The sequence below is a fragment of the Actinoplanes sp. NPDC026670 genome (assembly GCF_040638175.1).
Taxonomy (GTDB): domain Bacteria; phylum Actinomycetota; class Actinomycetes; order Mycobacteriales; family Micromonosporaceae; genus Actinoplanes.
The window spans coordinates 1-56,315 of record NZ_JBEZXU010000073.1; the positions used below are offsets into that span (position 1 = coordinate 1).

The 56,315-nt window shown below is 70.6% G+C and carries 52 protein-coding genes (1 of these 52 running past the window's edge); 20 read left to right on the top strand and 32 right to left on the bottom strand.

Annotation, left to right across the window (positions count from 1 at the left end; genetic code table 11):
• The 9 genes from AB0E94_RS43550 to AB0E94_RS43590 all read right to left on the bottom strand — a co-directional run.
• Positions 1 to 1,952 (bottom strand): ABC transporter permease (locus AB0E94_RS43550; protein WP_360339323.1); only part of this gene is annotated, 1,952 nt, incomplete at its 3' end.
• Positions 1,953 to 2,013: 61 nt separating this feature from the next.
• A complete protein-coding gene (locus AB0E94_RS43555; RefSeq protein WP_360339326.1) occupies positions 2,014 to 2,742 on the bottom strand; it encodes an ABC transporter ATP-binding protein in 729 nt (242 codons plus the stop codon).
• Positions 2,735 to 4,069, bottom strand: a complete 1,335-nt coding sequence (locus tag AB0E94_RS43560) for an ABC transporter substrate-binding protein (protein WP_360339329.1) — start codon at positions 4,067 to 4,069, stop codon at positions 2,735 to 2,737. Before AB0E94_RS43560 ends, AB0E94_RS43555 begins: the two co-directional genes overlap by 8 nt.
• Entirely contained in the window at positions 4,066 to 5,157 is a 1,092-nt protein-coding gene (locus tag AB0E94_RS43565) for a hypothetical protein (protein WP_360339332.1), read from the bottom strand. The genes AB0E94_RS43560 and AB0E94_RS43565 overlap by 4 nt, the downstream gene beginning before the upstream one ends.
• Entirely contained in the window at positions 5,154 to 6,128 is a 975-nt protein-coding gene (locus AB0E94_RS43570) for a DUF916 domain-containing protein (protein WP_360339335.1), read from the bottom strand. The genes AB0E94_RS43565 and AB0E94_RS43570 overlap by 4 nt, the downstream gene beginning before the upstream one ends.
• Before the next feature lie 78 nt (positions 6,129 to 6,206).
• Positions 6,207 to 7,853 carry a hypothetical protein gene (locus AB0E94_RS43575; protein ID WP_360339338.1) on the bottom strand — a complete coding sequence of 549 codons (1,647 nt, stop codon included), beginning with the start codon at positions 7,851 to 7,853 and terminating at the stop codon, positions 6,207 to 6,209.
• 227 nt (positions 7,854 to 8,080) lie between these two features.
• Positions 8,081 to 9,457, bottom strand: coding sequence for an MmgE/PrpD family protein (locus tag AB0E94_RS43580; protein WP_360339341.1), 1,377 nt, complete (start codon positions 9,455 to 9,457; stop codon positions 8,081 to 8,083).
• The gene (locus AB0E94_RS43585) at positions 9,454 to 10,221 is read right to left on the bottom strand and encodes a cyclase family protein (RefSeq protein WP_360339344.1); all 768 of its coding nucleotides are present in this window, start codon (positions 10,219 to 10,221) and stop codon (positions 9,454 to 9,456) included. Before AB0E94_RS43585 ends, AB0E94_RS43580 begins: the two co-directional genes overlap by 4 nt.
• A gap of 3 nt (positions 10,222 to 10,224) precedes the next feature.
• Complete coding sequence (locus tag AB0E94_RS43590; RefSeq protein WP_360339347.1) at positions 10,225 to 11,415, bottom strand: CoA transferase; 1,191 nt, start codon at positions 11,413 to 11,415, stop codon at positions 10,225 to 10,227.
• An 80-nt stretch (positions 11,416 to 11,495) separates the two neighbouring features.
• On the opposite strand from AB0E94_RS43590, the gene AB0E94_RS43595 reads away from it, so the two are divergent.
• From AB0E94_RS43595 to AB0E94_RS43605, 3 genes are all read left to right on the top strand, one after another.
• Complete coding sequence (locus tag AB0E94_RS43595) at positions 11,496 to 12,929, top strand: dihydroorotase family protein (protein WP_360339350.1); 1,434 nt, start codon at positions 11,496 to 11,498, stop codon at positions 12,927 to 12,929.
• 157 nt (positions 12,930 to 13,086) lie between these two features.
• Positions 13,087 to 13,983, top strand: coding sequence for a hypothetical protein (locus AB0E94_RS43600; protein WP_360339353.1), 897 nt, complete (start codon positions 13,087 to 13,089; stop codon positions 13,981 to 13,983).
• Positions 13,980 to 14,384, top strand: coding sequence for a type II toxin-antitoxin system VapC family toxin (locus AB0E94_RS43605; RefSeq protein ID WP_360339356.1), 405 nt, complete (start codon positions 13,980 to 13,982; stop codon positions 14,382 to 14,384). The genes AB0E94_RS43600 and AB0E94_RS43605 overlap by 4 nt, the downstream gene beginning before the upstream one ends.
• A gap of 47 nt (positions 14,385 to 14,431) precedes the next feature.
• Here the strand turns inward: AB0E94_RS43605 and AB0E94_RS43610 are convergent, their stop codons facing one another.
• Positions 14,432 to 14,908 (bottom strand): hypothetical protein, encoded by a 477-nt coding sequence (locus AB0E94_RS43610; RefSeq protein WP_360339359.1) that lies wholly within the window; start codon positions 14,906 to 14,908, stop codon positions 14,432 to 14,434.
• Between the two features lie 348 nt (positions 14,909 to 15,256).
• Between AB0E94_RS43610 and AB0E94_RS43615 the strand changes: the two genes are divergently transcribed.
• On the top strand, positions 15,257 to 15,523 hold the full coding sequence (locus AB0E94_RS43615) for a hypothetical protein (RefSeq protein ID WP_360339362.1): 267 nt from the start codon (positions 15,257 to 15,259) through the stop codon (positions 15,521 to 15,523).
• A 42-nt stretch (positions 15,524 to 15,565) separates the two neighbouring features.
• Here the strand turns inward: AB0E94_RS43615 and AB0E94_RS43620 are convergent, their stop codons facing one another.
• Entirely contained in the window at positions 15,566 to 17,524 is a 1,959-nt protein-coding gene (locus AB0E94_RS43620) for an acyl-CoA dehydrogenase (protein WP_360339365.1), read from the bottom strand.
• 76 nt (positions 17,525 to 17,600) lie between these two features.
• Between AB0E94_RS43620 and AB0E94_RS43625 the strand changes: the two genes are divergently transcribed.
• Complete coding sequence (locus AB0E94_RS43625; RefSeq protein ID WP_360339368.1) at positions 17,601 to 19,172, top strand: methyl-accepting chemotaxis protein; 1,572 nt, start codon at positions 17,601 to 17,603, stop codon at positions 19,170 to 19,172.
• Between the two features lie 107 nt (positions 19,173 to 19,279).
• Here the strand turns inward: AB0E94_RS43625 and AB0E94_RS43630 are convergent, their stop codons facing one another.
• From AB0E94_RS43630 to AB0E94_RS43640, 3 genes are read right to left on the bottom strand one after another with little or no spacing between them, the layout of a single operon-like run.
• On the bottom strand, positions 19,280 to 20,152 hold the full coding sequence (locus tag AB0E94_RS43630; RefSeq protein ID WP_360339371.1) for a DUF4437 domain-containing protein: 873 nt from the start codon (positions 20,150 to 20,152) through the stop codon (positions 19,280 to 19,282).
• Positions 20,149 to 21,639 (bottom strand): AMP-binding protein, encoded by a 1,491-nt coding sequence (locus AB0E94_RS43635; protein ID WP_360339374.1) that lies wholly within the window; start codon positions 21,637 to 21,639, stop codon positions 20,149 to 20,151. The genes AB0E94_RS43630 and AB0E94_RS43635 overlap by 4 nt, the downstream gene beginning before the upstream one ends.
• 25 nt (positions 21,640 to 21,664) lie before the next feature.
• Positions 21,665 to 22,591, bottom strand: a complete 927-nt coding sequence (locus tag AB0E94_RS43640) for a hydroxymethylglutaryl-CoA lyase (RefSeq protein WP_360339377.1) — start codon at positions 22,589 to 22,591, stop codon at positions 21,665 to 21,667.
• A gap of 37 nt (positions 22,592 to 22,628) precedes the next feature.
• Between AB0E94_RS43640 and AB0E94_RS43645 the strand changes: the two genes are divergently transcribed.
• Positions 22,629 to 23,822: a CoA transferase gene (locus tag AB0E94_RS43645; protein WP_360339380.1), complete on the top strand. Its 1,194-nt coding sequence runs from the start codon at positions 22,629 to 22,631 to the stop codon at positions 23,820 to 23,822.
• Positions 23,823 to 23,906: 84 nt separating this feature from the next.
• Positions 23,907 to 24,533, top strand: a complete 627-nt coding sequence (locus tag AB0E94_RS43650) for an isochorismatase family protein (RefSeq protein WP_360339383.1) — start codon at positions 23,907 to 23,909, stop codon at positions 24,531 to 24,533.
• Between the two features lie 28 nt (positions 24,534 to 24,561).
• On the opposite strand, the gene AB0E94_RS43655 is transcribed toward AB0E94_RS43650, so the two are convergent.
• From AB0E94_RS43655 to AB0E94_RS43670, 4 genes are read right to left on the bottom strand one after another with little or no spacing between them, the layout of a single operon-like run.
• Positions 24,562 to 25,170 carry a response regulator transcription factor gene (locus AB0E94_RS43655; protein WP_360339386.1) on the bottom strand — a complete coding sequence of 203 codons (609 nt, stop codon included), beginning with the start codon at positions 25,168 to 25,170 and terminating at the stop codon, positions 24,562 to 24,564.
• A gap of 22 nt (positions 25,171 to 25,192) precedes the next feature.
• Complete coding sequence (locus AB0E94_RS43660; protein ID WP_360339389.1) at positions 25,193 to 26,311, bottom strand: histidine kinase; 1,119 nt, start codon at positions 26,309 to 26,311, stop codon at positions 25,193 to 25,195.
• Positions 26,312 to 26,337: 26 nt separating this feature from the next.
• Entirely contained in the window at positions 26,338 to 27,105 is a 768-nt protein-coding gene (locus tag AB0E94_RS43665) for an ABC transporter permease (protein ID WP_360339392.1), read from the bottom strand.
• Entirely contained in the window at positions 27,102 to 28,034 is a 933-nt protein-coding gene (locus tag AB0E94_RS43670; protein WP_360339395.1) for an ABC transporter ATP-binding protein, read from the bottom strand. Before AB0E94_RS43670 ends, AB0E94_RS43665 begins: the two co-directional genes overlap by 4 nt.
• A 112-nt stretch (positions 28,035 to 28,146) precedes the next feature.
• On the opposite strand from AB0E94_RS43670, the gene AB0E94_RS43675 reads away from it, so the two are divergent.
• Both AB0E94_RS43675 and AB0E94_RS43680 read left to right on the top strand, forming a co-directional pair.
• Positions 28,147 to 28,695: a PadR family transcriptional regulator gene (locus AB0E94_RS43675; RefSeq protein WP_360339398.1), complete on the top strand. Its 549-nt coding sequence runs from the start codon at positions 28,147 to 28,149 to the stop codon at positions 28,693 to 28,695.
• Positions 28,692 to 29,567 carry a CPBP family intramembrane glutamic endopeptidase gene (locus AB0E94_RS43680; protein ID WP_360339401.1) on the top strand — a complete coding sequence of 292 codons (876 nt, stop codon included), beginning with the start codon at positions 28,692 to 28,694 and terminating at the stop codon, positions 29,565 to 29,567. Before AB0E94_RS43675 ends, AB0E94_RS43680 begins: the two co-directional genes overlap by 4 nt.
• Here AB0E94_RS43680 and AB0E94_RS43685 read toward each other — a convergent pair.
• Positions 29,560 to 30,525 carry an alpha/beta hydrolase gene (locus AB0E94_RS43685; RefSeq protein WP_360339404.1) on the bottom strand — a complete coding sequence of 322 codons (966 nt, stop codon included), beginning with the start codon at positions 30,523 to 30,525 and terminating at the stop codon, positions 29,560 to 29,562. The two genes, AB0E94_RS43680 and AB0E94_RS43685, sit on opposite strands and share 8 nt — an antisense overlap.
• A 140-nt stretch (positions 30,526 to 30,665) precedes the next feature.
• On the bottom strand, positions 30,666 to 30,929 hold the full coding sequence (locus AB0E94_RS43690; RefSeq protein WP_360339407.1) for a hypothetical protein: 264 nt from the start codon (positions 30,927 to 30,929) through the stop codon (positions 30,666 to 30,668).
• Positions 30,930 to 31,121: 192 nt separating this feature from the next.
• On the opposite strand from AB0E94_RS43690, the gene AB0E94_RS43695 reads away from it, so the two are divergent.
• Together AB0E94_RS43695 and AB0E94_RS43700 are read left to right on the top strand one after the other, a co-directional pair.
• Positions 31,122 to 32,861 carry a cellulose synthase catalytic subunit gene (locus tag AB0E94_RS43695; RefSeq protein ID WP_360339410.1) on the top strand — a complete coding sequence of 580 codons (1,740 nt, stop codon included), beginning with the start codon at positions 31,122 to 31,124 and terminating at the stop codon, positions 32,859 to 32,861.
• The gene (locus tag AB0E94_RS43700; RefSeq protein ID WP_360339413.1) at positions 32,858 to 34,807 is read left to right on the top strand and encodes a galactose oxidase early set domain-containing protein; all 1,950 of its coding nucleotides are present in this window, start codon (positions 32,858 to 32,860) and stop codon (positions 34,805 to 34,807) included. Before AB0E94_RS43695 ends, AB0E94_RS43700 begins: the two co-directional genes overlap by 4 nt.
• Positions 34,808 to 34,845: 38 nt before the next feature.
• On the opposite strand, the gene AB0E94_RS43705 is transcribed toward AB0E94_RS43700, so the two are convergent.
• From AB0E94_RS43705 to AB0E94_RS43715, 3 genes are read right to left on the bottom strand one after another with little or no spacing between them, the layout of a single operon-like run.
• The gene (locus AB0E94_RS43705) at positions 34,846 to 35,847 is read right to left on the bottom strand and encodes a glycoside hydrolase family 6 protein (RefSeq protein WP_360339416.1); all 1,002 of its coding nucleotides are present in this window, start codon (positions 35,845 to 35,847) and stop codon (positions 34,846 to 34,848) included.
• 39 nt (positions 35,848 to 35,886) lie between these two features.
• A complete protein-coding gene (locus AB0E94_RS43710) occupies positions 35,887 to 36,594 on the bottom strand; it encodes a hypothetical protein (RefSeq protein ID WP_360339419.1) in 708 nt (235 codons plus the stop codon).
• The gene (locus AB0E94_RS43715; RefSeq protein WP_360339422.1) at positions 36,587 to 37,120 is read right to left on the bottom strand and encodes a sigma-70 family RNA polymerase sigma factor; all 534 of its coding nucleotides are present in this window, start codon (positions 37,118 to 37,120) and stop codon (positions 36,587 to 36,589) included. The genes AB0E94_RS43710 and AB0E94_RS43715 overlap by 8 nt, the downstream gene beginning before the upstream one ends.
• A 111-nt stretch (positions 37,121 to 37,231) precedes the next feature.
• Between AB0E94_RS43715 and AB0E94_RS43720 the strand changes: the two genes are divergently transcribed.
• Complete coding sequence (locus AB0E94_RS43720; RefSeq protein ID WP_360339425.1) at positions 37,232 to 38,422, top strand: hypothetical protein; 1,191 nt, start codon at positions 37,232 to 37,234, stop codon at positions 38,420 to 38,422.
• Here the strand turns inward: AB0E94_RS43720 and AB0E94_RS43725 are convergent.
• Both AB0E94_RS43725 and AB0E94_RS43730 read right to left on the bottom strand, forming a co-directional pair.
• Complete coding sequence (locus AB0E94_RS43725) at positions 38,405 to 39,019, bottom strand: class I SAM-dependent methyltransferase (RefSeq protein ID WP_360339428.1); 615 nt, start codon at positions 39,017 to 39,019, stop codon at positions 38,405 to 38,407. The genes AB0E94_RS43720 and AB0E94_RS43725 overlap by 18 nt on opposite strands.
• Positions 39,016 to 40,068, bottom strand: coding sequence for a hypothetical protein (locus AB0E94_RS43730; RefSeq protein ID WP_360339431.1), 1,053 nt, complete (start codon positions 40,066 to 40,068; stop codon positions 39,016 to 39,018). The genes AB0E94_RS43725 and AB0E94_RS43730 overlap by 4 nt, the downstream gene beginning before the upstream one ends.
• A gap of 191 nt (positions 40,069 to 40,259) precedes the next feature.
• Here AB0E94_RS43730 and AB0E94_RS43735 point away from each other — a divergent pair, with 191 nt between their 5' ends.
• A complete protein-coding gene (locus AB0E94_RS43735) occupies positions 40,260 to 41,192 on the top strand; it encodes an AbfB domain-containing protein (protein WP_360339434.1) in 933 nt (310 codons plus the stop codon).
• A gap of 42 nt (positions 41,193 to 41,234) precedes the next feature.
• Here the strand turns inward: AB0E94_RS43735 and AB0E94_RS43740 are convergent, their stop codons facing one another.
• From AB0E94_RS43740 to AB0E94_RS43755, 4 genes are all read right to left on the bottom strand, one after another.
• Positions 41,235 to 43,220, bottom strand: coding sequence for a beta-galactosidase (locus AB0E94_RS43740; RefSeq protein WP_360339437.1), 1,986 nt, complete (start codon positions 43,218 to 43,220; stop codon positions 41,235 to 41,237).
• 70 nt (positions 43,221 to 43,290) lie between these two features.
• Positions 43,291 to 44,625: a sugar ABC transporter substrate-binding protein gene (locus AB0E94_RS43745; protein ID WP_360339440.1), complete on the bottom strand. Its 1,335-nt coding sequence runs from the start codon at positions 44,623 to 44,625 to the stop codon at positions 43,291 to 43,293.
• A gap of 18 nt (positions 44,626 to 44,643) precedes the next feature.
• Complete coding sequence (locus AB0E94_RS43750) at positions 44,644 to 45,531, bottom strand: carbohydrate ABC transporter permease (RefSeq protein WP_360339443.1); 888 nt, start codon at positions 45,529 to 45,531, stop codon at positions 44,644 to 44,646.
• Positions 45,531 to 46,394 (bottom strand): sugar ABC transporter permease, encoded by an 864-nt coding sequence (locus tag AB0E94_RS43755; protein WP_360339446.1) that lies wholly within the window; start codon positions 46,392 to 46,394, stop codon positions 45,531 to 45,533. Before AB0E94_RS43755 ends, AB0E94_RS43750 begins: the two co-directional genes overlap by 1 nt.
• Before the next feature lie 112 nt (positions 46,395 to 46,506).
• On the opposite strand from AB0E94_RS43755, the gene AB0E94_RS43760 reads away from it, so the two are divergent.
• Both AB0E94_RS43760 and AB0E94_RS43765 read left to right on the top strand, forming a co-directional pair.
• Entirely contained in the window at positions 46,507 to 47,598 is a 1,092-nt protein-coding gene (locus AB0E94_RS43760) for a LacI family DNA-binding transcriptional regulator (protein WP_360339449.1), read from the top strand.
• A gap of 5 nt (positions 47,599 to 47,603) precedes the next feature.
• Positions 47,604 to 47,969 carry a spore germination protein GerW family protein gene (locus AB0E94_RS43765; RefSeq protein WP_360339452.1) on the top strand — a complete coding sequence of 122 codons (366 nt, stop codon included), beginning with the start codon at positions 47,604 to 47,606 and terminating at the stop codon, positions 47,967 to 47,969.
• A gap of 791 nt (positions 47,970 to 48,760) precedes the next feature.
• Here AB0E94_RS43765 and AB0E94_RS43770 read toward each other — a convergent pair.
• Both AB0E94_RS43770 and AB0E94_RS43775 read right to left on the bottom strand, forming a co-directional pair.
• Positions 48,761 to 49,447, bottom strand: a complete 687-nt coding sequence (locus AB0E94_RS43770) for a PilZ domain-containing protein (protein WP_360339455.1) — start codon at positions 49,445 to 49,447, stop codon at positions 48,761 to 48,763.
• Positions 49,448 to 49,581: 134 nt separating this feature from the next.
• The gene (locus tag AB0E94_RS43775) at positions 49,582 to 51,090 is read right to left on the bottom strand and encodes a vanadium-dependent haloperoxidase (protein WP_360339458.1); all 1,509 of its coding nucleotides are present in this window, start codon (positions 51,088 to 51,090) and stop codon (positions 49,582 to 49,584) included.
• Between the two features lie 172 nt (positions 51,091 to 51,262).
• Here AB0E94_RS43775 and AB0E94_RS43780 point away from each other — a divergent pair, with 172 nt between their 5' ends.
• From AB0E94_RS43780 to AB0E94_RS43790, 3 genes are read left to right on the top strand one after another with little or no spacing between them, the layout of a single operon-like run.
• Positions 51,263 to 51,781, top strand: a complete 519-nt coding sequence (locus tag AB0E94_RS43780) for a SigE family RNA polymerase sigma factor (RefSeq protein WP_360339461.1) — start codon at positions 51,263 to 51,265, stop codon at positions 51,779 to 51,781.
• Positions 51,778 to 52,617, top strand: coding sequence for a hypothetical protein (locus AB0E94_RS43785; protein WP_360339464.1), 840 nt, complete (start codon positions 51,778 to 51,780; stop codon positions 52,615 to 52,617). Before AB0E94_RS43780 ends, AB0E94_RS43785 begins: the two co-directional genes overlap by 4 nt.
• On the top strand, positions 52,614 to 53,687 hold the full coding sequence (locus tag AB0E94_RS43790; RefSeq protein ID WP_360339467.1) for an amidoligase family protein: 1,074 nt from the start codon (positions 52,614 to 52,616) through the stop codon (positions 53,685 to 53,687). The genes AB0E94_RS43785 and AB0E94_RS43790 overlap by 4 nt, the downstream gene beginning before the upstream one ends.
• Before the next feature lie 301 nt (positions 53,688 to 53,988).
• On the opposite strand, the gene AB0E94_RS43795 is transcribed toward AB0E94_RS43790, so the two are convergent.
• Positions 53,989 to 54,780 (bottom strand): DUF1932 domain-containing protein, encoded by a 792-nt coding sequence (locus tag AB0E94_RS43795; RefSeq protein ID WP_360339470.1) that lies wholly within the window; start codon positions 54,778 to 54,780, stop codon positions 53,989 to 53,991.
• A 271-nt stretch (positions 54,781 to 55,051) separates the two neighbouring features.
• Here AB0E94_RS43795 and AB0E94_RS43800 point away from each other — a divergent pair, with 271 nt between their 5' ends.
• Positions 55,052 to 55,777 carry a PIG-L deacetylase family protein gene (locus AB0E94_RS43800; RefSeq protein ID WP_360339473.1) on the top strand — a complete coding sequence of 242 codons (726 nt, stop codon included), beginning with the start codon at positions 55,052 to 55,054 and terminating at the stop codon, positions 55,775 to 55,777.
• Positions 55,774 to 56,315, top strand: partial view of a 4-carboxy-4-hydroxy-2-oxoadipate aldolase/oxaloacetate decarboxylase gene (locus AB0E94_RS43805; RefSeq protein ID WP_360339476.1) — the 5' portion only. 148 nt of this gene lie beyond the right edge of the window; 542 of the gene's 690 nt are visible here — the first part of the coding sequence; it begins with the start codon at positions 55,774 to 55,776; its stop codon lies beyond the right edge, outside the window. Before AB0E94_RS43800 ends, AB0E94_RS43805 begins: the two co-directional genes overlap by 4 nt.

Genomic DNA, 56,315 nt, shown 5'->3' on the forward strand with positions numbered 1-56,315 from the left:
GGGGGGGGGGGCCGCCCGCCGCGCGGGCCCGGCCCCCCGCCCGCCAGCCGTCGCTCACCACTGGTATCCGGGGCGTTTTCCAGCGCTGAGCGACGGCTGGCGGTCGTGGCGGTGAGGCGGCGCCACAGGCGCGGGACGGCGTCGGTCAGGAAGCCGCCCAGGCCGTCCGGCAGCAGCAGGACCACCAGCAGCCAGCCGAGGGTCAGGACCGCCTGGCCGGGGATGTTCAGCGGGTAGAGCAGCGGCAACCCGACGATCAGGGCCGATCCGAGCAGCGCGCCGCCGGTACGGGCCAGACCGCCCACCACGGCGATCGCGACCACGTCGATGCTGGCGGCGGCCGGGAAGTTGTTGATGCTGAGCTGCGACTGGCTGAAACCGATCACGACACCACCGAGTCCGGCCAGGGCGCCGGCTACGGCGTACACCTGGAGTTTGCGCAGGGGCGCGGTGACCGTGAGGGCCCGGCCCGCCTCTTCGTTGTCGCGCAGCGCGAGAAGAAGGCGGCCGAAGCCGCCGCCGCCGAGGCGCGCGGTGACCCACCAGCCGAGGCCGAGCAGCAGCAGCGCGAACAGGTAGTAGTCGGTGGCGACGCTGACCGGGTAGTCGTGCCACACCGGATAGGGGACGTCCAGCCCGTCGCCGAGCAGCCACGGCTGGCGCAGCAGCCAGCCGCTGGTGGCCAGCGCGAACGCGAGCGTGGTGACCCCGAGCGCAACGCCCCGCAGCCGCAGCGCGGGGATGCCGACGAGGACGGCGGCAAGCGCTCCGGCGGCGCATCCGGCGACGACGCCGAGGAACATGTCGCCGGTGAGCACGGCGATCTGGACGGAGACGGCGGCGCCGATGCCGGCGAAACCGAACTGGCCGAGGGAGAGCTCGCCGGCGATGCCGGTCACCAGGATCACCGACAGCGCGACCAGGGTGTAGCCGCAGACGGTGGTGAGGATGGTCGCGGTCGCGTTGCTGACCAGGTAGGCGAGACCGACTCCACCGGCGGCGAGCAGCGCCAGGCCGATCTTCGCGGCCGTGGTGGGCGCCCGGCGTTCCTGGCGGGGCCAGGGGGCGGACTGTTCGTCGCGGCGGCCGCCCTGCCGCTGGCGCAACAGTGAGATCAGGATGGCCAGGCCGAGGACGACGTCGACGAAGCCGGCGCCCTCCCGGGAGAGCAGGATCTGTTCGAGGACGCCGACGCCGATGGACGCGCCGAACGCGATCGGCAGCGACGTCATCCGGGCGATGACCGCGCCGGCCAGGCCGCGGAGCAGCAGCTGCGGGCCGAGCGACTCGATCGACTGGACGCCCTGGGTGGGGGTGAGCAGGATGGCCGAGAACGCGGCGATGCCGCCGGCGACCGCCCAGGCGAGGGTCGCCATCCGGGGCGCGGGCACCCCGTTGACGGTGGCGGCGTCCGGGTGGTCGGCGGCGGCGCGGATGCCGATGCCGTACTTGGTGCGCCGCAGGAAGAACCCGAGCGCGGCCAGCAGCACCGGGGTGAGCAGCAGCATCGCGGTCAGCGACGAGCCGACGGCGGTGGTGCCGATGCTGAAGGCGGGCAGGCCCGGTGGTTTCGGGTAGGTGGCGCCGGAGAAGCTGTCCCGGGACACCAGCAGGGCCAGGACCAGGATGAACTGGGACAGGCCGAGGGTGGCGATCATGCCGATCACGCGGGGCCGACGGTAGAGACGGCGGACGACGACGATCTCGGTGCCGGCGGCGAGACCACCGGCGACGGCGACGGCGATCGGGAAGGCCAGCCAGTACGGCATGCCGGTGGCGAACCGCGCGAGGACCGCAGCGCCGAAGACGCCGATGGCCCCGTGCGCGAAGTTGACGAACCGGCTGGACCGGTAGACCAGCACCAGGCCGATCGCGAGCAGCCCGTAGGTGAGGCCGGTGAACAGCCCGACGGTGAGCCTGTCGAACCCGAAGTCGAATCCCCAGAGACTCATTCCGCCACCCCGCAGAACCAAAATCCGGACAAATCCGCGGCAATGAACGGCCGGAGGGAGTTCATTGCGCGTGACCCCCGAGAACCAGACGACGAGCCAGATCAGGCGATGCCCGCAGCTCGGCCGGGGTGTGCTCGGCGATGATCGTGCCGTGCTCCATGAACAACAGCCGGTCGGCGACCGACATGGCCACGTTCACCGACTGCTCGATCAGCAGCGTCGCCACGCCGACCGCGGCGAGCCGCCGGATCAGTTCGAGGAGGCCGCCGACCACGACCGGGGCCAGCCCGAGCGAGAACTCGTCGATGAGCAGCACGTCCGGCCGCTGGATGAGGGTCTTGGCGAGCACCAGCATCTGCCGTTCCCCGCCGGAGAGGGTGGACGCCGGCTGGTCGGCGCGGGCCCGCAGCCGGGGGAAGACGGCCAGCGCCCCGTCGACGGCGGTGTCCGGTTTCTCCTCGTGGCCCGGCACCGGATAGCAGTGCATGCGCAGGTTGTCACGGACCGACAGCGACCCGAACGCCTGCTGCCCGATGACCGTGCACATGCCGAGCTTCGGCCGTCGGGCGCCCGGCACACCGGTGATGTCGCGGCCGTTGAGGACGACGGTTCCGGCGCTCGGCCGATTCAGGCCGGAGATCATCCGGACCAGGGTGGACTTGCCGACCCCGTTGGGCCCGCACAGCGCCACGGTCTCGCCGCGGCGGACGGTCAGCCCGATGCCGAACAGCACCTGGATCGAGCCGTACCCACCGGACAGGCCGTCGACATGGAGAACGACGTCATTCACCAAGGGAGGCCACCTCACCCTGGTAGGTGAAGCAGGAGCAGCCGGTGTCGTACTTGAGCACCCGATATCCGGTGCCCGCGGCGTACCCGTCGGCGCCGATCGTCCCGCCGAACCCGCCGGCGGTGGTGAACTCGACGGAACGGGCGGCCTTACCCCAGGCCGCGGCGTTGAGATTCGGGCCGAGACCGGAAGCGGCCTTCTGGAGCAGGAGCGCGGCGTCGCAGTAGGTGAAGGCGACCCGGGCGTTCTCCCGCTTCGGGAACGAGATGCCGGCCTTGCCGAAGATGTCCAGACAGTTGCGTTCGGCGTCGGTGGCCGGGAACTCCAGCTGACTGTCGGGCACGTCGCCGGCCGGCGCGAACCCGATGCCGACCATGCCCTTGAGCGATTCCGGCGGCACGGTCCCCGGGTTGTTCACCATGAAGACCGGACTGTCGAAGGTGGAGATGCCGTACGTGGCGGTGAAGCTCTGCGCCTTGGCGCTGGTCATGAAGAACGGCGCGATCCGGGCCCCGCCGAGGAAGAACACCCGGTCGATCCGCTTGCCGCGCAGGTTGACCGCGGCCTGGGAGAGCCCGCTGTTGAGGGTGCCGAGGCTGGTCGTGTCGATCCACGAGACGGTGACCGTCACGCCGATCTCCTTCAGCCGGGGGACCACCAGCTTGTCGAAGATCGACTTGTTGGCCGGGGTGTCCGCGGCGATCAGGCCCGCCTCGGTGCGGCCTTCGAAGAACCGCTCCCGGATCAGCACGGCCAGGAACGACGTGGCGAACCTGTCGTACTCCGGGTAGGTCGCCGTCCACAGATAGGGGTCGAGCCGGGTGAACGTGTCCCGGTCGTCGGCGATCAGGGTGGCGTCGAGCATCAGCGTGCGCCGCTGGGCGTAGCAGGGCCGGGCGTTGGACTGGAGCTGGCCGGTCAGCACCACCGCGAACGCCTGGTCGTCCTGGGTGATCTGGCTGCACAACGCCGTCTCGGCAGCCGGGGAGTCCTTGCTGGCCTCGTACTCCCGGTAGACCGCCGCCAGCTTCCGGCCGGCGATGCCACCGTTCGCGTTGACGTACGCCTCGAGGGCTTTGACCTGCTCCTCGGGTTTTCCGACATCGGCGTTCTTGAAGCCGGTCATCGACGCGGTCGCGGTCAGATCGGTCCCGATGAAGACGACCTTGACGCTGTCGTCGGTGACGCCGGGGCCGGCCCCGGAGGACGGGACGGCCGTCGAGGCGCCCGGCATCAGGGTGCCGCAGCTGGTGTACGCGAGGACCGCGACCACCAGCACGGCCCCGATCCGGACCAGCAGTGGCCAGTCGATGCGCCAGGTGGTCATTGCTCCTCCTCGAAGAGGGAGATGTTCTGCGGGTAGCGGCGGGCCATCACATGTCCGAGCGCGTCGAGGTCGAGCACCGAGTCGCCGGTGTGCTGGGCGAGCTGGTTCTGGGCGAGCATGTGCCGCAGATGGTCGAGGCTGAGCTGGGCGCCGGCCATCCGGCGCAGCCGCCCGGCGCCCGGCGCGTCGTCGAAGACCAGGAACGCGCCGAGGCTGCCGAGCCGGACCACGGACGGCAACATGGTCCGGGTGGGATCGGCCCACGCCAGTTCGGAGCGGCGCCGGCGAAGCCGCCGCAGCACACCCCAGGCGATCAGCACCAGACCGAAGACGTTCACCAGGAGAAGCCCCCAGGGGTACGCCTGAAGCGTGACCCGTGCCTGGGCGAGGCCACTGACGTCGATCTGGATCACGTACCGGCCGAACGCGGCGAGCGGGATCTCGACCGGCACCTGAAGGGAGCGGCTCTGTCCCGGCCCGAGGTCGGTGATCGTCTCCCGGTAGAAGACGTTGTCGTCGCCACCCCCGCCGAGCCGCGCCTGCACCGTGGCGTTGACCAGCGTCGACGTGGTCGGGTTGCGGACCGTGTAGATCAGCGTGAGTTTGTCGGGCGCGCCGAACCAGGCGGCCGCCGTGCCGCCGGTGAGCCGCACGTCCTGCACGATCAGCTGGCGGACCGGGTCGGCGCTCTTCGGGATCTGCCCGACGGCGTGCCCGGTCAGCGTGATCGGCAGGTTGACGACGGCGTCGGCGTCGCCCTGGACCGCGGCGACGTGGATGACGCACGGGCAGGCCTTGGGCGGCGCGCCGACGGTCAGGTCGACGACGAACGCGCCGTCCTTGCGGACCGGGGTGGCCAGCGCGCCGCGGGTGTCGCAGGCGGCCGAGCCGGTGACGCCGCCCTCGCCGCAGGTGACGAACTGGAGCAGCTGGTTCGGTTCCCAGCCCTCGCCGGTGACCCGGATCTTCTCGCCGGGGGCGGCCTCGGTGGCCGACAGCCGGGCGACCAGCCCGCCGGCCTGGACCGGGACTCCGGAACCGAGCAGCGTCAGCAGCGTCACCGCGGCCGGCACGACAGCGCGTCTCATCCGGCGGCCACCAGCCCGCGCGGCCGGGCCCGGCGGCTGCGGATCCGGCGGCGGGCGCTCCACCAGATCCCGCCGATCAGCAGCACGATGAGGGCGACCCCGGTCCAGGACCAGACGAACGAGCGGGCGCTCTTCCGGGCGTAGACACCGCCGTCGGCTTTCACCACGACCGACGTGGTGACCACGTCGAACGGCCAGACCCCCGCGGCCCGCATGCTGAACCGGCCCTCGGCGCCGGGCACCATGTCGCTGGACGGGGACGAGCCGGTGGTCTTGATCTCGTGGCCGAAGAGGCCGGTCACCCGGACCGTAGCGGCCGGCATGAGGTGCACGTTGCCGACGTTGGCGACGGTGTAGGTGAGGTCGCCGCGCGCCGGGACCGGCAGCAGCGGCGAGTCGATGTCGACGTCCAGTCCGGACACCGACAGCCCCGGCACGACGGTGCCGGCGACCCGCAGGTAGACGCGGGCGCCGACGGCCCGCTGGATGCGCACGGTCGCCCCGGCGGCGTCGGCCGTGCCGCTCGGCACGGCTTCCATCGCGACGACGCCGCCGACGTGGTCGCCGGGGGTGGCCTGGGCCGGCACGGTGATGGTGAACGGGATGTCGGCGCTGGTCCCGGCGGGCACGGTGACGTTGCCGACCACCGAGCTGACCCAGGCGCCCAGGTCGACCTGCGCGCGGTCCTTGGTGCGCAGCGCGAACCCGCCGTCCTTGACCGTGTTGTACGCGTCGGCCCCGTAGAGCACGAACGACCGGGGCTCCTTGCCCAGGTTGGTGACCCGGACCGATTCCTGGATGGTCTGGCCGGGGCTCGCGTCGAGGAAGAAGTAGAGGCGCGGGGTGGGGCCCGGGTTCTTCGCCGGGGTCGGCGTCACCGCCCATTCGCCGTTGCCGGTGGCCGCGGCGGGCGTGGCGGGCGCTCCGATCAGGATCAGGATGGCCGCCGTCAGAGCAGCGAGAAGCCGCATGGCTGTCCTTCCGAGCGGTCAGGCGGATGGGTGAGGTTCGGCCGCTGGCGGGCGGCCGAACCCCTTACCGGTGGTGGGTCAGCTCAGCGTGAGCGTGAGCGTCGCCGTGTAGGTGCCGGCGAGTTGCAGCCCGGGCACCGCGAGAGCCAGCTCGGCCGAGGCGTCGAAGGAGCCGCCGGTGCCGGCGGTGTTCTCCGGGCCCTTGCAGAGCGTTCCGGCGTTGACCTTCTCCCCGGCGGCGCCGGCGGTCGCGGTCACGAGGTTGGTGGCCCCGGTGTGCGCGACGCACGAGGGCGTCCAGGTGAGGGCGTCGGCCGGGATGGTCCCGGCCGGCACCCCGGTGAAGTCGGTGACCTCGGCGGTCAGGTCCCACCCGAAGGTGCTGCCGCGGTAGTCGGTCACGTTGATCACCGGCAGGTCGGCGGTGGCGATCTGCGCCGTCCCGTTCAGGGTCACCCCGTCGAACGTGATGGCGCTGGAGCCGGACCCGCGGGACTGGGCCAGCGAGCCCGCGGTCACGGTCTGCGACAGCTCGTAGGTGAGGTCGCATTCCCCGTCGACGGTGCCAGTCGCGGCGATGCAGGAGTCCGCCGACGGGACCCATGCGGCGAGCGCGAAGAGCTGCCCCGACGACGCGCCGATCCAGGCGGTCGTGGGGTCGTTGACGGTGATCGAGGCGGTGATGCCGCCGGTCGCCGTCGCGGTGGTGGTGACCGCCGCGTCGGAGGTGGCCGGAGGCGGCGGCGCTCCGGTGAGCGCCTTGTAGCCGCGAACCGTGACCGTGCTGCCGGGGTTGAAGCTGGTGCCCTTGACGGTGACGACCGTGCCGGCGCCGCCGCCCGCGGGCGTGATGGTGATCGCCGGCGTGCCGAGGATCGTGATGGATACGAGAACGGTGTTGGTTCCGTCGCTGACCGCCACCGCCCGGTCGCCGGTCACAGCGCCCGCCGGAACCGCGATCGACCCGGTGCCGGCGCCGTCGGCCCCGGTCGTGCCGGTTCCGCTGCCGTCGCCCGTACCGCCACCGGAGGTGTCCGTCAGCGACGCGGTGAGCGACGCGTTCGGGGTGAGCCCGGTGACCGAGAAGTTGATGGTGTTGCCGGCCCGGGCGGCGGCGACGCCGGTCTGGCCGGTGATGGAGGTGATCGTCGCGCCGCCGTCGAAGACGGTGACCGGCTGGACGATCGTGGTGTCGGCCGGGGCCGCCTTGTGGTCCCGGTCGCCGGCTCCCGAGCAGTAGGTGGACGCCGTGGTGTTGGCGAACTTGATCTGCTTGACGGTGAGGTCGAGGGAGCCGACCGAGCCGGCGACGAACGAGCCGGTCGCGGTGAAGCCACCGAGCTTGGCGTAGGCGGCGACCGCGGTGGACGGGTAGTTGGCCTGGTTGAGCGTCACCGTGCCGGTCTGGGATCCGGAGATCCCGACGGTCACGAGCACCGGCACCGAGCCGGCGGTGAGCCCGACCGGGCCGTTGGTGGACCCCGCCGCCGCGGTGAACGACACGGTCACCGTCTGGCCCGGCTTCGGCGTGGCCGGAGACTGGGTCAGGGTGAACGTGTCGGACCAGACCGTCGCGGAGGAGCCGGTGCCGGCGTCACTGAAGTAGATCCGGCACCCGAGGGAATTGGCGGTCGGGCCGTACGCGGCGGCGGGCGCCTGGACGACTGTGACGCCGGCCAGGGCGGCTGCCGCCGCGATCAGGACCTTACGAACTGTGGGTTTCATGGTTGGTGCCGCGTCCCCTCTCTCGGATGGGTGCATCCCCGCCGCCGGGCGACGGTGATGTTCTAGCGCGCGGTACGCATCCAGTCTCCTTTCCGTTTCCCTAGTGGAAACGGCGTTTTCTTTCTGCGTGGGATCTATAAACTCAGTCCGCAACACTCATGTCAACCCACCGACCAGCCTTTTCCCGCCCTGCGATACAGCGTTTCCAGTTTTCGCAGGATGCCGAGTCAGACCTGAAACACCGCGGAAACCGGCCCACCGGACGCCAGCTCCCGCACCGCCGCGGACAGCGCGGCCACCGCATCGACGGGCATCGCACGACCCGCGTTGCCGGTGAACTTGCGGTCCACCTCGGCCGGGCTCAGCGGATGGCCCGGACCACCGCGCGAACTGTCCACCCGGTGCTCCAGCACCGCGCCCGACCTGGTCCGCACCCGCAGCACCCCAGCGAACGCGCGCGGGAACACCGCGGTGGCCGCCGGGTCGGCGTACATCCGCACCTTCGCCGCCAGTTCCAGGCGGCGCGGATCCAGCTCGGCGAAGTCGTCCAGGCCCACACCCAGCCCGCCACCGCCGGTCAGGGCCACCGCGAGGGTGTACGGGCCGGAGAACTTCGCGTGATAGCCGCTGCGCGGCCTGGCCTTCTCCGCGGCCGGCTCGGCGATCGTCCGCAACACCGGTTCAGCGACGCCGAGCTCGGCGCTCTCCACATCGTCCGGATCGAGGCCGGCCGCGCGCAGGGCCAGGGCACAGTCGATCCCGGCGTGGGTGAAATGATTCGAGGGGTACGGCTTGAACACCGTCCGCAGCAACTCCCACCGCTCCCCCAGCCCGTCGGTGACGGCCTCCGGGGTGAACCGGCCGGTGTGCGCCGTGAAGAACCCGAACCGGCCCTCCAGCACCGTCGGCGGCCCGGTCAGCCCCTCCGCGGCCAGGGTCGCCGCGACCACGCCGCCGTGCGCCGCCCAGCCGCAGTGGGCGCGTTTCACCGACCCGCCTGTCCGGTTCGCCTCCAGCACGCCGGCGCCCATCGACGCGGCGATCCCGATGGCGTCGGCGATCCGCGCGGCGTCCAGGTCGTACAGGCGGGCCACCGCCACCGCGGCGCCGATCGCGCCGCAGATCGAGGTGGCGTGCTGACCGCGTTCGAAGTACAGGTTCGCGCCGGTGTCCGGATCACAGCCGGCCATCCCGAGCCGGTTCGTCACCTCGATGCCTGCCGCGATCGCCGCGATCAGGTCGCCAGGCGCGCCCGCCTCGGCCGCGGCCAGGGCGGCCGGCACCACCGACGCGCTCGGGTGCAGCACCGACGGCAGGTGCGTGTCGTCGTAGTCCAGCGAGTGCGCGAGCACCCCGTTGACGAACGCGGCGTTCGGCGCCGGCAACCGGTCGCGGTAGCCGAGCACGGTCGCTTCCGGCACGCCGGCCCAGCGTCGCATCGCGGCGAGTGCCGCGGGTGCGGCGTCCGCGTCCTTTTCGGCGTACGCGGCCAGGCTGTTCCCGAGCACGTCGAGGATCCGGGTGGGCACGTCCGCACGGACCTGCTCCGGAGGGTCGACCTTCGCCGCGAACTCGCCCAGGACCTGCGCGAGCGGTCGGCTCACTGGACCACCGCCAGCGGGCGCACCGGTGAGCCGGTCGCCCCCACGAGCTTCAGCGGCGCGAGGATGAACTGGAACTCGGTCACGCCCGCGTCGGCCAGCTCGGACAGCAGCATCGTCTCGACGATGTTGACACCGGCCTCGACCAGCAGGATCCGGTGCACCGGCAGACTCGCGTGACCGGCGCCGGGCGCGATCCGCTCGTACGCGATCGTCTCCGCCCCGGTCACCGCGACTTTCCGGTTCACCAGCCAGCGCGCGGCCGCCTCACCGGGACCGGGGACCCCCTCGGCCGTACCGAGAAAGGCTTGTCCGTCGCCGAACCGCCGTGACCAGCCGGTCCCGATGAGCACCGCATCGCCGGGGTTGATCGGAAGGTCGCCGGCGGCGGCCGTGAGATCGTCGGCCGTCACCTCGTAGCCGGGCGGCAGGATCTCGACGCCGTGCACCTTCGCCACGTCGAGGAAGACGCCGCGGCCGACGAACGGCGCGAACTCGTCGATGCCGAGCCGGGCGAAGCCGGCGTCGGACTGCACGTCGGCGGCGACCACGCCGCCGTGCAGCAGGCCGTCCTGCGAGACGTGGGCCAGCGCGTCGACGTGCGTGCCGACATGCGTGCCCATCACCAGGATGTCGTTCGCGGCCGATCCACCGCCCGCCCGCACCATGTCGCCGTGCCGCCGGACCAGCGAATGGGTGTACGCCGGATGGTTCGGCGACTGTGGCATGCCCCGGCGCATCGGCTGCGCCAGATCGAATACCTTCATGGTTCAGATGACTCCTTCGGCCCTCAGTGCCGCCCGCTCCTGTTCGTCGTAACCGAGGCCGGCGAGCACATCGTCGGTGTCCGCCCCGCGCGGCCGGCCGGTCCAGCGGATCGAGCCGGGCGTCTGCGACAGGCGGTACAGCGGGCCGGGCATGCGCACCGGCCCGAGCGTCGGATCGTGCGCGGTCGTCACCGAGTCGCGCGCGATGAACTGCGGATCGGCGAAGACGTCCGCGATGTCGTAGACCGGGCCGATCGCGGCCTGCGCCTTCTCGAACTCGTCGGTCACCGTCTTCGCGTCCCGGGCGGCGATCCAGCTGCCGACCGCCTCGTCCAGGACGTCGGCGTGCGCGGCCCGGCCGACCCCGGTGGCGAACCACGGCTCGTCGATCAGCTCCGGGCGGCCGACCAGGCGCATCACCCGCTCGGCGATGGCCTGGGCGCTCGTCGAGATCGCCACCCAGCGGCCGTCCGCGGTCTGATACGTGTTGCGCGGGGCGTTGTTGACCGAACGGTTACCGGTCCGGCGTTGCACCTGGCCCAGCTGGTCGTAGACCATCGCCTGCATGCCGAGGACGGTGAGCATCGGCTCGACGATGGCGAGGTCGATGACCTGCCCCGGCTTGTCGTGGACGTCCCGGGCGTACAGCGCGGTCATGATCGCCTGCGCGGTGGTGATCGCCGCGATGCCGTCGGCCAGGCCGAACGGGGGCAGCGTCGGCGGGCCGTCCGGGTCGCCGGTGATGGCGGCGAAGCCGCTCATCGCCTCGGCGAGCGTCCCGAAGCCGGGCCTTTTCGAGTATGGTCCGAATTGTCCGTACGTGGTGACGCGCGCAATGATCAACTTCGGGTTGATCTCGTGCATCGTCTCTGGGCTCAGCCCCCAGCGCTCCAGGGTTCCGGGGCGGAAGTTCTCGATCAGCACGTCGGTTCGTTTCAGTGCTTTTTTCAGGACTTCCGCGCCTTTTTCATGGCTTAGGTTGAGATTTACGGTGTGTTTGTTGCGGCCCAGCATCGTCCACCACAGCGGGACGCCGTCCTTCGAGGGGCCGTGGCCGCGCGCCGGATCGCCCTTTGCCGGGTGCTCGATCTTGGTCACGTCGGCGCCGTAGTCACCGAGGATCGTCGCGGCCAGGGGTCCGGCGAACAGGGTCGACGCGTCGATGACGCGTACTCCCTCGAGGGGGCTGCGCATGCCACACCCTAACCGCTCTGTTCCATTAAGGGAAACCTCGTTACTGTGTGCGAAACAGTTGTGCGCACGGAGGTCGCCTGATGAGCCGTTACGATCTGCTGGTACGCGGAGGCACCCTGGTCGTGCCCTACCTGGGAACAATCCGGGCCGATCTGGCCACCAAGGACGGCAAGGTCGCCGCGATCGCCGTCGACATCCCTGTGGACGAGGCTTCCTCAGTCGTCGACGCCACCGGCAAGCTGGTCTTCCCCGGCGCCGTCGACGCCCACTTCCACCTGGGCATCTACCGCCCGTTGCCGGTCGACGCAGCCGAGGAGACCCGCTCGTCACTGGTCGGCGGCGCGACGACGGTGCTGTCCTACTTCCGCACCGGCCAGCACTACCTCAACAAGACCGGGGCATACGCCGACATCTTCCCCGAGGTGCTCGACGCCGTCGCCGGCCACGCCTGGACCGACTACGGCTTCCACCTGGCGCCGATGGACACCGCCCAGGTCGGCGAGGTGTCGTCACTGGTCGAACAGAGCGGCGTCAGCAGCTTCAAGTACTACATGTTCTACAAGGGCTTCAACCTCTCGGCGAACTCCCGGGACGCGAAAGCCTTCACCATGAGCGACGAGTACGACCTGGGCCACCTCTACCAGCTCATGGAGGCGGTGGCCGCCGCCAACGCCGCCACCGACCGTCGCGTCTCCCTGTCACTGCACTGCGAGCAGGCCGAACTGATGCGCCTGTTCATCGACCGGGTCCGGAAGAACGGCGACCCGCAGACCCTCAAGGCGTACTCCGACGCCCGCCCGCCACTGACCGAACGCGTCGCCATCGGCGAGGCCACCACCCTGGCCCGCGCCACCGACTGCGCCATCAACCTGCTGCACCTGTCGTCAGGCGAGGCCCTGGCCGCCGCCCGCGAGGCACGCGCCGCGATGCCCGAGGTCGACATGCGCTTCGAGGTGACCCTGCACCACCTGTGCCTCACCCACGACGAGTTGGACGCGCAGGGTGGCCTGGGCGGCAAGGTGAACCCGCCGATCCGCACCCAGGCCGACACCGAAGCCCTGTGGGCGGGCGTCGTCGACGGCACCGTCGGCTGGGTCGCCTCCGACCACGCCTGCTGCCTGGAGGAGGAGAAAGGCGACGAGTTGTGGCCGGCGCTGCCCGGTTTCGGCGGCACCGCGCTGCTCTACCCGATCCTGATCAGCGAGGGCATGCACAAGCGGGGCCTGTCCCCGGCCCGGGTCGCCGAACTGGTCTCGGCCAACCCGGCCCGCGCCTACGGCCTGGACGGCCGCAAGGGCAACCTGCTGGTCGGGTACGACGCCGACCTGACCATCATCGACCCCGACCTGGAACAGGAGGTCACCACCGACCTGCTGCTGTCCGGCCAGGACCACTGCCCCTTCGAGGGCCGCAAGGTCCGGGGCTGGCCGGTCGCCACCATCCTGCGGGGCCACGTGGCCTACCAGAACGGCAAGGTCCTGGGCACCCCACAGGGCACCTTCATCGCCCGCTGACCGTGCTGGGTGGCGTCGAACTCGGATCCGGCGCCACCCGAGGAGCCCGGCCGACTGGCTCGTCAAGCGAGGGACAAGACCGTTTCCGGACACCACACCCGCATCCGGCTAGGGCACAATGGTCGTCACCAGTGGCAACGGGACGGAGGCGAACTCGATGAGCCGAACCGAAGACCTTCCGGATGACGGCGACCTGGTCATCCACGCCTCAGGTCCGGCAACCGAAGGCGGGCGCCTACCGTTGTCCGAACTAGCTCGCCTGGCCGGAGGGTTGCAGGCATCCTTGGAACGGATCGCCCTGAGTATCAGTGGAAATACCAGCAGACCCGGCCGCAGGCCACGGGAGATCGTCGACGCTGTCCGGCTCGACTTCGTTGGTTTCCAGCCCGGTTCAGCCGTTCTTCAGGTCGCCCGGACCGGCCAGCTCAGTCTGGACGACTTACTGGGCAGTTCATTGGATGCCCTGGAGGCCGGCATCAACAGCCTCCATAGCGATCCGACCACACTTCCATCGCATTTCACGCCGCAGGTGATCAACGGAATCCGCGATTTGACCGGTGGCATCAGTCCCAGCAATGTGACGCGGATCGAATTCCGGCGGGGCGGCGCCGTGCGCTTCACCATCGACGAGGCGCTGCAACGGGCAGTCCGTTCCGTGCAGCCCGAATCGCTCCGGCAACCGGTCACCGTGGTCGGCCGATTGCACATGGGCGACTTCTCACCGGCCGGTCTCCGCTGCCGTGTTGATACCTATGCGGGCAGCGTCCTCTGCGGCTTCACCCTCGACCTTCGTGACGCCGTTCTCGACGCGATGGACCAGATGGTCATGGCCGAGGGGGACGGCGAGTTCGATCCCAACGGCACTTCCGTCCATGTCCTGCATCTGCGACGCATCGATGTGCTCGACAGCGCACGGCCCAGATCGCTGGAGCAACTGGCTCGTGATCAGGGGATCCGGCCGCTCGAATCTCTCGACGAACTGAGCGGGCCACCCATCGACGACTTCGAGGGTTTCCTCGCCGCCGTCCGATCCGCACGGCGGGGTGACGAGTGAAGTCGGTGATCGTCGATACGGATGTGTTCTCCAATCTCTGGCAAAACGCACCGGCCACCAGCGGCTACGCCGCGCACCTGGTGGGTGCGGTGCCGGTGATCAGCTTCACGACCGTTGCTGAGGTGTACTTCGGAGCGGAGAAGAAGGGGTGGGGACAGCGCCGCGTCGACCAACTGGAAGAGGCGATGCGCCGTTATGTGGTCGCGCCCTACGATCACGATCTCGCCCGGTTGTGGGGTCGCCTGAAGAGTCAGGCCCAGCGCGCGGCACACCCCCTCGGCCAGAACACCGAGACCAACGATCTGTGGATCTGCGCGACCGCCATCTACTACAACGCTCCGCTGCTCACCTTGAACAGGCGACACTTCGAGAACTTTCCTGGCCTGGTCCTGCTCTCTTGATCGACTCCGGTGACGCATCGAACGACGCGTCACCGAAACACCGCGTCTCAGCTGACCAGGCCAGCGCGGACCGCGTCGTCATCGTGTGGGGTGCAGATCCTCGAGGATCTGAGCCAGGATCCGGTGACGATGGCCGGCTCCGGAACGGTGAACGGATTCGTCCCGGGCGTGCCGGCTCGCATGCGTTCGCCCTCCACCGCCCGGGTCAGCGTGATCAACGCGTCCGCGATGTCCTGGCAGAGGCTCTGAATCGCCTGGGCCAGTTCTTTCATGCCCGCCGCGAGGGTGCGGAACTGGCCCGAGGTGCTCCGGATCGAGTCGACCTGCGCGGTGAGCGCCCGCGTGAGTCTCGAGAAGTAGACCTCCGCCCGGACTGCGGCGTTGCCGTCCCAGCCCGCCGGAATCATTGTCGCCGCCCCCTGACCGATGGTCTCGGCATATCGCTCGTTGAATTCGGCGAGCTTGCCAAGTGCATCGCCGGCTCTGGCGACCGCCTCCCAGTCACCGGATATCTGCTCCGCCACCCAGTCTCACGGATTGAAGCCCCATTTCACGTCCATGAGCTCGCCGGCCCAGAATGACATGCTGAGGAGGCCTCGGTGGCGGTGGCGGAAGTGATCGAGATTCCGGCAGAGTCCCTGGGGGATGGAGCACGGCTTCCGGACGTGTGTGCCCGGCACGGATCATCAGCGATCCAGCGGGCCGATTTCGCGATCAAGTCCCGGCCCGATCTGGGGTCGCCGGGCAAACTGGCGAATCCCGGCTACACGGTGTTGAACCGCGTCGAGGATTACGCAAGAAAGGTCAAAGTCATCGAGGTTCGCGGATGGCCGCTCTGTGCTCGCTGTATGCGGCGCCGCAGCGGTGGGCGCATGGCGGCCGGGATCCTGTTCTTCGGGGGGATCGCCGCGATGGTTGTCGCCGCCGTCGCCGGGCTGACCTTCGCCGACGGCAACCGGCTGCTGAGCATCCCGTTCATGGCCGGCTTCGTGTCGGCCGCGTTCCTGGCGCCGTGGATCTTCGCCTGGGCCGGGCTCGCGCTGGTCACCCGGACGCGAGCCACGCCGGACGGCTCAGCCGTCCGGGTCGACGAGCCGCACGACGATTTCCGGAGGCAGATCGGCCCGCAGCTCCGCTGACGGCGGGACCGTCAGCGGAGGCGGAGGCGGAGGCGGGCCGGGTCAGCCCTTCTGTGCGTCGTCCTCCTTGGCCATCGCGTCCTGGCGGGCCGGCTCCTCGCGCAGGATGGCGGCGTTCAGCCACTCGTCCGGGATGGCGAACGCGTCGACCAGGGTGGGCAGGCTCGGGCGCAGTTCGCGGAGCAGGTCGTTGATGACCGCGGTGATGGTCTTGGAGCGGGCCGGGGTCAGACGGCCGTGTTCCAGGAACCACGCCTTGTCCGCCTCGATCGTGGTCAGCGCGTAGAGGTCGCACACCTTCGACAACAGGGAACGGGCCGCCGGGTCGGTGGCGCGTTCGATGCCGGCCACGAAGGCTTCCAGGGTGATCCGGTCGATGTGGGCGGTCGCGGTGGCCAGCACGTGGTCCTGGACGTCGTTGAAGATGTCGAACGGGCGGTCCTTCTTGGTGGCGGCGCCTCCGCGCAGGCGGCGGATCACACCCTCGAGGATGTGCTTCTCGCGGTCCTCGAAGACGGCCAGGTGCCAGCCCCGGTCGGTGACGGCGACCTCCTCGTCGCGGCCGGGCACCGCGCTGATCAGCCGCTGGATCAGGGAGCGGGCAGCCGTACGCTCAAGGACCATCTCTCTGACCTGTTCGGCGACGAACGTGGCGCGGCCCCAGCCGTCGAGAGAACCGAAGGCGTCGCGATATCCGGTGAGGAGCCCCTTGGCGACGAGCTGGAGCAGCACCGTGTTGTCGCCTTCGAAGGTGGTGAAGACGTCGGTGTCGGCCTTGAGGCCGGGTAGCCGGTTCTCGGCGAGGTAGCCGGCGCCGCCGCACGCCTCCCGGCACATCTGGATGGTGCGGGTGGCGTTCCAGGTCTGCATCGCCTTGAGGCCGGCGGCCCGGGATTCGAGCTCACGCTGGCGGTGCTCGTCGGGTTCGGCGAGGGCGAAGACCTCGGACATGGTGGTGGCGAGTTCCTCCTGGGCGAAGACGTACGCGTACGCCCGAGCCACCGCCGGCAGGAGTTTGCGCTGGTGGGCCAGGTAGTCGTTGAGGACGATCTCGCGTTCCGCGCCGGGTGCGGTGAACTGGCGGCGGCTCTCGCCGTAGCGGACCGCGATGGTGAGCGCGTTGCGGGTGGCCGCGGAGGCGGCGGCGCCGACGGTGACCCGGCCGCGGACCAGGGTGCCGAGCATGGTGAAGAAGCGGCGGGTGTCGTTCTCGATGGTGCTGGTGTACGTGCCGTCCGGGGCGACCTGGCCGTACCGGTCGAGGAGCATGTCCCGCGGGACGGTCACGTGGTCGAAGGAGAGCCGCCCGTTGTCGACGCCGAGCAGCCCGGCCTTGGGCCCGGCGTCGCCGATGGTGACGCCGGGCATCGGGTTGCCGTCGGCGTCCCGGATCGGGACCAGCCACGCGTGCACGCCGTACGACTTCCCGCCGGTGATGAGCTGGGCGAACACCACAGCCATCCGGCCGTCGCGGGCCGCGTTGCCGATGTAGTCCTTGCGGGCGGCCTCGTGCGGGGTGTGCAGATCGAAGGTGCCCGTCTCCGGAGAGTAGGTGCAGGTGGTCCGCAGCTGCTGCACGTCCGATCCGTGGCCGGTCTCGGTCATCGCGAAGCAGCCCATCAGGTCCGCCGAGATGATGTCGCGCAGGTAGGCGTCGTGGTGCCGGGCGGTGCCGAGCGCGACGACCGCCCCGCCGAACAGGCCCCACTGCACGCCGGCCTTCACCATCAGCGACAGGTCGACCTGGGCGAGCATCTCGGCCGCGACGGTGGAGCCGCCCGGATCGTCGGAGCCGCCGTAGCCGGCCGGGAACGCGGCGGCCACCCCGACCTCGGTGGGCAGCTCGCGGATCAGCCGGCTGACCCGTTCCCGCGCCTCGTCGCCGGCGAGGCCGGGGACGGTGACGAACTCGGCGCCGAGCTCGTCGCGGACGGCCTGCCGGATGTGCGCCCACCGGCCGTCGAGCACCTCGGTGAGGGAGGCGGAGACACGATTGATCATGAGGCTATATTACCCGCGAGTAACCACGATTGAATCTGCGACTCAGTGATTTCACCGATGGGCCGATCATGGCGGTATGGGCAATTGGTCGGTGCGCTGGAAGATCAGCAGCCTGATCCTGGTGAGCGTGGTGCTGGCGGCGGCACTGGGCGCCACCGCGCTGTCCGGCATCAGCCGGCTCGCCGGGAGCTCCTCCGCCCAGGACGGGTTCCGCGTCACGAGCCTCACCCTCGCCCGGCTCGACAGCGTGGCCGGCCGGATCAACGGCATGGTCAACGCCAACCTGGCGTTCCCGGACCAGACCAAGGTCTTCCTCGACGGGAACACCGAGTTCATCAAGCAGGGCACCGCCCTGATGGGCGAACTCCAGGCGATGCCCCTCGACGACGCCGACGCCGCGATCGACGACCTGGACGAGTCGTGGACGTCCTACACCGATCAGTCGACCGCGTTGCAGAAGTCGCTGACCGCCACCTCGACCAAGGCGGACCTCTACAAGGGCGGCGAGACGGTCTACAACGTCTACGACGCGTTCTCCAAGGCACTCGGCACGGTCATCGAGTCGGTCCAGGGCAAGGCCGTGAGCGCCGACGCCGACCAGAAGAAGCTGGTCACCGAGGTCCGCTGGATCGTCGGCCTCAGTCTGGTCGTGGGCCTGCTGCTACTGGGCGGGTTCGGCTGGTGGATCGGGCGCGGCATCCTGCGCCCCCTCGCCGCCGCGGCGGCCGCGCTGCGCCGGGTCGCCGAACGCGACTACACCGTGCACGTGCCGGTGACCGGCCGCGACGAGATCGGCCGGATGTCCGAGGCGGTGAACGCGGCGGTCGGCGACATCCGCGAGGCGATCGGCACCATCGCCGGCAACGCGCGCTCGCTCAGCGACGCCTCGGTCCGGCTGACCGCGATCAGCGGCGACGTCAACTCCTCCTCGGAGCAGGCGTCCGGGCAGGCCGGCACTGTCTCCGAGTCGAGCATGCTGGTCAACGACCGGGTGCGGGAGGCCGCGCAGGGCGCCGAGCAGATGACCGCGGCGATCCGGGAGATCGCCGGCAACACCAGCCAGGTCGCGCAGATCGCGCAGGGCGCGGTGGAGACCGCCCAGGAGACCACCGCGGCGATGTCCAAACTGTCCACCTCGACCGACGAGATCGGCAACGTGATCAAGCTGATCACCAGCATCGCCGAGCAGACGAACCTGCTGGCCCTGAACGCGACGATCGAGGCGGCCCGGGCGGGCGAGTCGGGCAAGGGCTTCGCGGTGGTGGCGAGCGAGGTCAAGGACCTGGCCCAGAGCACCGCCCGCGCGACCGAGGACATCGGCCAGCGCATCGAGGCGATCCAGGGCGACACCACGCATGCGATCGAGGCGATCGGCCGGATCACCGACGTGATCAACGAGATCAACCAGTATCAGGCGAGCATCGCCGGCGCCGTCGAGGAGCAGACCGCCACCACCAACGAGCTGAGCCGCCTCTTCGACGACGCGGCGCACGGCGCGGACTCGATCAACCGCTCGATCGAGCAGGTGGCGGCCACCGCGGCACAGACCGCGAACGGCGCCACCTCCACCCGCCAGGCCGCCGACGAACTGGCCGGCCTCGCCGCGAGCCTCACCGACGTGGTCGGGAGATTCAAGATCAACACATAGATTTCGGTACGGCTACTCAAGTCCCGGACTACACCGCGACGTCCGCGCGGGCCCGGACCGAAACGCGACCGCCGGGCTGATCCGGTGGTTCCGGCCGGCCCGGTACGTCACATGCCGTCGCCGGACCACTCGCCGCGGGACCGGGAGCGCACCGGCAGCGACGACAGGATCGGGTGGACGTGCCCGTCGTGCTCGTCGTAGTTCTCCGCGTGCCCACCGAACTTGACCCACTCCTCGGTGGTGTACCAGTTGGTCAGCTCGCCGTCGGACCGCAGGATCCAGTCGATCTCGGTCTCCGCGACGAAGTGCCCGTGCTTGACCCGGGCCGGCCGGAAGCAGTACGTACCCTCGTCGATGTCCCCGAAGTTGTAGGCCATCTTCCCGGCGAGCGTGTAGAACTCCTCGTAACACGGGTGATGAGCGAGCCGGTGGTCGGTCCAGCCCTTGGGCGCCCGGATCAGCCGGGTGTAGAAGCCGGTCTTCGGGTCCCGGTGCAGCAGCTTGATGTAGAGCGGGGTGAGCGGCCCGGCCGACTGCGCCTCGGTCCACTCCATCTTCTCGGCGTCCATCACGGTCACGCCCTCGGTGGACTCCGGCGCCGCCTTGGCAAAGGCCGCGTTGAGGGAGACGAACGGGTCGAACCCGCAGTCCCCGTACTCGCGCCAGTGCAGCACCCGGGATCCCTCACGGATCTTGAGCCAGTCCATCGCCGTGCCCTTGGGCACCTGCACGTACCCGCCGGCGCCGAGTTCCTGACCGCCGTACACCATGGAGCCCTCGACCACGTAGAACTCGGTGTCGGCGTGCACGATGCCGGCGCTGCGCCCCCAGTCCGCGGTGGCGTGCAGGGACAGCGACGACGAGCCGTCCTCCTCGTCGGTGGAGAGCCGCCGCTCCAGGATCCTCCCCTCGCCGTACGGCAGCTCGCCGGCGTGGAAGATGTAGTCGTCCTCATGGATCAGCTCCACGTGTGCCCTCACGGCGTACTCCTCAGCTCGCGTTTAAGGATCTTTCCGGCGGCGTTGCGGGGCAGCGCCGGGACGGTGCGGTACCGCTTGGGGACCTTGAATCCGGCCAGCCGTTCGCGCAGGTAGGACTCGAGGACCTCGGCGGTCGCCGGAGCGCGGCCGACCCAGTAGGCGACGACCCGTTCGCCCCACTGCTCGTCCGGTTCGCCGACGACCGCGCACTCGACGACCGCGGGGTGGGTGAGCAGCACCTCCTCGACGTCGCGGGGGTAGACGTTCACACCGCCGGTGATGATCACGTCCTTGACCCGGTCGACGATGGAGAGGAACCCCTCGTCGTCCCGGATCACGATGTCGCCCGAGGTCAGGAAGCCGTCCGCGGTGGTGCAGGCGGCGGTCGCGGCCGGGTTCTCGTGATAGCCGTTCATCAGGTACGGCGAGCGGCTGTACAACTCCCCCGGCTGACCGGGTCCGACGGGTTCGCCGTCCGGGCCGACCACCCGGACCTGGGTGCCGAACCACGGGTGGCCCACGGTGCCGGCCTTGCGCCGGGCGTCCGGCGGCCGCAGGTTGCTGATCACGCCCGCCTCGGTGGAGCCGTAGAGCTCGTGCACGCCCACCCCGGGGAACGCCTCGAACACCCACTCCTTGAGCACCTTGGGCAGGGCGGCCGCGTTGAAGTAGAGGGTGTCCAGGCCGGGCAGCGACGGCACCCGGTCGAACGCCTGCCGGATCAGCTGCGCGTGCGTCGGGACCAGGAACACCGACTGCGCGCCGTCCCGCCGGATCATGTCGAGCAGCGCGTCCGGCTGGAACGAGCGCAGCATGCTGACCGTCGCTCCGCAGTAGACGGCCGCGTAGGCGAAGGCGAACCCGGCGCCGTGGTACATCGGGGCGACCGCGATGGTCCGCCTGCCGGGGCCGATGCCCCACTCGAGGGCTGTCGCGTAGAAGGTCAGCGACCGGGAGCGGTGCGAGATCAGCACGCCCTTCGGATCACCCGTGGTCCCGGCCGTGTAGGCGATGCAGAACGGGTCCCGCTCGTCGACCGCGATCCACGGGTCCACCGCCCGTGCGCCGTCGAGCCACGTCTCGTACTCGGGGCCGATCGTCACGGCCCGGCCCGGGAACCCGGCCGGGATCGCACCGGTCAGTGCCGGGTCCACGATCAGCGCCCGCGACCCCGAGTGCGCCAGGATGAACTCGACCTCAGGCGCGGTGAGCCGCGGGTTGACCGGGACCAGCACCAGGCCGGCCTTGGCGATGCCGGCCGCGATCTCCGGGTACTCCATCCGGTTGCCGCAGAGCAGGGCCACCCGGTCGCCGTAGGCGAGGCCCGCCGACAGCAGCGCGCATGCCAGCCGGGACGACCGCTCGTCGAGCGCGCCGTACTTCAGCTCGCGGTCGCCGTCGCGCACCGCCACCACGTCCGGGGTGGCCCGGCCGAACTCGCGAACACCACCAGCGATCGTCAGATCAGCACCACCGGGCCGCAACATACGCTGAATGGAAACACCGTTTCCTTTAGTCGCGCAAGACCTGGCGGGTGAAGTCTCCGGCGCGCCCCAACTGCGCGGGAACCGTGTCCAGACCCAACTGCCCGCCGATCCACGTGCCCACGGCAGCCGCGGCCGTCACGTCCACGCCCGTCTTCAGCGCCGAGTTGTTCAGCAGGTAGGCGAGATCCTCGGTGGCGATGTTCCCGGTGGCGGCCGGCGCGAACGGGCACCCGCCGATCCCGCCGAGACTCGCGTCGAGCGCGACGAATCCGGCGCTCACGGCCGCGACCGCGTTGGCGTACCCGGTATTGCGGGTGTTGTGGAAGTGAGCGCGCAGCGGAACGCCCGCGGCAACCGACCGGACCTCGCCGGCCAGCTCGGCGACCTGCCCCGGAACACCGACGCCGATGGTGTCGGCCAGGCAGATCTCATCCAGTGGGCCGGCGTCGGCGACGATCTCCCGCACGCGGGAAGCCGACATCGCGCCACTGAACGGACATCCGAACGCCGCCGCAACCGTCAGAGTCACGAAAAATCCGGCATCGCGGGCACGGGCGGCGACGCCGCGGAACGCCGCCAGCGACTCGATGGTGGACACCCCCTGGTTGCGCCGGGAAAACTCATCACTCGCGACAACTACATAGTTGATCTCGTCAGGCCGCTTCGACTCGAGCGCGAGAGCCCGGTCGAGTCCACGCCCGTTGAGCACAAGCGCGATATATCGGACGTCAGGCGGTCGCGGCACGGACCGCAGGACCTCCTCGGCGTCGGCCATCTGCGGCACCCGGCCGGGATGGGCGAAAGCGGTCACCTCGATCCGTCGCAACCCGGCCGCGATGGCCCGCGACACGTAGTCGACCTTGACGGACGTGGGCAGCACCCGTTGCTCGTTCTGCAGCCCGTCCCGCGGCCCGACCTCGACGATCTCCACGCCGACACCCCTTTGTTCCATCTAGCGAAACGTCGTTTCCCGAGTATAGGGTGGCGGGGTGACTGCGCCACTGTCTGACATTCGCGTCCTGGAAACCGGAACCCTGCTCGCCGGCCCGTTCTGCGGGCAGCTCCTCGGCGATTTCGGAGCCGAAGTGATCAAGCTGGAGGACCCCGGCAAGGGCGACCCGATGCGGCAGTGGGGCCGGGAGAAACCGCACGGCCAGTCCCTGTGGTGGCCGGTGGTGGCCCGCAACAAGAAGTCGGTCACCTGCAACCTGCGCACCGAGGAGGGCCAGGCCCTGGTCCGCCGCCTGGTCGAGCAGGCCGACATCCTCCTGGAGAACTTCCGGCCCGGCACCCTGGAACGCTGGGGGCTCTCCTACGAGGAGCTTTCCAAGATCAATCCCAGGCTCATTCTGGTACGGGTGACCGGTTACGGACAGACCGGACCCTATTCCCCGCGCGCCGGATTCGGCTCGATCGGCGAGGCCATGGGTGGTCTGCGGTACGTGACGGGCGAGGCCGACCGCGCCCCGTCCCGCTCCGGCATCTCCATCGGCGATTCGCTGGCCGCCACGTATGCCGCGTTCGGCACCCTGGCCGCCCTGCACGCCCGCGAGCGCACCGGCCGTGGCCAGGTCGTCGACTCGGCGATCTACGAGGCGGTGCTGGCCATGATGGAGTCGCTGATCCCGGAGTGGGGCATCGCCGGCTACCGCCGTGAGCGCACCGGCCCGATCCTGCCGAACGTGGCGCCCAGCAACGTCTACCCGTCCGCCGACGGCTCGGACGTGCTGATCGCCGCCAACCAGGACACCGTCTTCCGCCGCCTCGCCGACGTGATGGAACGTCCCGACCTGCCGGCCGACCCGCGCTACGCCACCCACGGCGCCCGCGGCGAACACCAGGCCGAACTCGACGACATCATCGCCGCCTGGACCCGGACCGTCCCGTCCTCGAAACTGCTGTCGCTGCTGCACGACGCGGGCGTGCCGGCCGGCGGCATCTACACGGCCGAGGACATCATCGCCGACCCGCACGTGCAGGCCCGCGAGGCGGTGATCACCGTCGACCATCCGGAACTGGGCCCGGTCCCGATGCAGAACGTGGCCCCGCGACTGTCCGGCACCCCCGGCGAGGTCAAATGGGCGGGCCCGGCCCTCGGCTCGCACAACGAGGAGGTCTACCAGGGCCTGCTCGGCCTCTCCCCCGCCGAACTGGCCGACCTCGAGTCCCGCGGAATCATCTGAGCCCGGCCGGGCCGTCCGCATCACCCCTGCCCTTCTGCGGACGGCCCGGCCGTTCACCATCTCCGATCCGGTCGAGGAGAACTGATGGCTGATCTCGCCGACGACTACACGAGCGCCGGTTTCGCCAGGCGGCTCGGCTGGGGAGTCCGGCCCGCGGTGCTGCTGATCGACCCGGCGCTGGCCTACACCGACCCGGGCTCACCACTGTTCCTCCGGACCGGCCAGGCCGCCGCCGACACCATGGCCGAACTAGCCGGCGCCGCCCGGGCCGCCGGCATCCCGGTCGTGTGGACGACGGTCCGTTTCGCCGACGAGTCCTGCTCCGAGGCCCCGCTGTTCGCCGCGAAGGTCCCCGCCTTGAAGGTCTTCGCGGCCGGCAACCCACTGGGCGGTTTCGCCCCGCCGCTGACCCCGGCCCCGGGCGAGCAGATCGTGGTGAAGCACTACGCGAGCGCTTTCGCCGGCACCTCCCTGGCCGCCTGGCTGGCCTCCCACTCGATCGACACCGTGGTGATCGGCGGCTTCTCCACCTCGGGTTGCGTCCGGGCCTCGGCCCTCGACGCCCTGCAGCACGGTTTCCGCCCGATCGTCGTCCACGACGCCTGCGCCGACCGGGACGGCGGCCCCCACGACCACAACCTCTTCGACCTGAACGCCAAGTACGCCGACGTGATCCCGTTGACCGAGGCCCGGAAAGCCATGACCCCCTGATCCGGATCGAGTGGCCGCTGTGCCGGGATCAGAGGAGCCAGCCGTGGTCGAAGGCCAGGCGGACGGCTTCGGCTCGGGTCCGGGCGCCGGTCTTGCCGATCGCGGAGGACAGGTGGTTGCGGACGGTGCCGTCGGAGAGGTGCAGCTCGCGGGAGATGTCGGCGACCGTGCCCCCGTCGCGGGCGGCGCGGAGGACGTCGGCTTCGCGTTCGGTCAGGGGCGAGTCGCCGTGGGCCAGGCTCTGGGCGGCCAGGGCCGGATCGACGACACGGAGCCCCTGGTGGACGCGGCGGACGGCGTCGGCGAGCTGGCGGGCCGGGGTGTCCTTGACGACGAAACCGCCGGCGCCGGCGGCCATCGCCTGACGCAGGTATCCGGCCCGGCCGAACGTCGTCACCATCAGCACCCGGCAGTGCGGCAGCGCCTCGGTGAGCTGCCGGGCCGCAGCGAGGCCGTCGAGGCCGGGCATCTGCACGTCCAGGAGGGCCACGTCGGCGGCGTGCGCACGGGCCGCGTCGACCACCTCGTCACCGCGGCCGACCTCGGCGACGACGGTCAGGTCGGGTTCGAGATCGAGCAGGGCGGCCATCGCCCCACGGACCAGCGCCTGATCGTCGGCGAGCAGCAGCCTGATCACGAGAAGGCCTCCAGCAACCTGATCACGAGGGTGCCTCCATTCGTACCCGAAAGCCCTGCTCTCCCGGACGACTCCCGGCGGTGAGCCGGGCGCCCACCTGATCGGCCCGCCTGCGCAGGCCGGCCAGGCCCTGGCCGGCACCCGCACCGGACCCGGCACCTTGACCGTCGTCGATGATCTCGACGCTGTCCGGGCGGAGCAGGACCGTGACGTGCCGGGCCCGGCTGTGGCGGACGATGTTGGTGACCGCCTCGCGGATGGTCCAGGCGAACAGTTCCCGGTTGCGGGTCGGCACCTCGTCGGCGGCGCCCGGCAGGTCGGCGCGGACGTCGGCGGCGGCCAGCGCGGCCTTCGCGGCGGCGATCTCGCCGGGCAGGGAGATGCCGCGGACGTTCAGGGCGGTGGCCCGCACGTCGGCGAGAGCGTCGCGGGCCAGGGACTCCAGGTCGCGGAGTTCGTTGCGGGCCCGGTCGAGGTCGACGTCGAGGAGGCGCTGGGCCAGTTCGGCCTTGACGGCGACGACGGTGAGCGAGTGGCCGAGGATGTCGTGGAGCTCGGCGGCGATGCGGGCCCGTTCGCCGGTGACGGCGAGGTCGGCGATCTCCTGCTGGGCGTGGATCAGCCGGATCTGCCGGTCGAAGGCGACCCGGATGCCTCCGGTGGCGGCCCCGGCGAAGAGGACGGCGAGAGCGTATCCCTGGCCGCCGGCGCCCCAGCCGGGGATGAGGCGGATGGCGAGTTCGACGGCGACGGCGAGGCCGATCGCGACCGGGATGCCCTGCCGGAGGGGTAGCCCCATCACCGCGGCGGCCGCGATGTAGACGCCGCAGACCAGCGTGTGGTGCCCGGCGGCGGGCACCTGGAGGGCGGCCAGGCCGAGCAGGACCAGCAGCCCGATCCAGATGCGTGCGCCGGCCCGCCGGGCGGGTTCGATGCGGGTGGCGACCCGGATCGCCGCGGTGAGCGTCAGGAAGGCGATCACGAACAGGGCCAGGGCGGCCAGGCCGATGTCACGCCAGGTGCCGGGCCGGCTGCCGAGCAGGGCGTTCAGGTTCTCACCGAGGTAGAACAGCCAGATCGCGGCGAACACCCAGCCGTGGCGGAAACCACGGCCGGGCGGGCCGGGTACTGACGGTGTCATGTTCCGAACCGTACCGGCGGCCGGGTTCAGACCCGTGCGGTGTCGCGGCGGAACCGCCACATCGCGCCGGCGGAGAAGACCGCGGTCCAGATGGCGACGTTGAGGACGGCCTGCCACACGTCGCCGCTGTGGGTGAGCGGGTAGCGGGCCAGTTCGCCGACGCCGTAGACCGGGGTGAACTTGGCGATCGTGGCGAAGGTGCTGCCGAGCTGGTCGGCCGGGACGAACAGGCCGCCGGCGAAGGACAGGATGGCGAGGACCGGGCCGAGGATCTGCATCACGTTCTCGCTGGGCAGCAGGTAGCCCATGAACAGGCCGAACGCGGCGAAGACGAGCGCGCACGCCCAGGACAGCAGGGCGCAGCCGATCCAGGCGCCGGCCGGCAGGTCCGCTCCGGCGAGCGCGCCGACCACGTTGACGACGGCCACCGACACGGCGCCGATCACCATCGCGATGACGATCTTGATGGCGACGTACGCGGCGGGTTTGAGCGGGGTGAGCCGCAGCTGCCGGCTCCATCCGGCGGCCCGTTCGATCGACACCATCGCGCCGCCCGAGGTGGTGGCCAGCATCGCGCCGTAGACGGCCATGCTGACCAGCACGTATCCGGTGACGTTGCCGTCGCCGACGCGTTCGGTCTGGTAGTCGGCGCTGGTGCCGAAGAGCAGGAAGAACGCGGCCGGCAGCACGAGCGTGAAGATGACCGTGCGCTTGTTGCGCAGGAGCCGGCGCAGTTCGAGGCCGATCATCCCGAGGCTGAATCCGCCGAGACGGGGGAGGGTGGTGGCGGTCATGCGGCGTCCTCGGCGGTGAGGGCGAGGAACGCGTCCTCGAGGTTGCGGGAGGTGATCTCCAGGTCCCGGGCGTCGGTCCGGGTGAGCAGGTGCCGGGCGATCGCGTCGGAGTCGCGCCCGGACAGGTAGACGGTGTCGCCGCGGACCTCGGACGACTCGACACCGGGCACCTGCGCCCAGTCGACGAGCGAGGCGCCGGCCATGGTGGCGCGCACGGTGCGGCCGGCGGCGAGGGCTTTCACCTCGGCCGCGGTGCCGTCGGCGACGATCTTGCCGCGGCGTACGAGGACGATGCGGTCGGCGTACGCGTCGGCCTCCTCCAGGTAGTGGGTGGCGAAGATGATGGTGCGCCCGCCGGCCGCGTCCTCCCGGATGGCGTCCCAGAACTCGCGGCGCCCACCGACGTCCATGCCTGTCGTCGGCTCGTCGAGGATGAGCAGGTCGGGGTCGGGCAGCAGGGCCATCGCGAAGCGCAGCCGCTGCTGCTGGCCGCCGGAGCACTTGCCGACGAGCCGGCCGCCGATGTCGGCGATCCCGGCCCGGTCGAGCGCGGCGGCGACCGCCGAGCGGGGTTTGCCGAAGAGCACGGCGGTGAGCCGTACCGTCTCCTCGACGGTGTAGTCCTTGAGCAGTCCACCTGTCTGCATGACCGCGGAGATCCGGCCGAGCGCGACCGCGTCCTGCGGCGGCAGCCCGTAGACCTTCGCGGTTCCGCTGGTCGGCCTGGACAGCCCGAGCAGCATGTCGACCGTCGTCGTCTTGCCGGCGCCGTTCGGGCCGAGCAGGGCGACCACCTCTCCGGGGCGGATGCGCAGGTCGATTCCGTCCACGGCGGTGACCGTGCCGAATCTCTTGACCACGCCGTCCAGATCCACGGCCGGCTGCCCCGTACCGGTGGCCGCGGTATCGCTTGAAGCGGTGAGCGTCATAGCGAAATCGTCGCCGTCGACAGGTGCCGGCTCCCCCGCCGTCCGTCACGTTCCGCCCATGACAAACGTCATTGTATCTGTTAGAAATATCTGGCAGATACAAGGAGGTTGGATGGCACGGTCGAGTCAGACCCAGATGGCGGTGCTCGGCGGGTTGAGCATCGAGCCGATGACGGCCTATGCGCTGCGGGAGGCGATCCGTGACGTGCTCGGGCACTTCTGGAGCGAGAGCTTCGGCCAGATCTACCCGACGCTGCAGGTCCTCGAGGAGGAGGGCCACGTCCGGCGCCGGGAGGGCCCCCGGGCACGGTCGTCGGTCTTCGAGATCACCGCTTCCGGCACCGCCCGGCTGATCGAGCTGCTCACCGAGCCGATCCGGGACACTCCGCCACGCGACGGCCTGCTGCTGCGGCTCTTCTTCGGCCGCACCCTGGGCCGCGAGCGATGCCGCGGGTTGCTCCAGGCGGCGCGCGACCGGGCCGTTCAGAACCTTCATGAGTACGAGGCACTGCACGCCCAGTTGTCCGCGGCGGAGGGCGACACCCCCGACTGGCCGTTCATCGAGGTGACCATCCGCGCCGGCATCCACCACTCCCGGGCCACGATCGCCTGGGCCGACGAGTCCCTGGCCGCGATGTCACCCGAGGAGCCGCGGTCATGACCGGCCGCGCCCGTCTCAACTTCATCATCTTCGCCCTGACCGTCGCCGGGACCGGCTGGCTCGGTGTCGCCGTCGACCGGGCGGCCGGCGTCGAGACCGCCACCGGCACGGCGACCAGCAGTGGCAGTGGCACGACGGGCATGTTGTTCTTCCTGCTCGGGCCGCTGGTGGCCGTACCCGTGCTGCGTTTTCTGTCTCGTGACGGTGGTGGATCGCTCGGCCTTTCGCCGCGGGCCGGACTCGGCTGGTTCGCCTTCGCCGCGGTCTTCTATCCGCTGGTGACCGCGATCTCGATCGGGCTGGGCGTGGCAACCGGCTACGTCACGGTGACCGACCGGACCGGTCTGTTCGGCGCGGCCGCCGCGGTCTTCGCCGTCCAGTTGATCAAGAATCCGATCGAGGAGCTGGTGTTCCGCGGTTACGGCACCCGGACCGCCCTGGCGATGGGCCTGCGCGGCCGGCTCGTGCCGCATCTGCTGGCCGGCGCGGTGTGGGGGCTGTGGCACGTGCCGCTCTATCTGGTGTGGACGTCGGCGGCCGACATGGCGCTGGTGACGACGTTGCCGATGCCCCTGTTCCTGCTGCTGACGATGGCCGGGACGATGGCGGCGTCGGTGCTCTACGGCGAGATGCGGGCCCGGACCGGCTCGATCTGGCCGGGGGTGCTGATGCACAGCTTCTGCAACGCGCTCGCGACGCCGCTGATGGTCGGCGGCTACCTGACCTTCGAGGGGCACAGCGACGCGGTCTTCTCGCCGGTCGCCGGCTCGGTCGTGCTGATCGTGCTGACCGCCGCCGCGGGGTGCGCGCTGGTGTTTGCGAAGGGGCCGGCGACCGTCCGGCCGCCGGCCCCTCTGGAGCAGGTCAGCTGAGCGTCTGGATCACGTTTCCGGTGAGCAGCCCCTGGTAGTAGGTGCCGCCCGGGTAGTAGGTCGCGGTGGTCGTGCCGGCCACCGCGTCCAGCGCCCAGTTGATCGCGAAGGTCTGCAGCGCGGTGACGTTCGCCGCCTTCGACGTGCCGCCGAGCAGGGTGCAGAGCCAGTTGGTGGTGGCGCCCTCGGCGTCACAGTGCGAGCCGGTGACCAGCCGCACCCCGAGGAACGGCCGGTCGATCCGGTTGACCAGCTCCACCGTGCCGCTGGCCTGGCCGTTGGACGCGTACGGCGGTGACGAGATCGCGGTGATCGGCAGCGAGGTGCCGGCCAGCCCGGTCAGCGCGTCCGCCATGTTGGTGCCGGACGGCGACTTCACCGGGTCGAGCAGCTGGAGGTACTTCAGGTTCGCGAAGGCGGCCGGGAACGTGGTGCGCAGCCGGTTCGCGATGTAGGTGACCGCGTCGCCGCCGGCCGAGTGCCCGGCCAGCACGTACTTGGCGGGCAGGGTGCTGCCGGCCCGGCCCGCGGTGGCAGCGGCCGCCGCGTAGCTGGTGGCGAGCTGCCTCGTCGAGGTGCCGGCCTCGCCGATCCAGGCGGTCACGTTGTTCAGGAACGCGGTGTTGTCGCCCTGGTTGCTGACCGTGCACCCACTGGAGTTGGTGGACGGCAGGGTCGGGGTGAAGACCAGGAACCCGGCGGCCTGGTATTTGCGGGCCAGCGCGGCCACGTTGCTGTTCGACCGGGAGAAGCCGTGCTGGAGGAAGACCAGGGCCTTCGGGCTGGTGGTGTCGGGGAAGAACCAGTCGGCGTCCTGGGTGTAGGTGGACGTGCCGCACAGGACGGTGATGTCGCCGTCGACCTCGGCGGTCGCGGCCCGCGCGGTGGCCGGGGTGGCGGCGAGGACTGCTGTGGACATCACGAGCGCCGCGACGACGCGGCGCAGGGACAGGGACACGGGACCTCCAGTGGTCAGCCGTAACACTCTCCGAAACAGTGTTTCCATTAGCAATCATCGATGACATGCTGTCAAGCGACGGGCACGAAAAAGCCCGGCCCCGCACAGATGCGAGGCCGGGCCGGTTGTGCTGCGGAAACTCAGTCGTCGTAGCCGGGCACGGTCAGCGGGTGACGCTCCTCGTCACGCGCAGCAATGCCGGCCATCGAGCGCACGTACTGCCGCCGGGTGATCTCACCGTCCATGAGCTGAGCGCAGAGCACTCCTTCGAGGCTCTCCGGGGCGAACAGCGCCTCCGGAACGGCCAGCGGCTCCGCCTCGGCAGAAGCGTCCGCACGCACCCCACGCACCGCGAGCACGCAGGCGGCGGCCAGGACCAGGATGAGCAGGGACAGGATCAGCATCGCCACCGCCTTGTCGGGTCGTCGCGGGGCGTTCGTGCCCCGCCTGACAGAGAGAACGGATCACAGGGCGTGTCGGTTCGACGTTTTCTGTCACTGACCGCAACGAAGTTCCGGGCCTCCGACCGCTATGACACGACACGATCGAGGTACACGGTATGCCCGGATTTTACGAATTCTCGCTATCTTGCCTTGGTGCCCGGAAAGAGTGCTGTATCCCGTCTGCCGGATTACCACGGCTTCAGCCGGCTCGCCGGTGACGCCGAACCCGCCCCGGAAGGCGACGACTACCGGGTCCGGTTGCGTCCGCTGTCGCGTCGCCGCCCGATCCGCTCGGTGCTGATCGCGGCGTTCGCGTTCGCCTTCGAAGCCACCTTCTTCGGGTGGCTGCTCTCCTCGGTCGAGCTGCCCGACCGGCGGATGCAGACCGGGCTGTTCCTGGCCACCGCGTTCATGATCGGCGCGATCGCCCTGATCGAGCTGTTCCGTCTGGTCAACGTGGTGACCCTGTGCCTGGCCACGCTCCAGGCCCGCGATCCGGTGCCGGTGCCGCCGGACGAGCGGCTGCGCGTGGCGTTCCTGACCACGATCGTCCCCGGCAAGGAGCCGATCGAGATGGTCGAGAAGACGCTGCGGGCCGCCATGCGGATCCGGCACTCCGGCCGGTTCGACGTGTGGCTGCTCGACGAGGGCGACGACCCCGAGGTCAAGCGGATGTGCCGGCGGGTGGGCGCGTACCACTTCACCCGCAAGGGCGCGCCGGACTGGAACACCCCGTCCGGCGCGTTCAAGGCGAAGACCAAGCACGGCAACTACAACTCGTGGATGGATCGGCACGGCAGCCGGTACGACGTGTTCGTCTCGGTCGACCCGGACCACGTGCCGCTGCCGAACTTCTGCGAGCGGCTCCTCGGCTACTTCCGGGACCCGGACGTGGCCTTCGTGATCGGCCCGCAGATCTACGGCAACTACGACAACGTGATCACCCGCTGGGCCGAGTCGCAGCAGTACCTGTTCCACTCGCTGCTCCAGCGGGCCGGCAACCGGCTCGGCATCCCGATGCTGGTCGGCACCAACAACGCGGTACGCATCGAGGCGCTCCGGTCGATCGGCGGCCTCCAGGACTCGATCACCGAGGACATGGCCACCAGCCTCGCCCAGCACGCCCGCCGCAACCCGGCGACCGGCCGCCGCTGGCGGTCCGTCTACACGCCTGACGTGCTGGCCGTCGGTGAGGGACCGTCCTCGTGGACCGACTACTTCAGCCAGCAGCACCGCTGGTCCCGGGGCACCGACGAGGTGTTCGTGGCCGGGTTCGCCCGGATGGTCCGGCGGCTCGGGTTCCTGCGGACCGTGCACTACTCGCTGCTCATGGCGTACTACCCGCTGACCGCCCTGGCCTGGCTGCTCGGCGCGGCCACCGCGGCCCTGCACGTGCTGCTCGGCGTGCAGGGGGTCCAGGTGCCGCAGCAGGTCTGGCTGATGCTGTACGTGGACGCCGCCCTCTTCCAGGTCGGCCTCTACCTGTGGAACCGGCGGCACAACGTCAGCCCGCACGAGGCAGCCGGTTCGTCGGGGCTGGCCGGCATGCTGCTGTCCACCCTGTGCGCGCCGATCTACGTCACCTCGTTCGTGCAGGCCGTGCTCCGGCGGCGGGCCGGTTTCGTGGTGACGCCGAAGGGTGACTCGGCCAGCCCGGACCGGCTGCTCACCTTCCGTACCCATCTGCGGTGGGCGGTCTTCTACGCCGCCCTGCTGGCGGTGGCCGCGGTGACCGGCCACGCGCACGGGTTCATGTGGCTGTGGCCTTCGCTCAACCTGGCCCTCTGCCTGACCCCGCCGGCGATCTGGGCGCTGCAGGCGCTCGGCCGCACTCCCCCACAAGCCGTCACCGAAGACGACAAGGAACCGATAGTCATGGAAATCGCGGCATGAGTACGCGACGACGTCCCACCATCGCGCGCCGGCTGGTCACCATGGCGGTGTCGCTGCCTCTGATGGCGGCGGTGGCCGTGGTGAACAAGCCGATCGTGGTGTTCGCCGCCGAGCGGTTCCACGAGTTCAGCATCAACCGGCTCTCCTACAAGCAGCAGTTCGGCCACTGGTCGCTGCTCGGCGTGCCGGCGAAGTTCCGGATCAACGCCATCCACGCGGCCCTGCTGCGTACCGGAAAGGTGCTGATCGTCGCCGGGTCCGGCAACAACCGGGAGAACTTCGACGCCGGCACGTTCCGGACGATCCTGTGGGATCCGCGCACCGACGACTTCAAGGACGTCCCGACCCCGACCGACCTGTTCTGCGGCGGACACACGTTCCTGCCGAACGGCAATCTGCTGGTCGCCGGCGGCACCAAGTCGTACGAGGTGCTGGAAGCCGACATCAAGCACGCGGCCGGCGTCATGAAGATCAAGAACGAGTCGCCGGACAACGGCTCGCGCACCTTCCCGAAGGGCACCCGGTTGCTCGGCGGCAACGGCCGCGCCTACCTGACCCGGGCCGAGGTGACCGTGCCGGCCGCGGCCAAGATGTCGCACGGCGGCCAGACGATGGTGCACGCCGGCGAGACCGAGGTGTGGGTGGACGCGGCCGACGAGGGCGACGCCCCAATCGTCGAGCAACCGGCCCAGTACGCGATCGCCGGCCTGACCGGCGCCGACACCCGCAACCTGTACGGCATCGCCGACAAGATCACCCGCGAGAAGCAGGAGTACGGCGGCGACCGGACCTCCTACGAGTTCGACCCGGTCGCCGAGCGCTATGTCCGCACCGGCGACATGACCGAGCACCGCTGGTACCCGACCCTGTCGACGATGCCGAACGGCGACGTCCTGGCGGTGTCCGGACTGGACGAGTTCGGCCGGATGCTGCCCGGTGTCAACGAGCGCTACAAGGTGGCCCAGCGCCGGTGGGTGGCCGCGCCCGAGTTGCAGCGGGTCTTCCCCACCTATCCGGCGCTGTTCCTCACCCAGGACGAGCGGTTGTTCTTCTCCGGCTCGAACGCCGGCTACGGCTCGGACACCGAGGGCCGTACCCCCGGGTTGTGGGACGTCGAGAAGAACAAGTTCCAGATCGTGCCCGGCCTGGAGGACCCGGGGATGACCGAGACCAGCGCGTCGGTGCTGCTGCCGCCGGCCCAGGACCAGAAAGTGATGATCCTGGGTGGTGGCGAGGTCGGCGACTCGCCGGTCTCCACCGCCCGGACCGCGATCGCCGACCTCGGCGAGAAACAGCCGCGCTACCGGCCGGGACCCGACCTGCCCGCGCCGGCCCGATACCTGAGCACCGTGGTGCTGCCCGACGACACCGTGTTCACCACCGGCGGCTCGTCCGGGTACCGGGGTGGGCCGTACCAGGGGAGGAACCGCAGCGACCTGCTCGCCGCGCACCTCTACGACCCGCGTCGGGAGATGTTCCACGAGGCGGCCGCGCCGACGGTGGGCCGCAACTACCACTCCGAGGCGCTGCTGCTGCCGGACGGGCGGGTGGTCACCCTGGGCAGCGACCCGATCTACGACACCACCGGGACGAATCCGGGGAAGTTCGAGCAGCGGATCGAGATCTACAGTCCGCCGTACCTGTTCCGGGGCGAGCAGCCGGTCGTCGGCGGCGGGCCGCGGACCGTCAAGCGCGGGCGCACCGCCGCCTACGCGACGGCGGACGCCGACCGGATCACCGGGGCCCGGCTGGTCCGGCCCAGCGCGGTCACCCACGGCACCGACGTCGATCAACGGTCGATCGAGCTGGGGGTACGGCGGACCCCCGGCGGTGTGACGGTGACCGTCCCGGACGAGCCCGGCCTGGTCCCGTCCGGCTGGTACATGCTGTTCCTGACCGACGGCCAGGGCCTGCCCTCGAAGGCACGCTGGGTGCGCGTCGCCTGAAAGAGGTCCGGCCGGCCGTCGGGTTCAGCAGCCGGGTTTCAGTTGGTGGCCAGCCCCAGCGCGTACTCGGGCCACCACTGACCGGCCGGCGGGGCATCGGGGGTGCACGCCCCGTCGGACTCACCGGGCCGTTTCACCCACAGGTACGCGTCCACCCGGGGTGTGCCGGTGTCCTCGGTCGGCGCCGGCCCGAGCGCACGCCCCGGCGGGTTGCACCAGTGCCCGTCCGAGCCGGGCCCGCCGTCCGGGGCCGGCCCGTTGCCGTTGCGGCTGGTGTCGATGACGAACGGCTTCCCGCCTAGGCGGTCGGAGATGGCCGTACCGTAGGCGATGTTGTCCTCGGTGGTCTTGAAATTGGCCACGTTGAGGCTGAACCCGTCGGCGTCGTGCACCCCGGCCTCCTCCAGCGCCGCGGCCACCCGGTCGGTGTCCTTGATCCAGCCGGGGTTGCCGGCGTCCAGGTAGACCCGTGCGCCGGAGCCTCGCTTGAACGTCTCGATCGCCTCGCGCAGCAGGGTGAGCCGCTCCTGCGCGGCCGGCCCGGAGACGCACTCGTCCAGCACGTGCGGGACCGCGTCCGGTTCCAGGACGACGATCACCGGCCGCCCGCTGACCACCTCGGCGAGGCCGTTGATCCAGGTCCGGTAGGCCGCGGCGTCGGGCGCGCCGCCACCCGAGTGGCCGCCGCAGTCCCGTTCCGGCACCCAGTAGGGCACCAGCACCGCGGTGCGCCCGGCGGTCCCGGCCGCGGTGATCAGCCGGCGGGCCCGGTCCAGGTAGCCGGGTTTGCCGTCGGCGAACCAGACCGCGTTCGGCTCGTCGGCGATCCGGCGCAGCGCTTCCGCGTCCGCTGTGCGTCCCTGCGCCTGCCAGGCTCTGACCTGCTTGACCGCCGGCGCTTCCGGCTCCACGTAGAACACGCCGGAATCGGTCGGCGACGGCGAGGCCGGCGGGGCCGGGGCGGGCCCGGGCGGAGCGGAGGTGCAGCCGCCCAGAACGGCGATCGTCACCAGGCAACCGAGTACGGGAAGGCTTCTCATCCGGACGAACGGTACCGACCGCGCATACCCGATCGAGCCTCAGCGCACCGAGCGTGCCACCGCAATCGCCTCTTCGAGTGTCGGAATTCCCTCCAACCGGTAGGTGACGGTTCCGGTCGTCCAGATCAGGGTCGGCCCGGCCAGCCGGGCGGTCTCGGTCCGTTCCACCCCGTCGCGGCCGACGTAGGTCACCGGATGCGGGCCGGGCAGCCAGGCCGCGCCGGTGCTGCCGGGCAGTTCGACGAAACGGGCGTCCGGGGCGGTCTTGAAGAACGTGGTGTCCAGCTGTCCGTCGAACTCGTCCAGCCGCACCGCGCCACCCCGGTAGATCAGCGTCACCACGCGCGGGCGGCCGTCCCGGTCCGGATCGGAGCGCTGGATCTCGTCCGGTTCGCCCAGTCCGGCCGGGACGCCCACCGGGAATCCGGCGTCGGCGGTCGCCGTCGGCAGCGGGCTCGGCGTGGCCGGCAGGGTCTGGCGGGGCGGCTCACGGCGTACCTCCACACCGGCGATCCGCAGCAGGTCGCCGACCACCTCGACCACCGCGGCCCGGGCCGGCGCGACCGCCGCGACCGCCGCGATCAGCGCGGCCGCCACCGCCGTCACCCACCACCGGGCGCGACGCGGCCTCGGCGCGGGCGTCGCGAGGCGCTCCCGCACCGCGTTTCGCAGATCGATCTCCGGCGGTACGGCCAGACGGGCCCCGAGCTCACGCAACTCGGCGATCAGGTCCTCATGGTCAGGCACCGGTCACCCCCTGCGGCATCCGGTCCCGCAGCCGGGCCAGCGCCCGCGCGGTCCGTGACTTGACGGTCCCCTTCGGCAGCCCGAGCGTGACCGCGGTCTCCGCCTCGGACAGGTCGAGCAGGTAGCGGCAGAGCAGCACCTCACGATCCCGGTCGTCGAGGACGCGCAACTGCTCGATCAGCAGCCTGCGCCGTTCGCCGGCCATCGCCGACTCGGCCGGGTCGGGCTCGAACCGCAGCGGGTCCTCGCGGACCGCGGCACGCAGCCACAGCCCCTCCCGCCGGCGCCGGGACCGCACCAGGTTCCTGGTCTCGTTCGCCACGATGGCCAGCAGCCACGACTTGAACCCGGCGTCGCCCCGGAACCGGCCCAGCTGCCGGTACGCCTTCACGAACGCCTCCTGCACCACGTCGTCCGCGTCCGCGCCGGCGCCCAGCAGGGTGGCTGCACGTTGTGCGGGCGCGGTGAACCGGGCCACCAGAACCCCGTACGCGTCCAGGTCGCCGTCCCGGGCCCGGGCCACCACGGCCGCCTCGTCGATGTCGATGTCCGCTCCCCCTCCGCCGACACCCTAGAGACACCGCCCGATCCTTGCCGGTTCCCGGAACCTCGACCGGCCGGGCGGTGTCACCCCGGTATGACGACTCGCCGGAACCTTCTGCTGCTCGCCGGATCGGCTCTCGTGCTCGGGGGCTGCCGGGAGAACACCACCGCCTCCGCCGCCACCGCGCCGGACGTGCTGCTGGCCGACTCCGACCGCGGGCTGCTGCGCCTCGCGCCCGGCGGGGAGCAGGTGCTCGGCCCGGCCGCGGCCACGTTCGACGGCAGCTACCTGTACGCGGCCCGGCCCGGCGGGCTGGACCAGGTCGATCCGGCGAGCGGGGCGGCGCTGCGGAACACGGCGCTGGGCGACGGCTGGATCCCGCGGGTCGTCTCCGCAGACGGCCGGGCGTGCGCGCTGAGCCGGACGGGGGCCTCCGACCGGCCTGCCGCGCGCGCCCGGACCCGGCTGCTGATCACCGGGCCGGGCGGGACGTCCGAACGGGACCTGGCCGGAGTGATCGAACCCGACGCGTTCACCTCCGACGGCAGCGGCCTGTTCGTGCTGGAGTGGCTGCCCGCGACGGCGCCCGACCACTACCGGGTGCGGCTGCTCGACCTGGCCACCGGCGCGGTGCAGCCACTGAACACCAGGGACAAGACGCCGGTGCCGCCGGGCGCCGAGGAGGAGATGCGCGGTGACGGGCGGCAGGCGGTGCTGTCCGCCGACCGGACCATGCTGTTCACGCTCTACACCCACCAGCCCGGCCATCGGCACACCCGCGACCTGCTGTCCGGCCGGCCGGGGAACGCGCACGCCTTCGTCCACGTGCTGCATCTGATCGAGCGGTGGGCGTACTGCCTCGATCTTCCGCATCCGTTCGGCGAGGGACCGGCCGCCGGACACGCCCTCGCCGCGGATGGCCGCACCCTGTTCGTCGCCGACCTGAACTCGGGGAAGCTCGCCTACGCGAGCCCGTCGGCGCTGTCGATCGAACGGGTGGTGGACGTGCCGCCGGTGGCCGGTTCGGCGGCCGCGCTGGCGCTCACCGCGGACAACCGGATCCTGGTCGGGGCGGGCGGGGTCACCGTGCTGGACCGTACCTCGGGGCGGGCGGGCGGCCGGTGGGAGCTGCCGGGCCCGGTGCGCGGGCTGGCCCTGAGCCGGGACGGCCGGCGCGTCTACGCGGGCGGGACCGGCCGGGTGACCTGGCTGGACGCATCCACCGGCGTGCGCTCCGGCGAGGTGGCGGTGCCCGGCCTGACCGCCTTACGCCACGTCGTGTGAGCGCCTCAGGACGTCCAGCACGAACCACTCGTCCTCGTGGTGCACGACGTGCTCCAGCCCGGCGGTGGCCAGCAGCTCGGCGTGCGCGTTGAAGCCGTCGTAGCTGCCGCCGTTCTCCCGGTCGCGGAAGTGCACCGAGACCAGGTCGCCGCCCGGCTCCAGCCGGTCGGTCAGCCCGTCCAGGGTGGCCCGCAGGTCGGCGCCGGACAGGTAGTAGAGCAGGTCGCCGATGACCACCAGGTCGAAGACGCCGTCCGGCAGGTCGGCCGGCAGCTCGGCCCGCTCGACCCGCACGTTGGGCAGGTCGGCGGTGTTCTGCCGGGCCAGCTCGACGGCCTCCGGGACGCTGTCGGTGGTGAGCACCTCGTCGCAGCGCCCGGCGAGCAGCCGGCTGAGCGTGCCGACCGACGCGCCCGGCTCGTAGCAGCGGCGGTACCGTTCGCGCGGCAGGCTGGCCACGGTGACGGCGAACTTGCGGCGGTCGTGCCACTTGGTGGCGACGTCCCACGGGTCGTCCTTGGCCTCGTAGAGCCCGATGAAGTGGTCCAGGGAGACGGAGGTCCCGGGCGGTACGGCGTCGCCTGCTGCTCGTGTCACTCCGGAATTGTGCCCTCGTCCGGCGTCTCGCTCACGATCAGGGTGCCCACGCCCTTCTCGGCCACCAGGTCGATGCCGCCGTCGCCGCTGCCCGCGGTGAACCGGCTGCCCTTGTTCACGCCCTGCCGCCGGTCGCCGTAGAGATCGACCACGCCGGCGCCCTCGTCCAGGACAGCCTGGACCGGGACCCGGCCGCCGGTGCTGACCTGCCAGTCCCGGACGCCTCCGGTCATCGAGATCGGCACCACCGCGTCCTGCCGGGGCAGGGCCAGGACGATCTCGGCCGCGCCACCGATCAGGTCGACCCGGCCGACCTTCGCCCCGGTCAGATCGATCACGGCGGTACGGACCCCGCCGCTCATCCGGAACGACCAGGTGACGTCCGCGCTGAGCAGCACGTTCACCTCGGCGGTTCCGGGGTCGGTGCTGTCCTTGACGAAGATCCGTACCGTGCCGTCCTGCTCCTCGGTCCGGGTGGTGATGCCGCTGCCGATCGGGCTGCTCACCCGGTACCAGTTGTCGCCGGTGTCGCCGATCCGCACGTCGAGGGCGGTGGTGCCGTCGGCGAGTTCCAGGGTGGCCGACTCGGGCGCCGGCGTGACGGGCGCGCTGGTCTCGATGGAGACCGGTGGCTGCCCGGCTGGGGCCTCGCCGGGGGCGGTCTCGGTCGGGACGGTCAGCACCGGCCCGGCGGTCGGCTCGGTGGGCCGGGTGGCGTAGAACGCGAGCCCGGCGGCGGCCAGCACCACGGCCGCCAGCACCAGGACCGGCTTGCGGGAGGCGCGGCGGGTCCGGGTCTCGGCGAGGTGGAGCTCCACGGTGGGCCGCTGCGAGGCGCGGGGCATCCAGGCCGGATCGGTGCGGACGGCCTCGGCGCCCTCCGGCTCGTAGTGGTCGGCGGGCGGCCCGGTCTTGTGCGGCGCGTCCGGCCAGAACTCGGAGATGTCGGGCAGGTTCGGCACGGCGTCGGGGCTCGTGATGACGAGCTCGATGACCCCCGGCTCGTTGTCGGCCGGGCTGTCGGTGTCAAAGACGGCAGAACTGTCCACGTTGCTCTCCTCGAAGCGCACGGCAGGACTCCACGGCGGTGGTACGTACGTGAGGCCCGTTCGGTTCGATTGGAGCGCTCCCAACAAATTGGGACATCGTTACCTCTTGCCCTCAGATGCCCCGAGCGTGTAGATCCTTATCGAATCCTTAAGTGATTCTGTGTGAACGATCCCCCACGGAAGCGAAATTGATGCCGGAAGACGACGCCCGTAACGGTCTGCGGGTCGGCGGCTGGATTCCGCCCTATTCACCGGGCGGCAATCCCGCCGGACCGATCCGGCCCACCGCACACCCCCACGCCAATGCCCCCCACTACCGCGACTCCTTCCCCCGCCTGCGCGGCGAGGGGACGATGCGGCCCCGCCTCGTCCTCGCCGCCGCCCTCTGTCTCGCCTGCGCGGCCACCGCGGCGATAGCCGTGATCCTGGACGCCTCGCGAAAACCCGAGCCGGTCGCCGCGGAATTCGAGTACCCGGCCCTGCCCGGTCAGGCCCTGCCCGGCTTCCCACCGGCCCTGGGCTCGGCAGACGTCGGTGATGTGCCGGTCAGCGTGCAGCCGTCACCCACCGACACGACGGTGCCCCCCACCCACACCCGCCGCTATTCGCCGCCACCGGCGACCTCCCCCGTGGCGACCCGAACCACCACGAAACCCCCCACGACGACCAAGCCGACGACAGCGGCCCCGGTCCGGCTGAACGTCGGTTCGACGGTCGGGCTGGCGGCGGCGGACCGCCCCGGAGAGCGCGTCCGGCACCGCAACTACCGGGGCCGGCTGGACACGATCAGCGCGTCGAGCAGCGCCGGGGAACGCGCCGACGCGGCCTTCCGGGTGCGTACCGGACTGGGTGACGACGACTGCGTCTCACTCGAATCTGTAAACTTTCCCGGGTATTATCTGCGTCATCGAAATTTCGAAATACGGCTAGACAGGAACGACGGCTCCGCGCTATTCCGGCAGGACGCGACTTTCTGTCCCGTGACGATTCGGCAGGGCGCCGCACTGGCGCTCCGGTCGACGAATTATCCGCGTCACTACGTGGTCGCCGACGACGACTGGCTGAAGATCGTCGAGACCACCGCGGCGAGGGCCACGGCCTTCACGCCGCGGTCCGCGCTCTGACCGACCCCGGCCGGCCCATCCGGCCGGGGTCGGTCGGAGTTCTCAGCTGTTCCGGATGACTGTCACACCGCGGGCCGGAAGGATCCCGGCGCCCGGCAGGGCGCCGAGGTCCACCGGCTCGTCGGTCCGGTTGATCAGGAACCAGTGGTCCCCGCGGACCGCCAGCTCGACCCGGCCGCCCAGCTCGGCGGGGAGCTCACGGCTCACCCCGGCCGGCCCGAGCAGGCCCGGCAGCACAGCGGCGAGCCCGTCCGGGCCGAGACGGGTGGAGACGTACGCCGCCGACCCGTCACCCACCGTCCGCCTGGTGACCGCCGCCCGTTCCGCCTGCTCCCCGGTCTTGTAGCGGGCCAGCACCTCGACGCCGTCGCCGGTCACGTCGATCCGGTCGGTCCAGATGGTCCCGGTCGTGCCGTTGTCCAGCTCGACGCTCTCGTGGTCGAGCAGCGGACCGAACTCCTCGATCCGGATGCCCAGCAGCTCACGCAACGCCCCCGGGTAGCCGCCGAGCCAGACGTGGTCGTTCTCGTCCACGATCCCGGAGAAGTACGTGGTGACCAGGTGCCCGCCGCCGGCCACCCAGTCCCGCAGCCGGTCGGCCAGCGCGGCCGGAACCACGTGCAGGATCGGGGCGATCAGCACCCGGTACTCCTCCAGCGGGCCGCCCACCGGCAGCACGTCCGCGCGGATCCCGGCGTCGAGCAGCGCCGTGTACCAGTCCAGCGCCTCCTGCCGGTAGCGGATCCGGTCGGTCGGGTGCGAGTCGTGCTCGGACACCCACCACGACTCCCAGTCGAAGACGATCCCGACGGCCGCCCGGGTGCGGGCCGAGCCGGCGATGGGCGCCAGCTCGCGCAGCCGCTCCCCCAGCCGGGCCACATCCCGGAAGAGGTCGCTGTCGGTCCCGGCGTGCGGCAGCATCCCGGAGTGGTACTTCTCCGCGCCGGCCCGCGACTGCCGCCACTGGAAGTAGCAGACCGCGTCGGCGCCGTGCGCCACATGGGTCAGCGAGTCCCGGTGCAGCTCACCGGGCTTCTTCGCGACGTTCACCGGCTGCCAGTTGACCGCGCTGGTGGAGTGTTCCATCAGGAACCACGGACGGCCGCCGGCGAGGTTGCCGGTCAGGTTGGCCGAGAACGACAGCTCGTCGCGGTCCTGCGGGCCGGGCAGTACGTAGTGGTCGTTGGAGACGAAGTCGATCTCACCGGCCCAGTCGGCGAAGTTCATCCCCTTCGTCTCGCCCATCACCATGAAGTTCGTGGTGACCGGCACCTCCGGGGTGATCTCGCGGAGCAGGTCCCGCTCGGCCCGCAGGTGCTCCTTGAGCGCGTCCGAGGAGAACCGCTTGAAGTCCAGCTGCTGGGTCGGGTTCGGGTACGAGGCGGCCAGCCGGGGCGGCAGCACCTCCTCGAAGTCGTCGTACCGCTGCGACCAGAAAGCGGTCGCCCACGCCTGGTTGAGCGCTTCGACGGTGCCGTAGCGCGCCCGCAGCCAGACCCGGAAGGCGGCCGCCGCGTCGTCCGAGTAGTCGTAGACGTTGTGGCAGCCCAGCTCGTTGTTGACGTGCCAGGCGACCAGCGCCGGGTGGTCGGCGTAGCGGACGGCCAGCTCCCGGACCAGCCGGAGAGCGTGTTCCCGGAAGACCGGCGAGGTGGGCCGCCAGTGCTGACGGCCGCCCGGCCACAGGGTCTCGCCGGTCCGCGTCACCGGCAGGATCTCCGGGTGCTTCCGGGTCAGCCACGGCGGCGGGGAGGCGGTGGCGGTGGCCAGGTCGACGGCGATGCCACCGGCGTGCAGCAGGTCCATCACCTCGTCCAGCCACGCGAAGTCGTACACGCCGTCGCGAGGTTCGAGCCGCGCCCAGGAGAAGATCGCGAGACTGACCACGGTGACGCCGGCCGCCTGCATGGCCCGTACGTCGTCGTCCCAGACATCACGCGGCCACTGGTCCGGGTTGTAGTCGGCGCCGAACTCCAGGCGGGGCGCCCCGGTACGGCGAAGCCAACTGGGTGGGTGAGGGGTACTCACACGATCTCCTTGGTGGATATCAAGAAGAGGCCCGCGCCCCGTCGACGGCGGCGCGGGCCTCTGCTCGGGGTCACTTGATGGTGAAGCCCTGCTCTTGGCCGTACTTGGCGGACTGCTCGCCCCACGCCTTCAGGCTGTCGGCCAGCGGGGTGGCGGAGACGTACGCCTTGCCGGCGCTGTCGTTGAAGACGCTGTTGGCGTAGACCTGGAACGGCAGGTACGACCAGCCGCTGACCACGTCCTGCGCCGACGCCGCGAGGATCTCGTTGGCCTTCTGGCCGCCGAAGTACGGGAACTCCGTGCCGAGGAACTCGGGCGAGGTGAGGTCCTTGGTGGTCGACGGGAACGCGCCCGCCTTGATCCGCAGGTCCTTGCCCTCTTCCGACGCCGCGTACCTGACGAACGCGTAGGCCAGCGCCTTGTTGGCCGACTTGTCCATGACACCCAGCGAGCTGCCGCCGTTCTCCGCGGTGGCCTTGCCGCCGGCCTCGTACTGCGGCATCGGCGCGGTACGCCACTTGCCACTCGCAGCAGCCGCGCCGGAGGCGAGGTTGCCCGGCATCCACGCGCCGGTGACCAGGCTGGCGATGGTGCCGTCGCCCAGCGCCTTGAACCACTCGTCGCTCCACGGCGGGATCGGCGCGACCAGCTTCTCGGTGATCATCGGCTGCCACATGGCGGTGAACTTGGCCGCGCCCGGGTCGGCGAAGTTGATCGTCACGTCGGTGCCGCTGACCTGGTACGGCTTGCCGCCGGCCTGCCAGATCATGCTGGTGGTGAAGCCGGCGTCACCGGTGTCCCCGGTGATGTAGGCCTTCGGGTCGGCGGTGTGCAGCTTGCGGGCCGCCTCGACGTACTCGGCCCAGGTGGCCGGCACGGCGATGCCGTGCTTGTCGAAGACCTCCTTGTTGTAGAACAGCGCCATCGGCCCGGAGTCGAGCGGCAGCCCGTAGACGCCGCCGTTCGGGGTGACCGCAGCCCACGGGCCCGGCGTGAAGTCGGCCTTCAGCTTGTCGGCGCCGTACCCGCTGAGGTTGGCGAGCGACTTCCCGAGGGCGAACTGAAGCACCGCGAAGTACTCCACCTGCGCGACGTCGGGGCCACCACTGCCGGCCGCGACCGCGTTCTGCAACGCCGTGTAGTGCTTGTCGCCGGACAGGGCGCTGTTCAGTTCGACCTTGACGTTCGGATACTTCTTCTGGAAGCCCGCGACGACGTCCTTGATCGTGCCGTCCCAGGCCCAGACCGTGAGACTGCCGCCCTTCTCGAGCGCGGCGGCGACGTCGGCCTCGGTCCCGGAGGCCGCGGGGGTGTCGGTGGCGCCGCCGTCGCTGCCGGAGCTACAGGCGGCGATCGCCAGCATGGCGGCGGTCGCCGCGGCGGCCACCTTGATGAATCTAGCCATTGTCTCCCTCTCAGATTTTCATTCTTTGACGCTGCCTGCGGCGAGGCCTGACTGCCAGTAGCGCTGCAGGAACAGGAAGGCCGCGAGCAGCGGCAGGATCGTGATGAGTGATCCGGTGATGACGAGGTTGAAGACGGCCTCGCCGCCGACCGTCTGCGCCTGGTCGTTCCAGGAGTTGAGGCCGATGGTGAGGGGATACCAGGACGAGTCCCGCAGCATGATCAGCGGCAGGAAGTAGTTGTTCCAGGTGGCGACCACGGTGAAGAGCAGGACCGTGACGACGCCGGGAGCCAGCAACGGCAGGGAGACCTGGAAGAACGTACGGAACTCGCTCGCGCCGTCGATCCGGGCCGCCTCGAGCATCTCGTCCGGGACCGCCTGCGCGGAGAAGGTCCACATCAGGTAGAGCCCGAACGGCGAGACCAGCGACGGGATGATCACCGACCAGGGCGTGTTGGTGATCCCCAGCTTGCTGAACATGAGGAACGTGGGCACGGCCAGCGCGGTGCCCGGCACGGCGACCGCGCCGATCACGGTGGCGAAGACCGCGCGCTTGCCGACGAAGTCGAACTTGGCCAGCCCGTAGCCGCCGAGAGTGGCCAGCAGGGTCGCACCGCCGGCGCCGGCCACCACGTACAGCAGGGTGTTACCCAGCCAGCGGGTGAAGGCCCCGTCCTGGTACGTGAAGGTCTGCCTGATGTTGTCGAACAGAGCGAACTCGCCGTCGTCGAACCAGAGGCCGAACGAGCTGAGCAGGCCCTCCGGCGTCTTCGTCGCGTTGATCACCAGCCAGAGCAACGGGACCAGGCTGTAGATCGCGAAGAGCGAGGTCAGCAGGGTGAGGAGCACGCTGCGCTGCTTGCCGCGGCGGTAGGGCTTGTGCGGGGCGGGAGCCGTCGTGGTCATCAGTTCTCCCTGGTGCCGCGCAACTGCACGACGTACGCGACGACCATGGTGATGACACCCATGATGATCGCGACCGTGGCGGCGTAGTTGTACTGCTGGCCGGCGAAGGACAGCGTGTAGGCGTACATGTTGGGGGTGTAGTCGGTGGTCAGCACGTTGCGCGCGAGCGGGCGCATGATGGCCGGCTCGTTGAACAACTGGAAGCTGCCGATCACCGAGAAGATGGTGGCGATCACCAGCGCGCCGCGGATGGCCGGCAGCTTGATCGCCCGGATGATCCGAAACGCCCCGGCGCCGTCGATCTCGGCCGACTCGTACAGCGAGGCCGGCACGACACGCAGCGCCGAGTAGAAGATCAGCATGTTGTAGCCGACGAATTCCCAGGTCACGATGTTGCCAATGGAGGCGAGCGCGAGGTTCGCGGACAGCGGCTCGGGGAGCGTGATGTTCAGCGCGTCATTGATGTTGCCGACCAGGCCGAACTGGTTGCTGTACATGAAGCCCCACATGAGCGTGGCGACCACGGCGGGCACCGCGTACGGCATGAAGATCGTGACGCGGAAGAAGGCCTTGCCGTGCAGCCGCCCGCTGTCGATGGCGAGAGCCACCACCAGCGCCAGTCCGAGCATGATCGGCACCTGGATGGCCAGGAACAGCCCGACCCGGGTCACCCCCTGCCAGAGCTGCGGGTCACTCAGTGCGTTGGTGTAGTTCTCCAGGCCCACGAAGCTGGTGCCGCCGACCAGGCGGGTACGGAACACGCTGAGGTACACCGAGTAACCGATCGGTGCGAGAAAGACCAGCGCGAACACCGCCATGAACGGACCGATGAACTGCCACCCGATCCATGAACGCCGGGTCACCAATACCCTCCTCGTGGGATGTTTACGTGAACATGCTCGTCATGTTTACGTAAACATGACTGCCGTATAGTGGCATGGACCACAAATTGAGGTCAAGGTCAAGACCAAGGGAGTGATCGCCATCGAACCGCCCCGGCTCCGTGCCGCCTCGGACGTCCCCGGCGGACGACGCAAGCAGCGCGTCTCCATGGCCGATGTGGCCCGCCTCGCCGGCGTCTCCTCACAGACCGTCTCGCGCGTCGCCAACGGCGCCGCCGGCGTTGTCGAAACCACCCGCGAGCAGGTGCTCGCGGCCATGGGCGAGCTCGGCTACCGGCCCAACAGCGCGGCCCGCTCGCTGCGGTACGGACGGTTCAACACGATCGGCGTCATCCTGTTCGGGCTGTCCTCCACCGGCAACAGCCGCACGGTCGAGGCGATCGCCACCCACGCCGCCGCCGAGGGGTATGCGATCACCCTCATCCCGGTCGGCGCCGCCACCCAGGACAACGTCATGGGAGCGTTCACAAGAATGGGTGAGCTCACCGTCGACGGGGTCATCCTGATCATCGAGGTGCACCTGCTCGACGCGTCGGCCGTCGCCATCCCGCCCGACGTGCACGTGGTCGTCGTCGACTCGGACGCCGGAGACCGATACCCGGTCGTCGACACCGATCAGGCCGACGGGACCGAGCAGGCGGTGCGGCATCTGCTCGCGCTCGGGCACCGTACCGTCTGGCACGTGGCCGGACCGGCCGAATCCTATGCCGCCGAACGCCGCGCCGGCGCCTGGCGCCGCGTCCTCGAAGAGGCCGGCCGGCCGGTGCCCGCGCTCGAACGCGGCGACTGGTCCGCCGACTCCGGCTACCACGCCGGCCTGCGCCTCGCCGCCGACCCGTCGTGCACGGCCATCTTCGCCGCCAACGACCAGATGGCGCTGGGGGTGCTGCGCGCCCTCCACGAACGCGGCCGACGGGTGCCGGCCGACGTCAGCGTGGTCGGTTTCGACGACATCGCCGACGCCGGGTCCTACCTGCCGCCGCTGACCACCGTCCACCAGGACTTCGCCGAGGTGGGGCGGCGCTGCGTGCACGCCCTGCTGCGCCAGATCCACAACGAGCCGGCCGACGCCGGCACCGACCTGGTGGCCACCCGCCTGGTCATCCGCGAGAGCACCGCGCCGGCCGGTGAGACCCTGGGGAGAGACCTCCGACACGAAGGGTGACTCCCATGCCGTCGAAACTCAGCGCCACCGAGATCATCGACCGCGTCCGCACGGGCGCCTCCACCGCGGGCCGCGTCTTCGGTGAACCCATCGAACGCGACGGCGTCACCGTGGTCCCGGTCGCCGTCATCCGCGGAGGCGGCGGAGGAGGCGCCGGCAGCGGAACCCCGGCCGACGCTGACAAGCCCGAGGGCGAGGGTTCCGGCGGCGGGTTCGGTTTCACCGCCCACCCGGCCGGCGTCTACGTCATCCGCGACGGCGACGCCCACTGGCGGCCGGCCCTGAACGTCAACCGGATCATCGCCGGCGGCCAGCTCCTGGCCCTGGCCGCCGTGCTGGTCGCGGGCGCCGTCCTGCGCCGCCGCCGCTGACCGGCTCGGTCACCGCCCCCGCCACCCGACCCTTACTTCCCATCCGGACGCTTCCTTTCCATCCGGGCTCTTCCTTCCTATCCGGGCTCTTCCTTCCCCACGCGGACCTGGATCGCATTCCGGTATCGCGACGACAAGCGCACACGTTCGCCGATCGTGCGATCCGGGCCTCGCCATCACGATGGCCAGCGCACACGGAACCTTGACCGCGTGCGCTGGCCATCGCTGCAACGACGACAGGAGCACACGGTCAGTGACTGTGTGCTCCTGTCGTCGTTACACCCGCCCAGTGAAGATCATCACGACGTGCCGAGCGCGGCCGGGCAGCCCGACCCACCGCCACCGCAATCGCCCGGCGATCCGCAGCAAGACCCATCCAAGATCGAAAAGGGCGGAGACGCCAGCCCCAAGAAATCAGATTGGCATGATCGAGTACTGACACCCGAGAATCGAAACGCGAGAAAATCAAGCACTGATTGTTCCGCCGCAAAAACGCCCGCCGTAGCCGCCAACCAGAAAAGCTTCGCCGCGGGAAGACAAGGCCCACCAGCAGGCATGACATTCGCTGAAGGCTTCCGCAATCGATGCAGCAGAAGGGCGAGGGGAATCCGGATACGGAAGAATCCAGGATGCGCGAAAACCGAACTTCCCTCAGCCGACTCCCATGGAATCCGCAGCCAGCCGCAGGATTAATATAAGACGTCAGTCGATGGGTCGAGCACGGAAACCCACCCCGGAAACGCCGGAGTGTCCGGGCCTGGTCAGGCCCGGACTCGGCTTGTGGCGGGACGTCAGCTGGTTCGCTTGTTGCGGCGGCGCTCGCCGATCTCCCAGGCCAGGATGTACTGGCGGATGGTCCGGGCCAGCTCCTCCTTCGTGTCGAAGGTGAGGATCAGGTGCTGTCCGGGGTCGCCGTGCGGGGCCTCACGGACGTTGTGGACGAGGCCGCTCAGCTTGGCCTCGGCGGTGCCCAGCCAGACCGTCGCCTCGACGCGGTCGCCCTGGGTGAGGGACGTGGCCTCGTCGATCCAGCAGCGCAGGCCGCCCTCACTGATGTCCAGCAGGACACCTTCGGCGGGCTGGCCGCTGACCTCGGCTGCGAGGCGGACGACCGCTCCGGCGCCGCCGCGGACGAATTCGCGGCGGTTGTCGTGGCGGGGTGCGCCGGACGGCGTGAGGATCCAGCGCAGCGGGGCGCTGCCGGAGACCACCACGAGGCGGCAGGGCAGGACCACGCGGGTACGCGGCGGGGCCCAGAAGATCTCGAACTCCTGGCCGGGTTCGAACATCGCGAGGCCGGTGGTCTCGAGGGGCGCGGCGACGCTGAACGTGTCGCCGTCGATGGCCTCCAGCTTCGAGCGGAGGTTCACGCCGTCGCCGAGGACCAGGAAGATCGGGTCGCCGATGGCTGGGAGCTCGACGCCGGCCAATCCTCCAGCGCCTGGAACCGACATCACTCCAGCTGCACCGTTGCTCATCATTCACCTCTCCGGGATGCCCGTTCACCGCTGGTCGGGGTCGGCCTCTCTGATCGGCAGCCGCAGCCCGTACGTGAACATCCCGGCTCGCCGGGACGGCCGTCACACTGTGGCGGCCGCCCCGGACCGGCCGGTCAGGGCCAGGGGTAGAAGACGAGCCGCCAGGCGGCGCCTTCCGCCCGGCAGTAGTAGCCGCTGTAGATCTGGTTGCCGTAGACCGCGTCGTCGCCGGTCTCCTCGCAGGTCTGCGCGGTGGTGTACGTGCCACCGCCGATCACCTTCTGGAACAGCTTGTCGGAGACGTAGTTGCCGACCTTGGCGCCCGCGGTGTTGCCCTGTGTCCCGTCCCAGCTGTAGTGCACGCCCAGGTAGATGCGGCTGCGGGCGTCCTCCTGCGCGGCGGCGCTGAAGCTGGTGAAGGTACGCGTCACCCCGACCGCGTGCGGGTCGTCGGTGCCGCCGGTGAAGGTGACGTTGTCGGTGCCGAAGTAGCGTTCCATGGTCTTCGCCCAGGCGCCGCCGAAGGTGGCGTGCCCGGAGATCCAGGCCGGGAAGGCGGGGCTGAAGTTGACCCCGTTCCGGTCGGCGGACAGCGGCTTCCAGGCGGTGTCGGCGGTGGTGGCCGCGTTGTTGTCGGTGCCGGCCAGCTGGACCGCCGATTCGGGCCGCCACAGGTCGATCGCGGTCAGGTACTTGGCGTCCCAGGCGACCACCGCGGCGTCCGCCATCGCGGCACTGACCAGTGCGAACAGCCGCAGGTTGGCCATCTGGCCGAGGCCCCGGCCGGCCGACACGGCCTGGGTGTGCGCGTAGTGCTGTCCCGGCGGCTTGTAGGTGCCGTCCAGATCGTTGGCCCAGTACCAGGCGATCTGTGTCTGCTCGGCGGTACGTGTCGAACCGGTCGCCCGGCCGAGGCTCTTCACCTCGTTGACCTGGGTGGCATAGGCCGAGCTGGCGAGCAGCGACGGCATGGTCGAGTAGCCACCGGGCAGCGCCGGGCGGAAGTTGTTCAGCTTGTACGACTCACTGAACCGGGAGAACGGCACAACCTGTCCCCAGCCGGGCGTGACAGCGTTGCCGGATCCGGTCGGCCGCCAGTAGCCGGGTTCGTTGACCAGGGTGTACGTGGTGTTCAGACCCGAGCGGTCGGAGTTCGGCGCACGGTTGGCGACCATGTTCTGCCCGGCCTTGACACCGACGCTCTGCCCCTGCTGCTGGGCGGCGTCCACGGCGATGCCGCCCTGCGCCGCGGCCAGGTCACCGGAGAAACCGACGCTCGGGTAGAGGCTGGTCAGCACCGTGTACGCGGCGTAGTCGATGGCCGTCTCGACATCCGGATTCGCCCAGTTCGTGATGGTGTTCGAGCCGGTGTAGTCGATGGCCAGGCAGTTGAAGTCGTCGTACGTACCCGATTGGTAGCAGTTGATGGTGTTGACCGCGTTGAACATGGCGTTGTGCATCATCGCCCCGGATCGCGCCAGCGGCCCGGGCGCGCCGCCGACCGTCCGGTAGGTCTTGAGCAGCACGTTGTTCCAGAAGATGACGTGGTCGCCGATCGGTGCCGCCTGGGCCGGCGTGGCCGTGACCGGTACCAGCGCGATGGCGAGCGCTGCACAGAGCGCTCTTCTGAGCACTTTCCGCATGAAAACCCCCGTTGACGTAGGAAGGTGCGAGGGCATCCTCCGATCCACATGAGACGGATGGGTAACCGTCCGGTCACAATCAGACATGTAGATGTTTAAGATCAACAAGAATCCGGCGAAGAATTTCCGGCAACGGACTGCACAACTCGGGCCCGGGATGCGTCGATGAGGTGTGACCTTCGAGCAATTCGCGTTGGCCCGGCTGCCCAGCCTGCTCCGATACGCGGTCGTCCTCACCGGCGACCGCGACCTGGCGCAGGACGTTGTGCAGGAGGTGCTGGCGCGTGCCCAGGTCCGCTGGAAACGCATCAGTGACGCCGACTCACCCGAGGCGTACGTGCGGCGCATGGTGCTCAACGAGTACCTGTCGTGGCGGCGCAGCTGGGCGGTGCGTCACATCCACGCGGCCGGGGAACGGTTGATCGAACTCGACGACGCTCGCGGCGGGGTCCGCGACCACGCGGACGGTGTGGTCGAGGCCGACGCGCTCTGGCACCGGTTGTCCGCCCTCGGGCGCAAGCAGCGGGCGGTGCTGGTGTTGCGTTACTACGAGCAGCTGGACGACGACGCGATCGCCGACCTGCTGGGTTGTGCGCCGGCCACGGTGCGCAGCCACGCGTCGAGGGCACTGCAGATCCTCCGGCTCGATCAGCAGTCGGAGCTACGAGTCCACGCCGAGGAGAGGTCGTGAACGAGCACGGAGACCGGCTGCGCGAAGCCTTCACCAAGCACGAAACTGAGACGCCGGACCCCGCAGCGGTCTACGCCCGCGTCGAGGAGCTGGCGAAGAAATACAAGTGGCGCCGGTTCGGTGTGCAGGCCGCGGGCGGGGTGGCGCTGAGCGCCGGCCTGATCGCGGGCATCACGCAGCTGCCGGCGATCCTGCCCGCCGCCCCGGCCGCGAACACCGCGCCCGCCTTCGAGGTGGCCGCCCCGATCGCCTCGGTCGACCCGGCCACGGCCCTCACCGAGGACGAGGTCAAGGCCGGTATCGCCGCCTACTTCGAAGCCGGGTTCGGTTACGACAACGCGGTCGAGCTGGCCAAGCTGTGGAACATGGCGTCCGACCAGATCGGCCAGGTCAAGGCGGTCGCCGGGCAGAAGCTGCTGGCCGGGGAGACCCTGCCGGTCACGGCCAAGCCCAACGAGGACGGCCCGGTGTCCGAGGAACCGGAGAACCCGGAGCTGTCCAAGCAGGTGGAGGAGTACTTCCTGCAGGGCTACGACTGGGACGACGCGGTCGTGCTGGCCGAGCTGTGGAACCTCACCGACCCGGGTGATGCCAAGGCCGAGGCCGGCAGGCGCCTGCTCGCCGGCGAGACGCTGCCGGGTGGGGTCAAGCCCGACCCGGAGCAGGTCGAGGCCGGCAAGGAAGCCCGGCTGGCGAACATCTTCTGGGACGCCGGCTACGACGGTGAGGACGCCGAGAAGCTGGCGAAACTCTGGAAGCTGGACGACACGTACTCGGCGAAGGTCGAGGCCGGGCGCCGGATCAAGGCCGGCGAGACGCTCCCGATCCAGCCGTGACCCCGGGTCTGCGCCGGCGGATCGGCTTCGAGATCGAGCTGATGGCCCCTCCGGGGGTCAGCCGGCGCACCCTCGCCATGGACCTGGCCGGACGCTGTGGGGGCAGCGTCCGGCCGGTGTGGCACCACGACAGCGAGCCGTCCCTGGTTCCCGGCCTGGGACGGTTCCTGCACCTCACGCAGGGTTTCGAGGTGCGGCGGCCGGACGGCGAGCTGCTCTGCACGCTGGTCGACGACGTCACCCTGCTGCACGGTCTCGACCCGAAATCGCCGGCCATCCCCGGCTGGCACCGGGTCCTCACCGACGACACCCGGCTGTTGCGCCTGCTCGCGCTGCACTGCGATCCGGGCGCCCACCTGCCGGAGGTGCTGGAGCCGGCGGCCCGTCTCTGGGGCACCACGGTTCAGCGGCACGGCCGGATCCTCCGGCTCGACGATCCGTCCGGCGCGACGGTGGCCCTGGCCTCCCCGGCCGGCGGCGAACGCGAACGCCCCTGCGAGATCGTCACGCCGCCGATCGCCGAGGATCACCACGCCGCCCTGGCCGAGCTGCTGGTCCCGGCCCGTGAGCTGGGTTTCACCGTCCCGCACGAGGCGGCGGTGCACCTGCACGTCGACGGCGCCCCGTTCCGTTCCCCGGACGCGCTGGCCAACGTGGTGCTTCTGTTCGCCCACTACCGCGACGCGCTGCGGGAGGTGCTGGCCACCAATCCGGCCTGCCGCCGGCTGGCCCCGCTCCCGGCCCAGCTGGTCGCCGCGGCCGAGGGCAAGGCGACCATCGACGAGTTGCGCTCCGCCGCCGCCGAGGGCGGCCTCACGAAGTTCTTCGACGTGAACCTCACCCAGGTCCTCACCGACACCCCGATCCGGGACACGGTCGAGATCCGTATCCTCCCGGGCGCCATCGACGCCGGCGAGATCATCAACCGGGCCGCGCTGGTCGACCTGCTGCTGGCCCGCTGCACCGACCCGGTCCCGATCCCGCCGCCGCCGAACCCCGGATCCGCGGTGGAGACGTTGCTGGAACTGGCCGCTGAGAGCCTTCAAAACCTCGAGGAGTACGGCCAGTAGGAGGCACTGTCCCCTACACCGCGAGCCAGGCGGCCCCTCACGGCCCGGCCGCGACCGCCGGGCTTGCTGCCCACAAAGACCGCCAGCCGTCGCCCACCACGGTAATCCGCACCCCAAAACCGCCGTCAGCGACGGCTGGCGGGCTCGGCCGTCGCCCACCGCGGTAATCCGCACCCGAAAACCACCGCCAGCGACGGCTGGCGGGCTCGGCCGCCTTTTCGGCGGGCGACAGCCGCCGTCGGTGACGGCTGGCGGTTTTCGGGGTGGCCGGGCGGGGCAGGCGGGCCCGCCCGGCCGGGGGTCAGGGGGTCTTCGGGGCGTCGATCAGGGCTTCCAGGACGTCCCGGGTGGCGGGGGCGATACGGGGGTGGACGCCCAGGTCGGTGAGCAACTCGGTGGCGGCGGCCATCTCCTCGCGGCGGCGGACGGCGTGTTTGCGGGACCCGTCGACCAGGCGGTCCAGGGTGCCGGCGTTGCCGCGGATCAGCTCGTCCCGGATGTTGCCGCGCAGCCACTCCTCCAGGCCGGCGGCGCGGGCCGCTTCCAGGGCCTCGGTCACCGCGGCGGCCATGCCCTTGTAGAAGACGCTGCGCAGCAGTTTGCGGGTGGCGGCCGCGCCGACCGGGCCGTCCAGGACCTCCACGGTGGCGCCGAGCCCGCCGAGGATCGTGGCCAGTTCGGTGGCGGCCGGTCCACTGGCGGTCATCGGCGTACGCAGCCCGCGCCCCGGCACCGGGGACATCAGGGCGACGTCGACCACCCGTACCGTCTGGCCACCGAGCGCTGCGAGACGTTCCTTGAGGCCCGGGGTCGCGGTGTTGAGGTCGGCCCAGATCGTGCCGGTGGCGAGCGCCGGCAGTGAGTCACGCAGCGCGTCCGCCGCGTCGGCGGCGCTGTTGACGCTGAGCACGAGCGACGCCCCGGCGACGGCGGCCGCGTCGCTGTCCGCGGCCCGCACCCCGGCCGGCGCCGGAACCTTCGGGTCGTAACCCTGCACGGTGGCACCCGCTTCGACCAGATCGGCGGCGATCAGACCGCCGGCCTCGCCGAGCCCGAGAACGGCGATGACGGGCCGGATGGCGGGGACGGTCATGGCGGGTCTCCTGACGTTTCCAAGGACGTGGCGGGCGCGGACGTGGTGGGCGTGGGCGTGGCGGGCGTGGGCGTGGTGGCGCGGCAGGGCGCTGGAGACGACGGTAGGCGCCCCACCGCAGGCACGGCGAGTGTTCCAACCAGGCGACAAGATTGTCAACAATTGTTTCGACGACCTGGTTGGCCTAGGCTCGATCGGGTGACCGCGCCCTTGAGGACCGTTCGACGCGCGGATTGTTGACAATGTTGTTGGTAATCGGATGGGAAACGCGATGACCGATTCGACCCTGGTGCTCACCGCTCACCCCGGTGACTTCGTCTGGCGCGCCGGCGGCGCCATCGCCCTGGCGGCATCCCGCGGCCGGCGCGTGGTGATCGGCTGCATGAGCTTCGGCGAGCGCGGCGAGTCGGCCTCGCTCTGGCGCAAGGGCTACACGTTGCAGCAGGTCAAGGACCACCGGCGGGCCGAGGCCGAGCAGGCGGCCAAGGTGCTCGGCGCGGAGATCCGGTTCTTCGACGCAGACGATTACCCGCTGGTCGAGACGCCGGCGCTGCTCCAGGGCCTGATCGACCTGTACCGGGAGGTTCAGCCGGGGGTGGTGCTGACCCACGCGGCGGCCGACCCGTACAACGGTGATCACGCGTTCGCGCACGCCATCGCGCTGAAGGCCCGCATCCTGGCGCAGGCGCCCGGGGTCGAGGGGCCGGGTGAGGTGATCGGCGCGCCGCCCGTCTTCAGCTTCGAGCCGCACCAGCCGGAGCAGTGCGGTTTCATCCCGAACGTGCTGCTCGACATCACCGGGGTGTGGGAGGTGAAGCGGGAGGCGATGCAGATCCTGGCCGCGCAGAAGCACCTGCACACCTACTACACCGAGCTGGGCAGCCGGCGCGGCCTCCAGGCCGCCCGCAACTCGGGGCCGAACCTGGGGCTGCCCAACGACACCTACGCGGAGGCGTACATGCGGCTCTACCCGCAGGTCACCCGGGAGCTGTCGTGACCGCCCGGCACGTGGTGGTCCGCACCTCGAAGCGGGTGGCCGCCGAGGTGCTCGCCGGCCTGGCCGAGGCGGGGGCGTCGGCGGTGCACGAGGCGGACGGGCGGCGCGGTGCGGTCTCCCCCGATCTGCGGCCGATCCAGGCCGGGGCGCGGATCGCCGGGAGCGCCGTGACGGTGTCCTGCCATCCGGGCGACAACCTGATGATCCACGCGGCGGTGGAGCAGGTCCGGCCCGGTGACGTGGTGGTGGTGACGACCACGTCGCCGTCGACCGACGGGATGCTGGGTGACCTGCTGGCCACGTCGTTGCGGGCGCGCGGCGCGATCGGCGTGGTCCTGGACGCGGGCGTACGGGACGTGGCCGAACTGCGGGAGATGGGTTTCCCGGTGTGGTCGCGGGCGGTCAGCACCCAGGGGACGGTCAAGGCCAGCCCGGGTTCGGTGAACGTCCCGATCGTGGTGGGCGGCCAGGTGATCCGTCCGGGTGACGCGATCGTGGCCGACGACGACGGTGTCGTGGTGGTCGCGTACGAGCGGGC

What these genes read in the sequence shown, in the direction of transcription:
- AB0E94_RS43745 (WP_360339440.1), bottom strand. Translation starts at nt 44,625, where the DNA reads ATGGCTAGATTCATCAAGGTGGCCGCCGCGGCGACCGCCGCCATGCTG.
- AB0E94_RS43595 (WP_360339350.1), top strand. Translation starts at nt 11,496, where the DNA reads ATGAGCCGTTACGATCTGCTGGTACGCGGAGGCACCCTGGTCGTGCCC.
- AB0E94_RS43625 (WP_360339368.1), top strand. Translation starts at nt 17,601, where the DNA reads ATGGGCAATTGGTCGGTGCGCTGGAAGATCAGCAGCCTGATCCTGGTG.
- AB0E94_RS43705 (WP_360339416.1), bottom strand. Translation starts at nt 35,847, where the DNA reads ATGAGAAGCCTTCCCGTACTCGGTTGCCTGGTGACGATCGCCGTTCTG.
- AB0E94_RS43675 (WP_360339398.1), top strand. Translation starts at nt 28,147, where the DNA reads ATGGCACGGTCGAGTCAGACCCAGATGGCGGTGCTCGGCGGGTTGAGC.
- AB0E94_RS43690 (WP_360339407.1), bottom strand. Translation starts at nt 30,929, where the DNA reads ATGCTGATCCTGTCCCTGCTCATCCTGGTCCTGGCCGCCGCCTGCGTG.
- AB0E94_RS43620 (WP_360339365.1), bottom strand. Translation starts at nt 17,524, where the DNA reads ATGATCAATCGTGTCTCCGCCTCCCTCACCGAGGTGCTCGACGGCCGG.
- AB0E94_RS43680 (WP_360339401.1), top strand. Translation starts at nt 28,692, where the DNA reads ATGACCGGCCGCGCCCGTCTCAACTTCATCATCTTCGCCCTGACCGTC.
- AB0E94_RS43700 (WP_360339413.1), top strand. Translation starts at nt 32,858, where the DNA reads ATGAGTACGCGACGACGTCCCACCATCGCGCGCCGGCTGGTCACCATG.
- AB0E94_RS43765 (WP_360339452.1), top strand. Translation starts at nt 47,604, where the DNA reads ATGCCGTCGAAACTCAGCGCCACCGAGATCATCGACCGCGTCCGCACG.
- AB0E94_RS43735 (WP_360339434.1), top strand. Translation starts at nt 40,260, where the DNA reads ATGCCGGAAGACGACGCCCGTAACGGTCTGCGGGTCGGCGGCTGGATT.
- AB0E94_RS43670 (WP_360339395.1), bottom strand. Translation starts at nt 28,034, where the DNA reads ATGACGCTCACCGCTTCAAGCGATACCGCGGCCACCGGTACGGGGCAG.
- AB0E94_RS43565 (WP_360339332.1), bottom strand. Translation starts at nt 5,157, where the DNA reads ATGAGACGCGCTGTCGTGCCGGCCGCGGTGACGCTGCTGACGCTGCTC.
- AB0E94_RS43600 (WP_360339353.1), top strand. Translation starts at nt 13,087, where the DNA reads ATGAGCCGAACCGAAGACCTTCCGGATGACGGCGACCTGGTCATCCAC.
- AB0E94_RS43800 (WP_360339473.1), top strand. Translation starts at nt 55,052, where the DNA reads ATGACCGATTCGACCCTGGTGCTCACCGCTCACCCCGGTGACTTCGTC.
- AB0E94_RS43795 (WP_360339470.1), bottom strand. Translation starts at nt 54,780, where the DNA reads ATGACCGTCCCCGCCATCCGGCCCGTCATCGCCGTTCTCGGGCTCGGC.
- AB0E94_RS43585 (WP_360339344.1), bottom strand. Translation starts at nt 10,221, where the DNA reads ATGAAGGTATTCGATCTGGCGCAGCCGATGCGCCGGGGCATGCCACAG.
- AB0E94_RS43650 (WP_360339383.1), top strand. Translation starts at nt 23,907, where the DNA reads ATGGCTGATCTCGCCGACGACTACACGAGCGCCGGTTTCGCCAGGCGG.
- AB0E94_RS43640 (WP_360339377.1), bottom strand. Translation starts at nt 22,591, where the DNA reads ATGGAACAAAGGGGTGTCGGCGTGGAGATCGTCGAGGTCGGGCCGCGG.
- AB0E94_RS43560 (WP_360339329.1), bottom strand. Translation starts at nt 4,069, where the DNA reads ATGACCACCTGGCGCATCGACTGGCCACTGCTGGTCCGGATCGGGGCC.
- AB0E94_RS43660 (WP_360339389.1), bottom strand. Translation starts at nt 26,311, where the DNA reads ATGACACCGTCAGTACCCGGCCCGCCCGGCCGTGGTTTCCGCCACGGC.
- AB0E94_RS43615 (WP_360339362.1), top strand. Translation starts at nt 15,257, where the DNA reads ATGGCGGCCGGGATCCTGTTCTTCGGGGGGATCGCCGCGATGGTTGTC.
- AB0E94_RS43720 (WP_360339425.1), top strand. Translation starts at nt 37,232, where the DNA reads ATGACGACTCGCCGGAACCTTCTGCTGCTCGCCGGATCGGCTCTCGTG.
- AB0E94_RS43665 (WP_360339392.1), bottom strand. Translation starts at nt 27,105, where the DNA reads ATGACCGCCACCACCCTCCCCCGTCTCGGCGGATTCAGCCTCGGGATG.
- AB0E94_RS43575 (WP_360339338.1), bottom strand. Translation starts at nt 7,853, where the DNA reads ATGAAACCCACAGTTCGTAAGGTCCTGATCGCGGCGGCAGCCGCCCTG.
- AB0E94_RS43750 (WP_360339443.1), bottom strand. Translation starts at nt 45,531, where the DNA reads ATGACCACGACGGCTCCCGCCCCGCACAAGCCCTACCGCCGCGGCAAG.
- AB0E94_RS43570 (WP_360339335.1), bottom strand. Translation starts at nt 6,128, where the DNA reads ATGCGGCTTCTCGCTGCTCTGACGGCGGCCATCCTGATCCTGATCGGA.
- AB0E94_RS43775 (WP_360339458.1), bottom strand. Translation starts at nt 51,090, where the DNA reads ATGCGGAAAGTGCTCAGAAGAGCGCTCTGTGCAGCGCTCGCCATCGCG.
- AB0E94_RS43590 (WP_360339347.1), bottom strand. Translation starts at nt 11,415, where the DNA reads ATGCGCAGCCCCCTCGAGGGAGTACGCGTCATCGACGCGTCGACCCTG.
- AB0E94_RS43770 (WP_360339455.1), bottom strand. Translation starts at nt 49,447, where the DNA reads ATGAGCAACGGTGCAGCTGGAGTGATGTCGGTTCCAGGCGCTGGAGGA.
- AB0E94_RS43635 (WP_360339374.1), bottom strand. Translation starts at nt 21,639, where the DNA reads ATGTTGCGGCCCGGTGGTGCTGATCTGACGATCGCTGGTGGTGTTCGC.